This is a genomic window from Marinobacter mobilis (assembly GCF_900106945.1).
Classification (GTDB): Bacteria; Pseudomonadota; Gammaproteobacteria; order Pseudomonadales; family Oleiphilaceae; genus Marinobacter; species Marinobacter mobilis.
The window spans coordinates 54927-112597 of record NZ_FNNE01000004.1 but is presented as its reverse complement, the minus strand read 5'-3'; the positions used below and the strand labels follow the sequence as shown (position 1 = coordinate 112597).

At 61.0% G+C, this 57671-nt stretch carries 50 protein-coding genes (2 of these 50 cut by a window edge); 30 read left to right on the top strand and 20 right to left on the bottom strand.

All coding sequences use genetic code 11. The features are described 5' to 3' along the window. The 5 genes from BLV11_RS07510 to BLV11_RS07490 all read right to left on the bottom strand — a co-directional run. Positions 1–683, bottom strand: the 5' portion of a protein-coding gene (locus tag BLV11_RS07510) for a Na+/H+ antiporter family protein (RefSeq protein ID WP_091812354.1). It extends 640 nt beyond the left edge of the window; only the first 683 of its 1323 coding nucleotides appear in the window; it begins with the start codon at positions 681–683; the stop codon falls past the left edge of the window. A 99-nt stretch (positions 684–782) separates the two neighbouring features. Beyond that, positions 783–1016 (bottom strand): DUF1653 domain-containing protein, encoded by a 234-nt coding sequence (locus tag BLV11_RS07505; protein ID WP_091812353.1) that lies wholly within the window; start codon positions 1014–1016, stop codon positions 783–785. Between the two features lie 18 nt (positions 1017–1034). Further along, positions 1035–1421 carry a DoxX family protein gene (locus BLV11_RS07500; RefSeq protein WP_091812352.1) on the bottom strand — a complete coding sequence of 129 codons (387 nt, stop codon included), beginning with the start codon at positions 1419–1421 and terminating at the stop codon, positions 1035–1037. A gap of 78 nt (positions 1422–1499) precedes the next feature. After that, complete coding sequence (locus tag BLV11_RS07495; RefSeq protein WP_091812351.1) at positions 1500–2147, bottom strand: hypothetical protein; 648 nt, start codon at positions 2145–2147, stop codon at positions 1500–1502. A 147-nt stretch (positions 2148–2294) separates the two neighbouring features. Next, entirely contained in the window at positions 2295–3635 is a 1341-nt protein-coding gene (locus tag BLV11_RS07490; protein ID WP_245725957.1) for an MATE family efflux transporter, read from the bottom strand. Positions 3636–3875: 240 nt separating this feature from the next. Between BLV11_RS07490 and coxB the strand changes: the two genes are divergently transcribed. Genes coxB through BLV11_RS07470 form a run of 4 tightly spaced genes read left to right on the top strand, consistent with a single transcriptional unit; the run spans position 3876 to position 8178 of the window. Beyond that, complete coding sequence (coxB, locus tag BLV11_RS07485) at positions 3876–5000, top strand: cytochrome c oxidase subunit II (protein WP_091812350.1); 1125 nt, start codon at positions 3876–3878, stop codon at positions 4998–5000. Positions 5001–5054: 54 nt separating this feature from the next. Next, on the top strand, positions 5055–6638 hold the full coding sequence (gene ctaD, locus BLV11_RS07480) for a cytochrome c oxidase subunit I (protein ID WP_091812349.1): 1584 nt from the start codon (positions 5055–5057) through the stop codon (positions 6636–6638). 13 nt (positions 6639–6651) lie between these two features. Then, a complete protein-coding gene (locus tag BLV11_RS07475; protein ID WP_091812348.1) occupies positions 6652–7275 on the top strand; it encodes a cytochrome c oxidase assembly protein in 624 nt (207 codons plus the stop codon). A gap of 15 nt (positions 7276–7290) precedes the next feature. Continuing rightward, entirely contained in the window at positions 7291–8178 is an 888-nt protein-coding gene (locus BLV11_RS07470) for a cytochrome c oxidase subunit 3 (protein ID WP_091812347.1), read from the top strand. An 8-nt stretch (positions 8179–8186) separates the two neighbouring features. Here the strand turns inward: BLV11_RS07470 and BLV11_RS07465 are convergent, their stop codons facing one another. Next, positions 8187–8396, bottom strand: a complete 210-nt coding sequence (locus tag BLV11_RS07465; protein WP_091812346.1) for a twin transmembrane helix small protein — start codon at positions 8394–8396, stop codon at positions 8187–8189. Positions 8397–8468: 72 nt separating this feature from the next. Here BLV11_RS07465 and BLV11_RS07460 point away from each other — a divergent pair, with 72 nt between their 5' ends. The 7 genes from BLV11_RS07460 (at position 8469) to hrpB (ending at position 16396) form a co-directional block, all read left to right on the top strand. Further along, a complete protein-coding gene (locus BLV11_RS07460) occupies positions 8469–9230 on the top strand; it encodes an SURF1 family protein (protein WP_281242755.1) in 762 nt (253 codons plus the stop codon). Beyond that, on the top strand, positions 9211–9855 hold the full coding sequence (locus BLV11_RS07455) for a hypothetical protein (RefSeq protein ID WP_245725956.1): 645 nt from the start codon (positions 9211–9213) through the stop codon (positions 9853–9855). The genes BLV11_RS07460 and BLV11_RS07455 overlap by 20 nt, the downstream gene beginning before the upstream one ends. Positions 9856–9859: 4 nt before the next feature. Beyond that, positions 9860–10945 (top strand): COX15/CtaA family protein, encoded by a 1086-nt coding sequence (locus tag BLV11_RS07450; protein WP_091812344.1) that lies wholly within the window; start codon positions 9860–9862, stop codon positions 10943–10945. Beyond that, positions 10942–11844: a heme o synthase gene (cyoE, locus tag BLV11_RS07445; protein WP_091812343.1), complete on the top strand. Its 903-nt coding sequence runs from the start codon at positions 10942–10944 to the stop codon at positions 11842–11844. The genes BLV11_RS07450 and cyoE overlap by 4 nt, the downstream gene beginning before the upstream one ends. A gap of 33 nt (positions 11845–11877) precedes the next feature. Further along, positions 11878–12540 (top strand): SCO family protein, encoded by a 663-nt coding sequence (locus BLV11_RS07440; RefSeq protein ID WP_091812342.1) that lies wholly within the window; start codon positions 11878–11880, stop codon positions 12538–12540. A gap of 106 nt (positions 12541–12646) precedes the next feature. Then, complete coding sequence (locus BLV11_RS07435; protein WP_091812577.1) at positions 12647–13858, top strand: YbfB/YjiJ family MFS transporter; 1212 nt, start codon at positions 12647–12649, stop codon at positions 13856–13858. A 69-nt stretch (positions 13859–13927) separates the two neighbouring features. Continuing rightward, positions 13928–16396: an ATP-dependent helicase HrpB gene (gene hrpB, locus BLV11_RS07430; RefSeq protein WP_091812576.1), complete on the top strand. Its 2469-nt coding sequence runs from the start codon at positions 13928–13930 to the stop codon at positions 16394–16396. A 6-nt stretch (positions 16397–16402) separates the two neighbouring features. Here the strand turns inward: hrpB and BLV11_RS07425 are convergent, their stop codons facing one another. From BLV11_RS07425 to BLV11_RS07410, 4 genes are all read right to left on the bottom strand, one after another. After that, positions 16403–16606 carry a YjfB family protein gene (locus BLV11_RS07425; protein WP_091812341.1) on the bottom strand — a complete coding sequence of 68 codons (204 nt, stop codon included), beginning with the start codon at positions 16604–16606 and terminating at the stop codon, positions 16403–16405. Positions 16607–16789: 183 nt separating this feature from the next. Then, the gene (locus BLV11_RS07420; RefSeq protein WP_091812340.1) at positions 16790–17176 is read right to left on the bottom strand and encodes an ectoine synthase; all 387 of its coding nucleotides are present in this window, start codon (positions 17174–17176) and stop codon (positions 16790–16792) included. 59 nt (positions 17177–17235) lie between these two features. After that, positions 17236–18678 carry a GTPase/DUF3482 domain-containing protein gene (locus BLV11_RS07415; RefSeq protein ID WP_091812339.1) on the bottom strand — a complete coding sequence of 481 codons (1443 nt, stop codon included), beginning with the start codon at positions 18676–18678 and terminating at the stop codon, positions 17236–17238. Further along, positions 18675–20102 carry a DUF2868 domain-containing protein gene (locus BLV11_RS07410; protein WP_245725955.1) on the bottom strand — a complete coding sequence of 476 codons (1428 nt, stop codon included), beginning with the start codon at positions 20100–20102 and terminating at the stop codon, positions 18675–18677. Before BLV11_RS07410 ends, BLV11_RS07415 begins: the two co-directional genes overlap by 4 nt. 56 nt (positions 20103–20158) lie before the next feature. Between BLV11_RS07410 and BLV11_RS07405 the strand changes: the two genes are divergently transcribed. The 3 genes from BLV11_RS07405 to BLV11_RS07395 all read left to right on the top strand — a co-directional run bounded on the left by BLV11_RS07405 (position 20159) and on the right by BLV11_RS07395 (position 24660). Then, positions 20159–20518, top strand: a complete 360-nt coding sequence (locus BLV11_RS07405) for a DUF6164 family protein (protein WP_091812337.1) — start codon at positions 20159–20161, stop codon at positions 20516–20518. A 273-nt stretch (positions 20519–20791) separates the two neighbouring features. Continuing rightward, positions 20792–23911, top strand: coding sequence for an Ig-like domain-containing domain (locus tag BLV11_RS07400; protein WP_091812336.1), 3120 nt, complete (start codon positions 20792–20794; stop codon positions 23909–23911). Positions 23912–24042: 131 nt separating this feature from the next. After that, the gene (locus BLV11_RS07395; protein WP_091812335.1) at positions 24043–24660 is read left to right on the top strand and encodes an HPP family protein; all 618 of its coding nucleotides are present in this window, start codon (positions 24043–24045) and stop codon (positions 24658–24660) included. Here the strand turns inward: BLV11_RS07395 and BLV11_RS07390 are convergent. Further along, positions 24644–25345, bottom strand: coding sequence for a Crp/Fnr family transcriptional regulator (locus tag BLV11_RS07390; protein ID WP_091812334.1), 702 nt, complete (start codon positions 25343–25345; stop codon positions 24644–24646). The genes BLV11_RS07395 and BLV11_RS07390 overlap by 17 nt on opposite strands. Before the next feature lie 424 nt (positions 25346–25769). On the opposite strand from BLV11_RS07390, the gene BLV11_RS07385 reads away from it, so the two are divergent. The 10 genes from BLV11_RS07385 to BLV11_RS07340 all read left to right on the top strand — a co-directional run bounded on the left by BLV11_RS07385 (position 25770) and on the right by BLV11_RS07340 (position 40186). Then, positions 25770–27896, top strand: a complete 2127-nt coding sequence (locus BLV11_RS07385) for a 3-hydroxybutyrate oligomer hydrolase family protein (RefSeq protein WP_091812333.1) — start codon at positions 25770–25772, stop codon at positions 27894–27896. A 120-nt stretch (positions 27897–28016) separates the two neighbouring features. Beyond that, entirely contained in the window at positions 28017–29147 is a 1131-nt protein-coding gene (locus tag BLV11_RS07380; RefSeq protein ID WP_091812332.1) for a DcaP family trimeric outer membrane transporter, read from the top strand. Between the two features lie 168 nt (positions 29148–29315). Further along, positions 29316–30728, top strand: coding sequence for a sigma-54 interaction domain-containing protein (locus BLV11_RS07375; protein WP_091812575.1), 1413 nt, complete (start codon positions 29316–29318; stop codon positions 30726–30728). Positions 30729–31059: 331 nt separating this feature from the next. Continuing rightward, positions 31060–32112, top strand: a complete 1053-nt coding sequence (locus BLV11_RS07370) for a TRAP transporter substrate-binding protein (RefSeq protein WP_091812331.1) — start codon at positions 31060–31062, stop codon at positions 32110–32112. Between the two features lie 129 nt (positions 32113–32241). Then, positions 32242–32859, top strand: coding sequence for a TRAP transporter small permease subunit (locus tag BLV11_RS07365; protein WP_091812330.1), 618 nt, complete (start codon positions 32242–32244; stop codon positions 32857–32859). Further along, positions 32859–34223 carry a TRAP transporter large permease gene (locus tag BLV11_RS07360; protein ID WP_091812329.1) on the top strand — a complete coding sequence of 455 codons (1365 nt, stop codon included), beginning with the start codon at positions 32859–32861 and terminating at the stop codon, positions 34221–34223. Before BLV11_RS07365 ends, BLV11_RS07360 begins: the two co-directional genes overlap by 1 nt. Positions 34224–34233: 10 nt before the next feature. After that, positions 34234–35013, top strand: a complete 780-nt coding sequence (locus tag BLV11_RS07355; RefSeq protein ID WP_091812328.1) for a 3-hydroxybutyrate dehydrogenase — start codon at positions 34234–34236, stop codon at positions 35011–35013. 25 nt (positions 35014–35038) lie between these two features. Next, a complete protein-coding gene (locus tag BLV11_RS07350) occupies positions 35039–37030 on the top strand; it encodes an acetoacetate--CoA ligase (protein ID WP_091812327.1) in 1992 nt (663 codons plus the stop codon). Positions 37031–37306: 276 nt separating this feature from the next. After that, positions 37307–39550, top strand: a complete 2244-nt coding sequence (locus BLV11_RS07345; RefSeq protein ID WP_091812326.1) for an NADP-dependent isocitrate dehydrogenase — start codon at positions 37307–37309, stop codon at positions 39548–39550. A gap of 177 nt (positions 39551–39727) precedes the next feature. After that, positions 39728–40186 carry an SRPBCC family protein gene (locus tag BLV11_RS07340; protein WP_091812325.1) on the top strand — a complete coding sequence of 153 codons (459 nt, stop codon included), beginning with the start codon at positions 39728–39730 and terminating at the stop codon, positions 40184–40186. Position 40187: 1 nt separating this feature from the next. On the opposite strand, the gene BLV11_RS07335 is transcribed toward BLV11_RS07340, so the two are convergent. Continuing rightward, positions 40188–41714, bottom strand: coding sequence for a sensor domain-containing diguanylate cyclase (locus tag BLV11_RS07335; RefSeq protein ID WP_091812324.1), 1527 nt, complete (start codon positions 41712–41714; stop codon positions 40188–40190). 332 nt (positions 41715–42046) lie between these two features. Here BLV11_RS07335 and BLV11_RS07330 point away from each other — a divergent pair, with 332 nt between their 5' ends. The 4 genes from BLV11_RS07330 to BLV11_RS07315 all read left to right on the top strand — a co-directional run bounded on the left by BLV11_RS07330 (position 42047) and on the right by BLV11_RS07315 (position 46003). Continuing rightward, positions 42047–42445 (top strand): TonB-dependent receptor, encoded by a 399-nt coding sequence (locus tag BLV11_RS07330; protein ID WP_091812323.1) that lies wholly within the window; start codon positions 42047–42049, stop codon positions 42443–42445. Beyond that, a complete protein-coding gene (locus BLV11_RS07325; RefSeq protein ID WP_091812574.1) occupies positions 42432–42659 on the top strand; it encodes a hypothetical protein in 228 nt (75 codons plus the stop codon). The genes BLV11_RS07330 and BLV11_RS07325 overlap by 14 nt, the downstream gene beginning before the upstream one ends. A 94-nt stretch (positions 42660–42753) precedes the next feature. Then, on the top strand, positions 42754–45159 hold the full coding sequence (locus BLV11_RS07320) for a Lon protease family protein (RefSeq protein ID WP_091812322.1): 2406 nt from the start codon (positions 42754–42756) through the stop codon (positions 45157–45159). Further along, on the top strand, positions 45152–46003 hold the full coding sequence (locus BLV11_RS07315; protein WP_091812321.1) for a universal stress protein: 852 nt from the start codon (positions 45152–45154) through the stop codon (positions 46001–46003). Before BLV11_RS07320 ends, BLV11_RS07315 begins: the two co-directional genes overlap by 8 nt. A gap of 42 nt (positions 46004–46045) precedes the next feature. On the opposite strand, the gene BLV11_RS07310 is transcribed toward BLV11_RS07315, so the two are convergent. From BLV11_RS07310 to pdxR, 3 genes are all read right to left on the bottom strand, one after another. Further along, positions 46046–47302 (bottom strand): OmpP1/FadL family transporter, encoded by a 1257-nt coding sequence (locus tag BLV11_RS07310; protein WP_091812320.1) that lies wholly within the window; start codon positions 47300–47302, stop codon positions 46046–46048. An 88-nt stretch (positions 47303–47390) separates the two neighbouring features. Beyond that, positions 47391–48560 (bottom strand): sterol desaturase family protein, encoded by a 1170-nt coding sequence (locus BLV11_RS07305; RefSeq protein WP_091812319.1) that lies wholly within the window; start codon positions 48558–48560, stop codon positions 47391–47393. A gap of 172 nt (positions 48561–48732) precedes the next feature. Next, positions 48733–50175 (bottom strand): MocR-like pyridoxine biosynthesis transcription factor PdxR, encoded by a 1443-nt coding sequence (pdxR, locus tag BLV11_RS07300; protein ID WP_091812318.1) that lies wholly within the window; start codon positions 50173–50175, stop codon positions 48733–48735. A gap of 98 nt (positions 50176–50273) precedes the next feature. On the opposite strand from pdxR, the gene BLV11_RS07295 reads away from it, so the two are divergent. Next, the gene (locus tag BLV11_RS07295; RefSeq protein WP_091812317.1) at positions 50274–50873 is read left to right on the top strand and encodes a pyridoxamine 5'-phosphate oxidase family protein; all 600 of its coding nucleotides are present in this window, start codon (positions 50274–50276) and stop codon (positions 50871–50873) included. A gap of 8 nt (positions 50874–50881) precedes the next feature. Here BLV11_RS07295 and BLV11_RS07290 read toward each other — a convergent pair whose 3' ends face one another. Both BLV11_RS07290 and BLV11_RS07285 read right to left on the bottom strand, forming a co-directional pair. After that, on the bottom strand, positions 50882–51754 hold the full coding sequence (locus tag BLV11_RS07290; RefSeq protein ID WP_091812316.1) for a metal-dependent hydrolase: 873 nt from the start codon (positions 51752–51754) through the stop codon (positions 50882–50884). A gap of 120 nt (positions 51755–51874) precedes the next feature. After that, positions 51875–52771 carry a LysR family transcriptional regulator gene (locus tag BLV11_RS07285; RefSeq protein ID WP_091812315.1) on the bottom strand — a complete coding sequence of 299 codons (897 nt, stop codon included), beginning with the start codon at positions 52769–52771 and terminating at the stop codon, positions 51875–51877. A gap of 114 nt (positions 52772–52885) precedes the next feature. On the opposite strand from BLV11_RS07285, the gene metE reads away from it, so the two are divergent. Beyond that, entirely contained in the window at positions 52886–55165 is a 2280-nt protein-coding gene (metE, locus tag BLV11_RS07280; protein ID WP_091812314.1) for a 5-methyltetrahydropteroyltriglutamate--homocysteine S-methyltransferase, read from the top strand. On the opposite strand, the gene trpB is transcribed toward metE, so the two are convergent. The 3 genes from trpB to BLV11_RS07265 all read right to left on the bottom strand — a co-directional run. Continuing rightward, positions 55162–56397: a tryptophan synthase subunit beta gene (gene trpB / locus BLV11_RS07275; RefSeq protein WP_217634549.1), complete on the bottom strand. Its 1236-nt coding sequence runs from the start codon at positions 56395–56397 to the stop codon at positions 55162–55164. The two genes, metE and trpB, sit on opposite strands and share 4 nt — an antisense overlap. 165 nt (positions 56398–56562) lie before the next feature. After that, positions 56563–57405 carry a hypothetical protein gene (locus tag BLV11_RS07270; protein ID WP_091812313.1) on the bottom strand — a complete coding sequence of 281 codons (843 nt, stop codon included), beginning with the start codon at positions 57403–57405 and terminating at the stop codon, positions 56563–56565. After that, positions 57396–57671: the final stretch of a hypothetical protein gene (locus BLV11_RS07265; RefSeq protein ID WP_175528306.1), read on the bottom strand. Its footprint extends 324 nt past the window's final position; 276 of the gene's 600 nt are visible here — the last part of the coding sequence; the start codon falls outside the window, past its right edge — the gene reads right to left on this strand; its stop codon occupies positions 57396–57398. The genes BLV11_RS07270 and BLV11_RS07265 overlap by 10 nt, the downstream gene beginning before the upstream one ends.

The window sequence follows — 57671 nt, the reverse complement described above, 5'->3', positions numbered from 1 at the left end:
GTTCGGGCAATGGCATCCATGTTATAGCTGCGGTCGCCGCGGTAGCTGATAAACACCGCCACCAGCAGGCCGACCAGCATGCCGAGGGCTGGCAGCGCCATGGCGGACATGACGTTCAGGCCTTCGGTGGTGATGCCGTTGCTTTCCACATTGGCCAGCAGGATTTCATTGAGGTAAATGCCACCGAAGCCAACGGGCAGGAACATGTACGGTGTGATCAGGCCGAAGGTCAGTACGCAGGCTACCAGGCGGCGATCCATGTTCAGCTTTGCCATGACGTACAGCAGTGGCGGGACCACCAGTGGGATAAAGGCAATGTGGATCGGCAGAATATTCTGGGAGGACATGGCGATGGCGATCAGCAGGCCGATAATCAGCAGGCGGATGCCGCCGGCGGCCTTGCCATCGTCCTGACGGCCAACCATGGCCAGGGCCTTGTCAGCCAGGGCATGGGCCAGACCGGATTTTCCGATCGCCACCGCGAATGCCCCCAGTACTGCATAGGACAGCGCAACGGTAGCCCCACCGCCGAGGCCACTGTTGAAGGCATTGATGGTGGCTTCCAGTGACAGTCCGCTGATCAGGCCACCGGCGATGGCTCCGACAATCAGGGCAACAACAACGTGAATGCGGCACAGGCTCAGTACGAGCATGATGGCGACCGCGGCAACGACGGCATTCATGGCTAACTCCGGTTATGCATGGATCAGACAAAAAAAGGCGCCACTGTGCCGCAGCGCCTGGTTACCGTCAAAGGGGGAATGTACCTAGACAAGCGCTGTCTAGCCGGCAGTGCCCTGCTCTCCCACATAAGCGAACCGGGGCACCTGCTCACCAGCGACTTCCACGGTTTCGGTGAACATCGCCAGCGGCCGGACCCAGAGACTGTGATCGCCATAAAGGCAGCGGTAAACCACCAGCGGCTCCTCGGTTTCGCTGTGCCGGGCAAGGCCAATGACTTCGTAGTCCCTGCCTTTGTAATGACGGTAGCGGCCTGTGGCCAGAGTTTTGTTCATGGTGTCCTGCCCGGGTGATCAGTTCTTGAGTTTGTATTTGCCGGGGCCGAGGAACACCAGGGCCAGGGCGATGAACAGGAAGAAACCTTGCAGTTCCAAAGCCCAGCCGCCGTTGCCGCCAAGGGTCAGCAACTGATGGCTATGGACCAGGGCGATGGCGACCAGCATGTTGAAGACAATGATGATGGCGCCAATGCGGGTCTGGTAACCGAGCAGCACCATCAGCGGAGCGATCACTTCGCCGATATACACGCCGTAGGCAAAGAACGCGGGAATGCCGTGGCTGGCCAGCTGGCCCTCGATGAAACCGATGCCGTTGATCAGTTTGGAAATACCATGGAACAGCATCAGCCCGCCAAGGGTGAGACGGATGATCAGTTTTCCAAGATCAGCGTTGTCGAGCATGGGTTTCTCCTGTTTCTGTATGCGGCTGCGTAGCTTAGCGCGAACGCGCCAGCTGTCACAGTGTCGTCAATGAGGGGATTATAGACGGGTATTGAGCGTGAAGTGGATGTGGTTACGAACCAGCAGGTTTTCCCAGTAGTCCCGCATCCAGCCCCAGGCGGCGTGCTTGGCCTGCAGGACAAAGGGATTGAGGTCGAGCTCGTAAAAGTCCGGGGTGCCGGCAATCTGCATGACGTTGAGGCACACAGCCTCATCCAGCTCATTGGAAAACGGTTCGCCGATGAGCTGGTGCACCAGCAGGTTGGAACAGGTCGCTTCCAGATCCACCAATTGTGCGGTGCGGATCGAGCGGTTGTTCTCGTACATCTCCTCCATCAGCCGGTGACACATGTACGCCCGGTTGAGGATGCCGTCCAGACCTTCGTACCGGGCCAGAAGCACTGACGGCTGGGTAAAGTAGCGGGTAGCGGCATCGATAAACGGGGCGAACAGGGTGGCGCAGTCGGCTTCTTGGGCGCAGGCGTCGACACATTCGATCAGCCGTGGTGCCATTTCGATGTACTCGACGGCAAACTGGAACAGGCTGGTGGCCGGTTGATAGCCATCGACCGTAATGCTGGCGGGCAGGCTGGCCGCACGCTCCTGCATTTGCCGGAGAAAGGCTCCGGAACGGGCTTCCTGCCGGCGCGCCTGGTCAATAATGTTAAGCACGACTGCTGGTGTCATATCAGGGGGTGCCGCTCGTTGAACTGAAAATGGTCCCAAGATGCCTCCGGTGCCGGGGAAGGATGTTCAGAGGGCTGAGGTACGAACTTCAGCGGCTCTTGAGAAGAAGTGTAGTTTAGTTTTGCCAACGTGCTTATTGTGGCCCGGTTACGTGAACCAAGAGTCAATTTTAGAATGTTTTACAAACAGCCAGGTCATGGTCGCAGCCCGCGCCAGCATTAGCCCTATCAGTGAAACCCACAGGCCGTGGTTGCCCCAGCCGGTGGTGAGCCACCACAGCGGCAGGAACACGAATAAGGCGGAAAGCAGCATGGTATTTTGCATGTCGCGGGTGCGGGTGGCGCCGATAAAAATGCCATCGAGCAGAAAGCCTCCGCTGGCGGCGAGGGGGAGCAGCCACAGCCAGGGCAGGTAAAGCCAGGCGGTATGCCTGACCTCGTCGATGCTGGTCAGCAGGGCGATCAGTTCGGCGCCGGCCAGCACGAACATCGCGGTAAACAACAGTGCTCCCCAAACCGACCAGCGCAGGGCGGACCGGCAGACCCCGCGAAAATAGCCTCGGTCGCCCTGTCCCACCGCTTCCCCCACCATGGCCTCGGCGGCATTGGCGAAGCCGTCGAGGCCATTGGAGATAATCATCAGAAACGTAATGAGTACCGCATTGGCGGCCAGCACGACATCCCCCTGACGGGCGCCCTGAGCGGTGAAAAACGCCAGTACCAGCAACAGGGTAACAGTGCGCACCAGCAGGAAACGGTTGACCGATAAAATGCGGCGATAGTCCGCCAGGGTACCCAGCAGGTTCCGGCTCAGCCGCTGGCCGGCCGGGATGCGGCCAAGCACCAGCCACAGCCCCAGAGTGGTGGCCGAGTATTCCGCGATCACCGTGGCCAGGGCAACGCCGCGGCTGTTCCAGCCCAGCACGCTGACAAACAGCACGTCCAGCAGGATGTTGAGGCCGTTGGCGACAATCAGCATCAGCATGGGGCCGCGGGGAAACTGGGTGCCAATCAACCAGCCCACAAGGGTGTACTGACATAACACGGCCGGGGCGCTCCAGATACGGATGCGGGCGTATTCCTCCGCCAGCTTTGCCACCTCGGGGCTGGGTTCCATCAGGGTCAGCCCCAAGCCGATCAGGGGCTGGTGGACGAGGATCAGCACCAGGCCAATCACCACCGCCAACAACAGTGAACGGAGCAGCAACGCGGTCTGGCCAACGGCATCGCGGCGGCCAAAAGCCTGGGCCGCGAGCCCGGTGGTACCCATGCGCATAAAGCCGAAGGTCCAGTACAGCAGCGTAAAGAGGTTGGCACCGATGGCCACGGCGCCGAGGTACTCCGGGTGCTGCAGATGACCCAGCACGGCGGTATCCACCAGGCCGAGCAAAGGCACGGTGAGGTTGGTGAGCATCAGCGGCCAGGCCAGGGCCCAGAGGCGACGGTCGATCACGGTCAGTGAAGGTTTGGACAGACCGGCTGTGGGCATGGTGGGGGTATCTCTGTGGTGGTGATGCCGATATAGAATATAAAGTTATAAAAAATCGGTGTTCATAGTTGTTTATCGTTTACCCAATTTTTAGCAATTCGCTAACCCCTGTCTATACTCTTAAGTGGTTAATCCGTGAGCAGACTTTCACTTTGTCCGGGGTTGATGGGTGCGACCGTCATGCCAGGCAAAGGAAGCAGTAGCAAGTTCAACAAGAATAATACTCTGCGGAGACACACTATGGGCGTGCACACGATAAGGGCGGGTGTCCTTGCCGGTGGGTTATTGTTTCCTGTCTGGTCGATGGCTGACTGGGCTTTGAACATGCCCCAGGGCGTAACCGACACCAGCCAGGAAATCTTCAGTCTTCACATGACCATTCTCTGGATCTGCGTTGTCATCGGCATCGTGGTGTTCGGAGTGATGTTCTGGTCGATTCTGGCTCACCGGAAATCGGAGGGACACGAACCGGCTCACTTCCACGAAAACACCACGGTCGAGATTCTCTGGACCATCATTCCCTTCATTATTCTGGTGGTCATGGCGATTCCGGCCACCGCTACCCTGATCGACATGTACGACACGGAAGAGTCGGACCTCGACATCCGCGTCACCGGCTATCAATGGAAGTGGCGCTACGATTACATCAACGATGATTTCGGCTACTTCTCCAACATGGCCACGCCGCTCGATGAGATCTATAACCGCGACGACAAGGGCGAGAACTACCTGCTTGAGGTGGATAATCCGCTGGTGATACCCGCTGGCAAGAAGGTGCGGCTGCTGCTGACCGCCAATGATGTCATTCACTCCTGGTGGGTGCCGGAATTTGGTGTCAAGAAAGATGCCATCCCCGGCTTTATCAACGAAACCTGGACCCGGGTGGACGAGCCCGGCATCTATCGGGGCCAGTGCACCGAGCTTTGTGGTCGTAACCATGGCTTCATGCCGGTGGTGGTCAAGGTGGTGCCCCAGGAAGAATACGATGCCTGGGTGGTTGAACAGGTGGCCGCGGCCGAGACTGAGCGTCAGCTGACCCAGAAAGACTGGACCCTCGACGAGTTGATGGCGCGGGGCGAGCAGGTCTACAACACGGCCTGCGCTGCCTGTCACCAGCCCGATGGTTCCGGAGCGCCTCCCGCCTTCCCGGCACTCAAGGGCAGTGCCATTGTGACCGAGGATATTCCTGCCCATCTGGACCGGGTGGTCAACGGTGTCTCCGGTACCGCCATGCAGGCCTTTGGCCCGCAGCTCAGTGAAGTCGATCTCGCCGCTGTCATTACCTACGAGCGTAACGCCTGGGGTAACAACACCGGAGAGATGGTGACACCGATGCAGGTCTTTGAATACAAGAGCCAGCAGTAATCCGACGTCTGATCGTGCTGCCGGCCAGGGGCCGGCGGCTTAAGGGGGTTAGCAATGAGTGCGGTTATTGATACCCACGCCCAGGATCACCATCACGGTCCCGCCAAGGGCATTACCCGGTGGCTGTACACCACCAACCATAAAGACATTGGCACCATGTACCTGGTGTTCAGTTTCGCCATGTTCCTGCTGGGCGGCACCATGGCGATGGTCATCCGTGCCGAACTGTTCCAGCCCGGCCTGCAGATCGTGGAGCCGGAATTCTTCAACCAGATGACCACCATGCATGGTCTGATCATGGTGTTCGGGGCGGTGATGCCGGCCTTTGTCGGACTCGCCAACTGGATGCTGCCAATGATGATCGGGGCGCCCGACATGGCACTGCCGCGGATGAACAACTGGAGTTTCTGGCTGTTGCCCTGTGCCTTCCTGATTCTGGTGTCCACCCTGTTCATGTCCGGCGGTGCGCCCAACTTCGGCTGGACCTTCTATGCACCGCTGTCCACCACCTATGGACCGCCCAGTACCACCTTCTTCATCTTTGCCGTCCATATCATGGGGGTGTCGTCGATCATGGGCGCAATCAACGTGATTGCGACCATCCTCAACCTGAGGGCGCCAGGCATGACGCTGATGAAGATGCCGCTGTTCGTGTGGACCTGGCTGATCACCGCGTTCCTGCTGATCGCCGTGATGCCGGTGCTGGCCGGTGTGGTGACCATGATGCTGATGGATATCAACTTCGGCACCAGCTTCTTCAATGCCGCCGGAGGTGGTGACCCGGTGCTGTTCCAGCACGTGTTCTGGTTCTTCGGTCATCCCGAGGTGTACATCATGATCCTGCCGGCCTTCGGCGCGGTGTCCCACATCATTCCGGCGTTTGCCCGCAAGCCACTGTTCGGCTATGCCTCCATGGTGTACGCGGTCGGCGCTATCGCCCTGCTGTCGTTCGTGGTCTGGGCCCATCACATGTTTACGGTGGGGGTACCCCTGGCCGGTGAGCTGTTCTTCATGTACGCCACCATGCTGATTGCAGTGCCCACGGGGGTGAAGGTGTTCAACTGGGTTGCCACCATGTTCCGGGGGGCGATGACCTTCGAGGCGCCCATGCTGTTTGCCGTGGCTTTCGTCATTCTGTTTACCATCGGTGGCTTCTCCGGACTGATGCTGGCGATTGCACCGGCGGATTTCCAGTACCACGATACCTATTTTGTGGTGGCCCATTTCCACTATGTGCTGGTACCGGGTGCGATCTTCGGCATCTTTGCCTCGGCCTATTTCTGGCTGCCCAAGTGGACCGGCAACATGTACGACGAGACCCTGGCCAAGACCCATTTCTGGCTATCGTTTGTCGGCATGAACCTGGCGTTCTTCCCGATGCATTTTCTCGGGTTGGCGGGTATGCCGCGACGGATTCCCGATTACGCCTTGCAGTTCGCCGACTTCAACATGGTCTCCAGCATTGGTGCCTTCATGTTCGGCGCCACCCAGCTATTGTTCCTGTTCATTGTGGTGAAGTGCGCGCGAGGGGGTGAGAAGGCCCCTGCGAAACCGTGGGACGGTGCCGAAGGGCTGGAGTGGACACTGCCGTCACCCGCGCCCTACCACACCTTCACGACGCCACCGGAAGTGAAGTAAAAAGGACAGAACCATGGCGGAAACACCGGAAACCGGTAACGGCGGGGGCCCTCACCAGGCGCCCCGTTCCAATGCCCGCGTGGTCGGCTGGTGCCTGGCCGGGGTGGTGGCGATGTTCGGCTTTGGTTTTGCCCTGGTGCCGCTGTACGACGTGTTCTGTGAAATTACCGGCATCAATGGCAAGACCGCTGGCCGTTACGAGGCCACTTCAGAGCTGCTCAGCGACCGGAGTCGCACCGTGGAGGTGCAATTCATTGCCCAGAACGGCCCTGATATGCCCTGGGTGTTCCGACCGGTGGTACACAGTGTCAGAGTTCATCCCGGTGAGCCGACACAGGTTGCCTTCTATGCCGAGAATCCCACTGCGGTCGGGATGATTGGGCAGGCGGTGCCGAGCCTGGCACCGGCGGAAGGCGCACTGTATTTCCACAAGACTGAGTGTTTCTGTTTCAACCAGCAAACCCTGGCGGCCGGTGAAGTCACCGAAATGCCGCTGGTGTTTATCGTGGATTCGGCCTTGCCCGAACACATCACCAAACTGACCCTGTCCTACACCTTGTACGATCAGGGCGAAGCGCCGGTCCTCTCCGGCAGGAATAGCGATCCAGTGGTAACAACAATAATCGATAACGGATAACCGTCGGAGGCTGGCATGGCGACAGAGCAGACGTACTACGTTCCGGCACAAAGCAAGTGGCCGATCATTGCCACGGTAGGGCTGGGCACCACCTTGTATGGTGTGGCATCAATCATGGTGAACGGCTCTCAGGGTGACGATACCGGAGGGGCCTGGACGTTGTTTTTCATTGGCGCCCTGATCATGGCTTACATGCTGTTTGGCTGGTTTGGCAACGTCATCAGCGAGAGTCGGGCGGGGCTTTACAGTCCACAGATGGACCGCTCGTTCCGCTGGGGCATGAGCTGGTTCATTTTCTCGGTGGTCGTGTTCTTTGCCGCGTTTTTTGGCGCGCTGTTCTACGCCCGGGTGTTTGCCGTACCCTGGCTGGGTGGTGAAGGTGACCGCGGCAGCAGCAACATGCTGTGGGAAGGCTTCCAGGCAACCTGGCCGCTGATCAACAATCCGGATCCGGAGGCGTTCCCGGCGGCCAAGGAAGTCATCGGACCCTGGGGCTTGCCTCTGATCAACACCATCCTGCTGGTCACTTCCTCGTTCACCGTTACCGTCGCCCACCATGGCCTGAAACAGAACCATCGCGGCAAGCTCAAGCTCTGGCTGGCGGCCACCATCGTGCTGGCGGTGGGCTTCCTGATCCTGCAGGCAGAAGAATACGTTCATGCCTATACCGAACTGGACCTGACCCTGCAGTCCGGTATCTATGGCAGCACCTTCTTCATGCTCACCGGATTCCACGGTGCCCACGTCTTACTGGGAACCCTGATGCTGACCATCATGCTGATTCGCATCCTCAAGGGGCATTTCTCGGCCGACAAACACTTTGGTTTCGAGGCGGCCAGCTGGTACTGGCACTTTGTGGATGTGGTATGGCTGGGGTTGTTTGTGTTCGTCTACATCTTGTAGGGCGGGGTTCAGTGGTACGGCGTCGGGTTCATTGACAGGTCGCCGTGCCACAGGGCCACCAGAATCAACACAAGGAGGGTAAGGCTGAGGCCGACCCGGACGGCCAGGGAGTTGACGACCCTGTTGGTCCGGCCCCCATCCCGAATCAGAAACACCAGGCCGGTAAACAGGCTGATCACGACGGCAATCAACAACAGGACAATGACCACTTTGAGCATGACAAACCCCGCTTGGTTGAACGGCACCTCTGGGCGCAACTGGATTCACTATAGCAGAGCATGAGCAGCGCCATGGGGTTTGCTAAAGAGTGCGACAAGGCGGGTGGGAAGGATCCTGGCCATCGCCGCTGGCGGTTCAATCCCCGTTTAATGATGTTCAGTGGTTGTTTGCTGCCGCTGTTACTGGCACTGGGTCTGTGGCAGCTGCAGCGGGCGGGGGAAAAAGAGGTGCTGTTACAGCAGTGGCAGCTGCAGGCAACGGAGCTGACCTGGCCAGAGCTGGTGAGCCTGGGGTTGACCAGTGGTCAACCGGTGGCCCTGAGCGGGCACTATGGCGAGCGCAGCTGGTTACTGGATAACCGGACCCGGGATGGGGTCGCGGGGTATGAAATCCTGACACTGTTCGAGCCGGCGGAAGGTCCCTCTGTGGTGGTCAACCGGGGCTGGTTACGGGCACCGGCAAGTCGTGAACGCCTGCCGGTGTTTCCCACGCCGGCCTCGGAAGTGATTGTCCAGGGCCGCTTGGCGGATTACCCGGTGCCGCCGGTGCTGGCGGATGCCGGGCCAACACCGGGTTGGCCGCGGCGGGTGCAGGCACTGCACCAGTCAGCCGTGGCCGCAGAGGCGGACACCGTGGCCAGCAAGGTGATCAGACTGGCGGGCGGCGATCAGCCCGGCGCTTTCCGCGCTGACTGGCAGCCGGATCGCATGGGCCCGCAGACCCACTACGGCTATGCCGTGCAATGGTTTTCACTCGCACTGGCGTTGTTGGTTCTGACCATCATTGCCAGCTACCGCAAGACAGGAGCCGATAATGACAACGACAATGGCTAACTCCATGACCGATAACGACAACGAACCCCTCTCCCCGGAACGGGTGCGCCGCGGCCGCCGGGTCGCCTTGCTGCTGTTTGTCATCGGATTCGGGCCGATGCTACTGGCCACGGTGATGTACTACACCGGCTGGCTCAATCCGGCGGGGCATGTCAACTATGGCTCCCTGGTTCAACCGCTGGTGCCGGTCAGTCAGCTGAACCTGATCGGTACTGATGGCAAGCGTCTGGCGGATCGCTTCACCGCGCCCACTGCCAACCGGCAATGGTTGATGCTGACCACCGCCGAAGGCTGCGCACAGACATGTGAATCGTTGCTGTACCTGTCTCGTCAGGTCAATGTGGCGCTCGGCAAGGACGCCAACCGGGTTGCCCGGGCGGCCTATCTGACGGAGCTGACGCTGTCCCAGCAGCAACGCCTGGGGGCTGAATATGAGGCCGTGGAAATGCTTCGTCGCGGTGGCCGCGACCCGGTCTGGCCGGATGCGATCAATCCGGCGGCGGGGCCCCGAATCCTGCTGGTGGATCCGCTGGGCCATGTGATGATGCAGTACACCCCGGACAACAGTGGCGAGGACATGCTGAAAGATATTAAACGCTTGCTCAAGTTGTCCCAGCTGGGGTAATGCCATGACTGCTTCTGCTCACTCTCCGTCGATTCGCAAGACCATGGGGCGCTGGGCCCTGATTGCCACCCTGCTGGCGGTGGTGGTGGTTATGCTGGGGGCCTGGACCCGGCTGGTGCACGCGGGCCTTGGCTGTCCGGACTGGCCCGGCTGCTACGGTTTTCTTACCGTACCCGGATCCGCTGATCAGATCGCCATTGCCGAGGCCCGTTTTCCGGAAGCGCCGGTGGACACCGCCAAGGGCTGGCCGGAGATGATTCATCGTTACGCCGCGGGCACTTTGGGGCTGATCGTGTTTGGCCTGGCCATGACCGCGGTCCGCCACCGCCGGGCGGGCATACCGGTCAGGCTACCGCTGTTTACTGCCGGATTTATCGTGCTGCAGGCCGCCTTTGGCATGTGGACCGTGACCCTCAAGCTTTGGCCCCAGGTGGTCGCTCTGCACCTGCTCGGGGGATTCACCACGCTGAGCCTGCTTACCTTGTTGACCCTGCGCTTGCGAACCCGGCCGGTTTCGGTCGCCGATGCATCGGAGCGCAAGCTGGCGGGGCTCAGGCCCTGGTTGTTTGGAGGACTGGCCCTGGTGGTGATGCAGATCGCGCTGGGTGCCTGGACCGCAGCCAACTACGCAGCAGTAGCCTGCAGTGATCTGCCCACCTGCCATGGTGAATGGTGGCCAGAGATGGATTTCCAGCACGGCTTTGACGTTACCCAACAGGTTGGCCCCAACTATCTCGGCGGTCAGCTGGAAGCCACCGGGCGGGTGGCGATCCATGTCAGCCATCGTGTCGGTGCCGTGGTGGTGCTGGGCTACTGGATCGTGCTGCTGGCGCTGATGTGGCGGCAGGCCAGGTCGGCACCCCTGTTGCTGCGAGCCACGGCTCTGGTAGCTGCGGCGCTGGCGGCGCAGATCGCCCTTGGTCTGGCGAATGTTGCCTTTCATCTGCCGCTGGCGGTGGCCGTTGCCCATAACGCCATGGGCGCCGGCCTGTTACTGACCATCATTCACCTCATCTGGCGCCTGCATCATTGCCGGCACTATGTCCTTTCATCCTCTTCCACGCTGATCAACCGGGAGGTTGCTGCATGAGCCAACAGGCCAAGGCCCTGTCCTACAAATCCGAGAACGTCAGCTGGCGGGATTTCCTCGAACTGACCAAGCCCCGGGTGGTGGCGTTGATGATCCTCACCTCGGTGATCGGCATGCTGCTGGCCGTTCCCGATCTGCCGGGCTGGCGGGTCCTCCTGTTCGGTAACCTCGGCATAGCGCTGCTGGCCGGTGCGGCGGCGGTGGTGAACCATGTGGTCGACCAGAAAATCGACACCATCATGGCCCGTACCCGCAAACGTCCGGTGGCAACCGGCCGGATTGCTCCGGTGGACGCCCTGCTGTTTGCCATCAGCCTGGCCCTTGGCGGCATGCTGGTGCTGGTGTGGCAGGTCAACACCCTCACCGCCTGGCTGACCCTGGCATCCCTGGTGGGCTATGCCGGGGTCTACACCCTGTTCCTGAAGCGGGCAACCCCGCAGAACATCGTCATTGGCGGCCTTGCCGGCGCGATGCCGCCGCTGCTGGGCTGGACCTCGGTGACGGGCCAGGTTGACGGCCATGCGCTGTTGCTGGTGCTGATCATCTTCGCCTGGACGCCCCCCCATTTCTGGGCCCTGGCGATCCATCGCAAGGAAGAATACGCCGAAGCCGGAATACCGATGCTGCCGGTGACGCACGGCAACCGCTACACCGAATTGCACATTCTGCTGTACACCCTGATGTTGCTGGCGGTCAGCTTGTTGCCCTTTGTCACCGGTATGTCCGGGTACCTCTACCTGGCCGGAGCGCTGGTACTGGGACTGCGTTTCCTGCACTATGCGGTACGACTGCTCAGGGGAGACGACCGGCGTGTGGCTCTGGCCACCTTCAAGTATTCCATCAGCTATCTGATGGCTCTGTTCGTGGTGTTGCTGGTCGATCACTACCTGAGTTTCTGAGCCACCGCATTCTCAGGGAGATTCTTACCAGCCATGGCCCGATCCGTTCGTAATACCGTTGCCATCCTGCTTTTGGCCGTGGTGCTGGTGTTTGCCCTGGTCGTGGCCCGACAGGTGTTCAAGGCCGATGGCCAGGAGCCCCTGCCGGCCCCGGAACTCAGTGAGTTCAACGCCTTTGTCTACGACCGGGGCCGCCCCATCGCAGAGTTCGAGCTGCTGAACGAGCAGGGTGAGGTAACCACTCAGGAAGCGCTGAAAGGTCACTGGACGTTTGCTTTCGTGGGCTACACCTTCTGCCCGGATGTGTGTCCGGCGACGCTGTCCAATCTGCGCCGGGCCAGCGCACTGATCCCTGCGGAGCTGCCCCAGCCAAGTTATCTGCTGATCTCCGCCGATCCCGAGCGCGACAGCCCCGAGCGGCTCAGGGAATACCTGACCTTCTTCGGCGAGGGTTTTCAGGGCCTGACCGGCGATCTGGACACCTTGAGAGCACTGGCCAAGAACCTGAACGCAGTGTTCATTCACCGTCAGGACGGAGATCTCCAGCTGGTGGACCATAGTGCCCACCTGGCACTGATCAATCCGGATGGCGAACTGGCGGCGGTCATTCAGCCCCCGCACACCCCCCAGGCCGTTGCCGAAGCCTATGGCCGTATCTACCAGTGGGCCCGGGAGAACCGGGAACGGGCTCGCTGAGTAGCGCCAGAGAGCGTTTTAGACGCCTGAGTTTCCCGGAAAGTCGTCTTTGCAAGTCGCCGGCGACACCGTAGACTGTGCCCCCAATTTGCCTGGCCCAACCACCATGCCTTTGAATCAGCAACACTGCACGTCGCCCCGGGAACTGTTTTCGGTACTGGCCGCAGGTGCCATCCTGCTGCTGGTTGTTCATGGTCTCGGCCGTTTCATCTACACCCCGCTGTTGCCTTATCTGGTGGCTGATGGCCAGATTGATGCTGCCGGGGGCGCCGCCGTGGCCACCTGGAACTATCTCGGCTACCTGATGGGTGCCATGGTGGCCATTCGCTGGCACCGCATTGACCAAATCCGCGTGTTGCTGCCGGTCTTCATGGCGGTGCATATCCTCACCAGCCTGGCCCAGACCCAGCTGGACACCGTGACGCTGATCTCGGTATCGCGCTGGATCAACGGCGTGGCTAATGGTGTGGTGTTTGTCCAGGCCCCGGCGTTGATCCTCGAATGGCTGGTGTCACGCAACCGTGCTGCCAAGAGCGGCCTGGTGTACCTGGGCGTCGGTGTCGGGCTGCTGGTATCCAGCGCGCTGGTGACACTGGCCGCAGACTGGCTGTCTGGTGCCGACCGCTGGTGGCCGGCGGCGGTGCTGTCGATCCCGCTGGCCTGGTGGGGAACGGCCCGGTTGCTGGCACTGGATGTCCCGGTGCGCGCCGAACAGCCAGAGCAACCCACCAGCAAGCCGGGCAAGCTGCTGGACCGGGCCAGTCTGCCGTTGTTCCTCGCCTATGCCGGCGCGGGCCTGGGCTATATCCTGCCGATGACCTTTCTGCCGTTGCTGGCAAAACTGCAGTTGCCCGAAGGTCACTGGTTGATTGATGGCTCCTGGCTGATTGTGGCCCTTGTTACCCTGCCATCTGCATGGATCTGGAATAATTTAGGTGCCAAAATTGGTGATCACCTGGCAATTATCGCGAACTTCGTGATACAGCTGCTTGGCGTTCTGGCAGCGGTGTTGCTGCCAGGGGCCACTGGCATTGTGCTGTGTGGTGTGCTGATCGGCAGCACCTTCCTGGGTGCGGTATTGCTGACTCAGCGTATTGGCCGCGCACTCCATCCTCATCAGGGGCCCCGTTTGTCTGCTGCGCTGGTGGCCCTGTACGGCTTCGCTCAGATGGCCGGTCCGTGGCTGGCAAAGCAGTGGCTGGGCATGGGTGGCACCCTCGAAAGCGCGTTCTGGATCGGTGTCGCTGCCCTGGCCTGGGGACTGCTGTTTGTCTTTCTGGTCCCCAAACCGGAAGTCTGGCATCGCCAGTCCCGGTAGCGACCCGATAAGCAGCCCCCGCTCGCGCTCCCCTACCAAAACTCCTGGTCGAGACCGATGAAAAACACCATGCTACCCATCGACCCTCTCCTCCCTGACCTGCAACAAACCCTCAAATCCACAACCACGGTGCTGTTGCAGGCACCACCGGGCGCCGGAAAAACCACCCGCGTACCGCTGGCCTTACTCGACGCAAGCTGGCGCCGTCAGCGCAAGATTCTTATGCTCGAACCCCGCCGCCTCGCCGCCCGTTCCGCCGCCCGCTACATGGCCAGCCAACTCGGTGAGCGCGCGGGGCAAACCGTGGGCTATCGTACCCGCCTGGATACCAAAGTCAGCGCCCGCACCCAGATCGAAGTGGTCACCGAAGGCATTCTTACCCGCTTGATCCAGGACGACCCGGAACTCACCGGGTACGCTGCGGTGCTGTTCGACGAGTTTCACGAACGCTCGCTGCAGGGTGACCTGGGCCTCGCCCTGGTTCGGGAGAGCCAGCAGGCGCTGCGGGAAGACCTGCGTCTGGTGGTGATGTCTGCGACGCTCGATACCGCCCCCATCGCCCGGCTACTCGGTGACGTACCGGTGCTGACCAGTGAGGGGCGCTCCTTTCCGGTAGAGACCTTCTACCGGCCATTGTCCCGGGATGCGCGTTTGCTGGATCAGGTGGTTGCGGTTATCCACGAAGCCATCGCTGAGCAGGACGGTTCCCTGCTGGTGTTCCTGCCGGGCGCTGGTGAAATCCGCCGGGTCGAATCGGCACTTCGGGGTACCCTGCCGGCGGGGGTTCGGTTGGCACCGCTGTATGGCAACCTGCGCAACGACGAACAGGATCAGGCCATAGCCCCGGCCGCGGACGGCGAGCGCAAGGTGGTGCTAGCTACCGCCATTGCCGAAACCAGCCTGACCATCGAAGGCATCCGGGTGGTGGTGGACAGCGGGCAGCAACGCCGGGCGGTGTTTGACCCCAACAGCGGTATGACTCGTCTGGTGACTGGCCGCCTGTCCAAGGCCTCCGCTGAACAGCGGCGGGGACGGGCCGGACGGGTAGAGCCGGGCGTATGCTACCGGTTGTGGAGTGAATCGGAGCAGTTTGGCCTGGCCGACTTCACCGCCCCGGACATTGTACAGGCCGACCTGGCACCGCTGGTGCTGGAGCTGGCCCAGTGGGGCGCCCGCAAGCCCGACGACCTGGAGTGGATTGACCCGCCCCCGGTTGCTCACTGGCAGCAGGCCACCGACCTGTTGCAGTGGCTTGACCTGCTCAACGACGATGGCAGCATCAGTGATCATGGCAAGGCCGCCCGGCAACTGGGTATTCACCCCCGTCTGGCTCACATGGTGCTGCGGGGACGGACATGGGGGCTCGCCAGGCTCGCCGCCGAACTGGCCGCCCTGCTGGAGGAACGGGACCTGCTCGGTCCCCGTGCCGGCGCCGATCTCCACCTGCGCTGGCAGCTGCTGCGGGGTGAAACCCGCGACCCGAGAGTGGACCGCCAGCGCCTGCAGGCCCTGCAACGATCCGTACAGCGGCTGGCCACGGTGGACGATACCGTGATTCCGGGCAGTGAGGATGCCGGTCGTCTGCTGGCCCAGGCCTACCCGGATCGTATCGCCCGCAAGCGCTCTGGCCAGGCACCTCGTTACCAGCTCAGTAATGGCCGTGGTGCCGTACTGGCGGAGGAGGACCGTCTGGCACGGGAGTCCTGGCTGGTGGCGGTCGATCTGGACGGGCAGGCACGGGAGTCGCGAATCTATCTGGCGGCGGTGGTGAACCCTGATCGGCTGGAACAGGACCTGGCGGTCCATATTGTCAGCCACGACGAGTGCCTCTGGGACGACCAGCGTGGCCGGGTGGTGGTTCGGCGGCAGAAACGGTTGGGTCAGCTTGTGCTTGAAGAAACCACGTTGCCCAGCCCTGATGCCGCTCAGGTGCTCGCCGGGCTGCTGGCTGCGGTGCGCCAGAAAGGTTTGCAGAGTCTGCCGTGGAGTGAGGAATCCCGTCAGCTGCGCGCCCGGCTGGCGCTAGTGCACAGGCTATGGCCGGAACAATGGCCGGCGGTGGATGACGACACCCTGTTGGCAGAACTGGAGCAATGGTTGGGGCCGTTTCTGACATCGGCGAGCCGCTGGGCGGAATTGCAAAAGGTCGACCTGGCGACGGCTTTGAGCAGCGTCCTGGACTACCGTCTGCAAACCCGGCTGGCGGAGCTGGCGCCGGCAACGCTGACGATTCCTACCGGCCAGTCAGTGCGTCTTGATTACACCGCAGAGCAGGGACCGGTGCTGGCCGCCAAGTTACAGGCGCTGTTCGGCTGGACCGAGACGCCAAGGGTTGCCAACGGCCAGGTGCCGGTGGTGATCCACCTGCTGTCGCCGGCCCAGCGCCCACTGGCGGTGACCAGCGACCTCTCGAGTTTCTGGCGTAATGGCTATGTGGAGGTGCGCAAGGACATGCGGGGGCGCTACCCCAAGCATCCATGGCCGGAGGATCCCTTTACCGCAGAAGCGCGGCAGGGCACCAAAAAACAGGGGCGTTGAGGGTGTTCAGACCCGGACATCAATAACGCTGCCGATGCGGGCGTCGCCGCTGCTGACCGACGGCTGTGGCGAGGGGATGGCGTCGAGCAGTTGCAGAGCGCCCGCTGCCGCCATGTCCTGGGCCGTTTTCAAGACACTGAGCTGGGCCTGTTGCTGAACGTCGGCCTGGTTGAGCTGGGTGCTGAAACTGGCAAGTGATGAAATATCCACGATGGCTGACCCGGTTTGACACTAGGGGACACGGTAGCCGCCTGTTGCGATGGCTAACGCAGGAGTGGTCAAAATATCACCAGCCTGACGCCAGAGGGAAGCCCCGGACGCCAAACCTTGCAAACCGTTACAGCCGCTTACAGGGGAGGAAACCGCTGTGGTCATGCACATGCCGCCCGGGGATCATTCCGCCAGGTTGTAGGAGCCGTCTTCGTCGTGGGTTTCGCGGCCGGTGACCGGCGGATTGAAAGAGCAGATCAGGCGCATATCCTCACTGCCGCCACGAAGTACGTGACGATCGTGCTTGTCGAGGGCGTACAGGGTGCCGTCGGTGATTTCGTGGGTTTCCCCGGTGGCGAGATCGGTGATGGAGCCGTTACCGGCAACGCAATAGACCGCTTCGAGATGGTTCTTGTACCACAGGTTCAGCTCGGCACCGGCGGGAATGATGGTCTCGTGGAACGAGAAACCCATACCATCTTTTTTCAGCAGCAGGCGGCGGCTGGTCCAGCCCGGGCCTTCCACTTCGCGCTCGGTTCCGATGATGTCCTGTACACGTACAATCTTCATGATAGTCCTCATGTTGGTGGGAGTCGCGGCACAGTATAAACATCCGGACGCGGTCCGTTTCAACCGCCTGCGGTCCGCCACTGGTGGTAGAGGTCCATGGCAAGCTCGAGGGTTTCGGCCAGTTGCTGGCGCTGTTCGCTGCTCAGGGCACGCTGCTTTCGGCATCGGGTCAGCGCCCGGTGAATGACCTGGCGGTGGGGGCTGTCGAGCTGGTCGAGCCAGTGGCTGTCACTGGGTTCCAGGTCGAGCGGATCGCGGCCGGCGTGGTTGCGGTGGGCAATGTGCCACCAGTGATCCACCGCCCGGCCCAGAACCACGTAACCGAACTGGCTGTCCTGCACCGGCCCGAAACTCGCGGTTTGCAGACCATGACGCAGGGCGCCGATCTTCAGTACCGGCAGGGTCAGGCGATCGCCGTAGAAATAGCTGCCCGCTGCGCCAATGAGCCCCCCAACCAGCGCCCCGGTACCGAGAGACGAACCCAGGGTGATGGCATCAAGGCCGGCTCCGCCAATGGCCCCGGCGCCGAAGCCGGCGGTGGTCAGGTAGGTGCGGCTGACACCCCAGGCCTGGCGGCTGCCCTCACTAAACAGATCATGCTCGCTGTGCCAGCGTAATTCGGCTTCCTGGCGTTGTACCCGGTGGTGTTGATACAGCGCTTCAATGGCCAGCCGCAACGACTGTTCGCGTTTGCGCTGGTGCTGGTACCAACGTTGGCGCAGTTGCTCGGCCAGGGTGTCACGGGCGTGCGCCTCACTTTGAGGTGCGGTCAGGGTACGTTTCTCCTGCCACGCCATCATCTCTTCCAGGGCGGTGGCGATCAGCCGCGCGGTCTGGGACTTGCGCTGTGCCCGCTGCCCTGACAGGTGCAGTACTGCGGAATCGAGCACCTGCTCCCAGGCCGGCTCGAGCTGGCCAAAAGCCTTGAGCAGGCTGAGGTGCTGGTTAAACGGTGCCCGCACCGCGTCGAATTTGCGCACCACCTGAAAGAACTGGCCGAGGGCGGACTGCCAGTGTTCGCTGTAATCGTCCGCGCCGATACTGTTGATCAGTGCCAGGCTGGGGCGTCCGGTCCAGCGCAGGATTTCCATCTCGCTTTCATTCTCGGCGCTGTAGGGCACCGAACCGTCAACCACGTAGATAATGCCGGCACCTTCCACCAGGGGCGTCAGCAGCTCGCATTCGTCATGGAAACGGGGATCGTCGCGGTGCTGATTGACAAAGGCGGCGACGGTTTCAGCCCGGTCTGAGGCTGACAGGCTGTGGGCTTCCAGCCAGGCCAGTAGCTGCCGCGGTCGTTGGAACCCGGGGGTGTCCACCAGGGTATAGAGCACGTCGCCATCCACGGTCAGGTCATAGGCCTGGCTGTGGCGGGTGGTACCGGGTTCGAGGGCAATGGCAATGCTGTCGTTCTGGGACAGGGTGGCCACGATGCTGGATTTGCCCTTGTTGGGGTGGCCGACCACGGCAAAGGTGGGGGCCGGTGTCCGGTGATCGGTCATGGTTGCGCCCCCGCCGTTTGGTGGGGGGACTCCGGATAACGGCTGACATGAAGCCGCTTGTCGCTGAGCCGTTCGCTGAAGCGAAGCCAGGGCGCCAGTTGCCGGTCCGGCGCCGGTTGCTCCGGGTCGGTGGCCAAAGGTACCAGGGTGATGCGGGTATTGGCCGGCCAGTGGTTGCGGGCATCGCCAATAAAATCTTCCAGTTCTGCGGTGGGTGGTTCCCAGGCCCGGGTGAGGATGGTGATCGAATGACGGCTGTCGGCGTGCAGGTGCTCGCGGGCCTGTCCAATCGCCTGCTGGTCCTGATCGAGGCTGGCCGCCCCCCCGGCGTCCACCACCAGGCGCCGATCAGTCCCCTGAAATAGCGGGGGTAGGCTGCCGTTGCCGGCTCCGGCCCAGCGAATCACCACCGGGCTGTCAGGCAACGGGTGCAGACCGGTTTGCACCGCAAGCTCCGGGGGGCGGTTGACATCGGTGTTCTGGTGACCGCTTTCCACGGTCGGGGTTTCCATCCGGTAGCGCAGGGCCAGCAGGCCCGGGTGCGCGGCCAGCAGCTGCCCGGCCCGGCGCCGCAGGTGCCAGATGCTGAGCAGCAGCAACAACAGCCGTGGCAGAATCACGTAACAGCCCCAGGCCATGGTGACGAAGGGCCACCAGTCACCCCAGCGGGCAGCCGTCACCGGGGAACCCTCGCTGATCCGGAAGAAACGGGTCTGGCTGACCAGGTCCAGGTCGGGGACCGCTGCCGGCCACAGCCCCTGCCAGGGCCAGGCCAGCGTCGCCATGAGTTGCTGGTAGCTGGCGGCGCCCGTACTCAGGGTGGTGCTCCAGCCAAACGCCAGATCCCGCACCACCACCAGGGTGACCAGGGTTAACAGCCCTGCCAGCGCGAACGCCAGGCCACCGCCGTGGGCGGCCCGGGCCATCAATTGCGGTTGCAGGCGATTGATGGCCATGGCCGCCTCCTGGCCGGGGTGCAGATAGCGTTCAATCAGCCAGCCCCAGGGCCGCCATCCCGCCAGGGCCTGCAGCGATGTAGCGACCGCCAGCACCAGCTGCAGCAGCATGAAGGCCAGCAGCACGGTGATATTGATGCGTCCGCTGCCGTCGTAGTAGAGCAGCCCGAGCATGGTCACGATGCCAAACAGCGCGCCGGTCACCACAAAGCTAAGGCTGATGCGATGCCAGCGGCGCAACGGCCGCAGCGCGCTGGTGTGATGCGGGCTGCCGATGCGCTGGACGTAGTCGAGCCAGTGTCGGGGTGTCAGCGTACCGTCGGCGGCGAGGGCATAGCGGCGGTCGCGACGGTGCAGGAACGCCGGCGACTGATGGTGGTCGCGGCGAACCTGATCGTCGAATTCCAGTAGCAGCGTCAGGGCCTTGTCGGACATGCCGTGTTCTTTCTCCTTCCTCGAACCGGTCATTGGCGGTGGTTTTCCTCTAGAATATAGGGATATCCGTTGCCGATACCATAATTACCATGCCCCACCACCTGATGAACCTGCGTTATGTCCCGGATGATGAAGCGGAGGAAATCCGCCAACTGTTCGAGCAGCACGGGGTCCCCTACTATGAAACCCCGCCCAGTCGCTGGGGAATCAGCATGGGCGGATTCTGGGTTCACGACGAGGATGAGGCCGAGCGGGCCCGCGCCCTGCTCAATGACTACCAGCAACAACGCCAGAGTGCCCAGCGCCAGCGCTACCAGCAGGACCTGTTGCGGGGGGAGAACCGGGGAATCTGGCAGCGGATTCGGCAAAAGCCGGTCACCACGCTGGCGGCTGCCCTGGCCATTGTGGCCATCTTGTTCCTCAGCCTGATTCCCTTCATTCGTATTTGAGCGTCCGCTGGCCACCGCCGGCGCCGTTCTGCTTCGGGTCGAACATCTCCCGGTTCAACGGTGTGACTCCTGTCACAGAACAGAAAAGAGCCTGTTTTGCCCGGTGTCCGCGCCATCTCTGAATTTTTCTTTCTGAAACATATTGTTACAGAGTGTAATTGCGATAGCCGGCCGTTCCGCCAGAGGTCGCTGTACTTATTGCCAATTCTGCCTTCGAACTCGCTGGCTATGGTCTGCTCCCCATTTCTCTTGCTGTGACCTGGAGGCCGCCCGATGATTCGAAACAACACCACGGTATTGATTGCCGCTGCCCTGACCCTGCTCGCGGGCTGTGGCGGGGACCAGGCAGTGATGCTGTCAGCGGAGGCGCCCCCGGGCCTGATCTACAGCTATCCGGCGGATGGCCAGCAGGAGGTTGCTCCGCAGGCCGATCTGGTGCTGCGTTTCTCCACCGTCGTGGCCGAACCCCGGCTGGCCCTGGTCGATGCCGACGGCGCTGCTGTCGGCCATACCCTGCAGGCGGTGGATGGTGGCCAGAGCTGGCTGATCCGCCCGGAGCGGGCGCTGGCCCCGGCTCAGACGTACCGGCTCAGCCTGTCCGAGCCGCTGGTTACGGACGGCGGCACCCTCACCGAACTTGACGATGGCGAGCTGGTGTTCAGCACCCGCGGCAGCCGCACGACCATTCGCAGCGAGTCGGTGACCGACAGCCGTTTTGGCCTGGCCACGATGATCCCCGACGGCCAGCGTTTTCCAGTGATGGATTTCTCCACCCTGCGATTGACGCTGACCCAGGATATTCATCCTGATGGCGTGGTGTACGGTGACTCGGTGCGCCTGGAGAACAGTGCCGGTGAGCTGGTGCCAGCCTACGTGATTGCCCGTGGCCGGCAACTGGTGATCGATCCGCTGGCGCCGGAAGGCAGCGACAGTGATGAATTGACGGCGGGTGAGACTTACACCCTGACCCTGAAGGCGTTGCCCAACCTGTATGGTGACCAGATGCTTGACCTTGCGCTGCCTCTGGTGCCGCGAGAGTCGGGTCCCACCGAAGTGCTCTACCAGACCGCAACCGCCAACAGCACCAGCCAGGATCTGCGTTCGAAGCTCAACGGCGAGCCGGTCAATGGCATCTCACTGCAATCGGTGCTGCTGGGGAATACCCCTCATGCCTGGCAGACCGGCGCGATGTGGGCGGAGCTGGCCTACGGCCCCCATTATCCGGAGATGACCCCGCTGCGCATTCCCCGCGGCACGGTGCTCAGCAGCACCTCGCTGGACGTTAATGTTGGCGGCGTGGTGCCGCTGATGACCGCCACTGGCGTTCAGAAAACCGGCGAGATCAGGGTGGTGATGACCACCGATGCCATCGGCTATCTGTTCCCCAATCCCTACAGCGACAGTGACGAAGCTCCGCGCCATGTGCGGCTGTTCATGGATGTGTCGATGAACACCGTGGAAGGTCAGCCCAATGCGTCGCTGTCCCAGGATCTGACGGGGCTGGAGCTGGTCGGGTTGGCGAGAATTCACGACGGTACTCTGGAAATTGATGCCCTCAGCATGGTGGAGCCGGCGCTGCTGGGGCTGGAGAACGCCCGCGCCTCGCTCGCTTTCAACATCCGCGCCGAAACGGCCAACCGGGCCCAGCAGGATGCCCCGCAACCGCTGGCCGACCTTGCCGCGCCAGCGCTGGTGAGCTGGATGCCCGGTAACGACGCGGCGATGATCCGTGCTCATCGGCCTGGCGATCCGGTCACCCTGTTCTTCGATGAACCACTGGATCGGGACTCGGTCCGTGCCGGCGTCCGCCTGTTCAGTGGTGACAATGAGGTGACCAGCGATGTGTCGGTGGATGGCACCAGTGTGACCCTGCAGCCTGTTGGCGGGTTACAGCACGGCACCAGCTACCAGGTCCGCATCGACAGTCTGCTGACCGACCTCGCCGGCAATGGCGCCCAGCCACAGCAACTGGCGTTTGCCCTGCCGCTGGCTGCGGATGCCTCGGCGTCGTCGCCGCTGGCGGTAACAACCTACCCCGGTTTCCCCTGTGTCACCATCGGGCTGGGTCTGCTGAGTGATGATCATGGCCGCTGCCAGGGCACCCTTGATGGTAATGGTGTGCCCCATAATGGGAGCGACGAGCATATGCCGCTCCAGACCTTGCCAGCCAACCGACCCGTAGTGGTGACGTTCTCCCAGTCCATGGATCTGGCGTCAATCCGGCTGGGTGAGAGCTTCCGGGTGGAGCGGGTGACCGATCTGGGCAGTGGCAATGGCCAGGACGTAACGGTGGCGGCAGAGCCCGTGACGGGACGTCTGATGTTGAACAACCAGCGGCTGCGTTTTTACCCTGACCAGCCCTGGCAGGTTGGCGCCTACTATCGCTATACCCTGGCTTCCCAGGCCTCGGCCAGTCCGGATTGCGGCCAGGCGATCTGTTCCAGCCTGGGGCAGGCCCTGGAGACCAATGCCCTGATGGGATTGAGCCAGCGTGGAGGACCGGATCTGACGATCTACTTCAAGGGCAGCGCAGCCACCGACACGGTGTTTCTGCCCCTGCGTAACCTGCCAGTACGGGATGTGAATGCTGACAGTGTTATCCAGTGTGCGATTGTGGAGGAAACCAATGGTGATGGCGTGGTGGTGCGTCAGTCTTACGCCAGTGACTGTGTCGAGCCTTCGAATATGGCCTTTGACGCCGGCGGCGAGCCGCTGACCCCGCCTCAGGCGACCCGGGTCATCAGCCAGGACCGAAGCCACGCACGGGTGGGTTGCAACCGCGATCGGAAGAACATTTTCTCATCCTGGCTACTGACCGAGTGTCCGGAACTGAAGTTCATCTACCAGACCGGAGCCCTGAACACCGAGGTGATTGGTCCGGTGGATCCGGACAATCCCGCCGCCGGGGTGCGGGTACTGCTGTATCCGACGCTGCTGACCACCACCTCGTTGACCGTCAACGCCATGGTGTTGTCCGACCTGACCTGGGCTGAGACACCGACCGGACCACAGGTGATCCGTATGCGCTACGCGGATGATGGCAGTGGCGAACGCAACGGTCTGATCCCCGGTGTGATCCGCACGGGTGCTGACGGTTACCCCGTGTTCGAGACCGACGTTGACCTGTACCTGGATGCTCCGGATCTGCATACGCCACTCAGTCTGCCCCACAACCAGCACAGTGTACCGTTGTATCTGGATCTGTTGGGTGAGGTTCGTTTTCTGGAGGATGGCCGTCAGGTCATCGAGCAATACAACCAACAGGCCCAGACCATTACGGTGAATGTGGGGGGGCTGGTTGAATTCGATCTGGAAATCCCGGTGAACGGTTTACGGCTGAGCTACTTGTCTCCGCCAGTGAAGGAGTTATCCGTGTTCTCCCAAGCCCAATAACGTCGAACGGAGCGGGCGATGCCCATACCGTCTTGATCTTGATCAAGACGGTATGCTGACACAAGGTTGCGGCGCCCGGGAGCTTTGCCCTAGCATGATCGCCCTTTTTTGGTGCATACAGGTGGCAGGGCATGGGAGTCCGCAACGATCGTCTGCGCTGGCAACAGGCCAGTGGGGTATTACGGACATTACATCTGGAACGTCTGTCCCGGCGCTACAGTCACAAGACGGTGCTGGCGGGGTTCAACCTGATCAATGGCGGCCTGAGCATCGCCCTGATCTCGCTGGTCGCTCTGGTTACCCAGCAGGCGTTTATCTTTCCCTCCCTGGGCGCAACAGCGTTCATCCTGTTCCATGTGCCACTGGCGGAACCGGCGTCACCGCGCAACACGGTCTGTGGTCATTTGGTGGGCGCCCTTACGGGGCTGTTCAGCCTCTATCTGTTTGGCCTGCACAATGCGCCCTCGGCCATGGCCGCAGGGGTGGATCTGGCCCGGGTGGGCGCAGCGGCACTGTCGTTGGGGATGACCGGATGCCTGATGGTGCTGTTACGGGTTCCCCATCCACCTGCGGGAGCCACGGCACTGATCGTTTCGCTGGGGCTGATGCCCCATCCTGCGCAGTTGCCGGTATTGATGGCCGGGGTCTTCCTGCTGGTGGCTCAGGCCTTTGTGATCAACCGTCTGGCAGGCATTCCCTATCCCCTGTGGCGGCGGTCGTCGGAGCTTCCGCTCAGCGTTCCTTCTTGAGGCGGGAAAAGGTGGCTGGAGCGACCCCCAGCCATGAGGCGAGTTGGAAATCCGGGACCCGAAGCATCAGCTCCGGATACTCCACCACCATAAGATCGTAGCGTTCCTTGGCGGACAGTGTCTGGCGGTGGAACTCCCGTTTGGTGGCGAGTTCCGCCAGTTCCTCGGTCAGGGTCAGGGCAAACCGCGCCCACTTGCCTTCGCAATGGTTCCGCAAGACATCACGAAAGGCGTGGAAATCCGCCTGCCAAAGGGTGCAGGGTGTAACGGTGGACAGGCACAGGGTATTGCGTACCGTGCGGCTGCGGCCGAACACCGGCCAGGCGATATCGCCTTCCGCAAAGAAATGGTGGATTGATACCTTGCCGCCTGGAGACTCGCGAAACAGTCGCAGAACGCCATGCTGGACCAGATACACCTGTGACCACGGGCGCTGGTGGCGTTCGAGTTCGCTGTCCGGATCCACCACCTCTTTGTGAAACAGGGTGCAGAGCTGGTTCAGTAACAGGTGGTCGGGATTGGGGTTGCCATTCGGCGGGCGAATTCCGAATACCCGGCACAGACTGTGCATCACGGTTTGTGTCTGATTGACCGGTGGCAGCGATGCCACCTGCGGATGCTGTTCCCCCAGCAGGCAGGGGGAGGAAGACAGGGATACGGAATCGCTGTCGATTGCGTCTGTCATAGCATGCAACCCGGTAGATGATTCCTGAATACTATGCCATTTTCTGTTAACGGCAAAAAACCATTTGTTTGATTATTATCAATCGGCAAAATCGATTTCACGCTTCGACCGCCTCTGCCAGGGCTGCAATGTCCGGACTTTCGGACACAGTCCGGTTTTCCAGACGCTGCTCCCTTTTTCCCGCTAATCCCTTGTGAACCGCACCCTGTACACCCTTTCTGGACGGCCTCGGACCCCTGCCCCGGTGTCCGAATTACCGGACGGCCCTGTTTCCGGTGTTCGGATTCGACTTCTAACTATCTGTATATAAAGGAAATTAATAGTTGGCATGAGATGAGCATTGGGCAGGCAGCGCCCGGTGTTTTCGCGTCTTCCTTTTCCGGTGCGCCTTTTAAATAACAATAACGCCAGTAAGGAAACGAACATGACCATTCGCACACTGCTCATCGGGCCAGCGGGGCTCGCTGTCGCCCTCTCCCTAACCGGCTGCAAGCTGGAAGATATCCCCGGCAAGGCACTCAACCAGACTCCGGACTTTCTTATCGGAGAGGTCCATTACCGCGCCTATGATGGCGTGACCAATGACCTGCTGACGGCGGGGCTCGGTGCCAGTGGCCTGGCCAGCGCTACTGCGCCGACTTTCGCCGACAGCCTCAACCCGAGCCCGGCGGAACTGCGCCGGCTGGCCATCTACAACAACTACCGCGCGCTGGTGGATACCTCTCCGGGGGGGGGCTACGGCAGCTTTTTCGGCCCCCAGGTCGGTGGTGAGGGGGAAGGTCTGATTGCCGGTGAAGAGTTCCTGGCGTTTATCGATGCCGGCAATGACCAGGCTCCGGTGACGGTCATGGTGCAGATTCCGCATCACTTTGATCCTGATCAGCCCTGCATGGTTACGGCGCCCTCGTCCGGGTCCCGCGGTGTCTACGGGGCCATTGGCACGGCCGGGGAATGGGGGCTGAAAAAGGGCTGTGCGGTGGTGTATACCGACAAGGGCACCGGCACCGGCAGCTTTAACCTGGAAACCGGCGCGGCGCAGCGCATCGACGGTAGCCTCAGTAGCGATCCGGAGGTGGATGTCCAGTTCCGTGCCAACCTCGATGAAGCCGGGCGGGCGGCCTTCAACGCCGCCTATCCGAACCGTGTGGCGTTCAAGCATGCCCATTCCGGCAGCAACCCGGAAGCGGACTGGGGGCAGCATGTGCTGGCGTCCATCGAGTTCGGGTTTTATGTGCTCAATGAGCAGTTCGGTCAGCAAACCGGCCATGGTCAGCGGGTTATGACGATCAATCCGGACAACACCCTGGTGATTGCCTCCAGCGTTTCCAACGGTGGCGGTGCCTCAGTCAGGGCCGCGGAACAGGACGAGCGCGGGCTGATCGATGGGGTGGCGGTCTCCGAGCCCAACGTGAACCCATTGCCGGACAGCGCAATCACCATTCGTCAGGGCAACGGGGGGGTGATCAGCGCGCACAGTCGCAGTCTGCTGGATTACACCACCGCGCTTGCGGTTTACCAGGGCTGTGCCAACCGGGCCCCGGCCATTCGCGACGATGCGCCCTTCAATGCCGTCCTCAACGATGTCAGCGTGAACGAGAACATCTGCACGGCGCTGGCTGCCAAGGGGCTGGTGACTGGCGCCACCCTCGATGAACAGGCCACGGATGCGCTGCGGATCCTGAACGAGGAGTTCGCCGTGCAGCCAGAACAGAACCTGGTGGCACCCAGCCACTTCGGCGTGTCGGTAGCCCAGAGTATTGCCATGACCTACGCCAACGCCTACGGCGGTTTTGCGGTCGAAGACCGGCTGTGCGGATTGAGCCTGGCCGCCACCGATGGCAGCGGGGCGGTGATGCCCCTCACCGATGCCCAGGAAGCGGCGCTGTTCTCGGCCAGTAACGGGATTCCGCCCACCGCGGGTGTCAATCAGGTCTACGATGAGGCCAGCGGCGGTGCAACCAACCTCAAGCAGGCAAGCTCCAACAGCAGCGGCCTGGCGGACTTTGGCCTCGACGCGCTGCTGTGCCTGCGAGGTCTGGCCACCGGGGTGGATCCGTTGACCGATACCGCTCTGAGTGGGACGGCCGCGGACCAGGCCAGCGCCATTGCGGCGGGCATAGCGGCCATCCGCTCCAGCGGTGACCTGGGCGGCAGGCCGGCGGTGATTGTGACCGGTCGCGCCGATGCCATCCTGCCGATCAACCACACGTCACGCCCGTATTTCGGCCTCAACCGCAAGGTCGAGGGGGCGGACTCCGGCCTGCGTTACTACGAAGTGCTCAACGCCCACCACCTGGATGCCTTCAATGCTTTCCCGGGTTTCAACGAGCGCTACCTGCCCCTGCACCACTACTACATTCAGGCCCTCGACCTGCTGTGGGCGCGCCTCAACGATGGCACCGAACTGCCGCCAAGCCAGGTGGTACGCGCCGTGCCCCGGGGTGCCGGTGCGCCAGCCCTGAGTGAGGCCAATCTGCCACTCGTGGCAGAGGAACCGGCCCCGGAGGATCGCATCCTGTTTAGCGACAACCAGGTTCGCATACCGGATTGAGGCCACAGGTGCCGCCGCACCCTACCGCCATACGGGCGGGCACCACGAACGGGCTTCGGCGGAACCCGTTCTGACCGGCCGGTGCGTCACCGGCCTCACTAACAACAAGGGAACACCCGAATGCAAAACAACCGATACGTGCGTCACTCCATTTCCGCGCTGGCTCTGGCGATTGCCGGCCAGGCCGGTGCTTTTGAACTCAATGCCGGGGATTACCAGGCCGAGCTTTACGGCTATGCCCGCTTCAACGCCAGTTACGATATTGACGAAGATATCGGCATTTCGACCCGTGCCGGGGCCTTCTCCGCGATCAATACCGGTGCCGATGAAGACAACGAGGCCACCGGCTACTTCAGCGCGGATGCTGTGCAGACCCGTCTTGGGGTCAGGGCCTCCTCTCCGGAAGGCGTGAAGGTGGTTCTTGAAGGGGATTTTCGCCCGGGAACCCTGCGCCTGCGTCACGGTTACGGTGAATACAACGGCGTGCTGCTGGGTCAGACCTGGTCCAATTTCAACAGTTTTGTGGGGAATACCAAGGTGCTGGATTTCGACGGTCTCGCTGGCAATGCCGGTCTGCAGGGACGCGTAGCCCAGGCCCGCTACACGACCGGGGCCTTCTCAGTATCGGCGGAAGAGCCGATCACCAACTTCCTCGAGGGTGCTGGCGCGACGGTCGGCGGTAAACAGGGCCTGCCGACACTGACCGCCCGTTTCGAGCAAGCTGCGGGCGGCCTCTCCTACTCTGCCGCCGCGCTGGTGCAGGAAGTCGGTTATGACACCGGCACCGTGGACGACAGTATCGTGGGTTATGCCGCCTTTGCCGCCGCCAAAATGGCGCTGGGCGAGAGCCTCACTATCCAGGGCAGCGTGTCCTACACCGATGGCGCTAATTCCTACCTGTACCGTTCCGGTGAAAACTTCGGTGCCGAGGATGCCTATATCCGCGGCGGTGATCTGGAAAGCATTGCCGGTTATGGCGGTACCGTTGGCGTGGGCCTGGATCTGGGCGCAGGCAGCAGCATCAATGTTGGCTACGGTCTGGTGACCGTGGACTGGGACGATGCCGAGGCTGATGGCGCCGCGGTTGCTGACAAGAGTGAAACCAACCAGAACCTGATGGCCAACTACCTATGGAGCCCGGTGAAGAACGTGATGATGGGCGTGGAATACGGCTTCTTCAAGCGTGAAAACGTCAATGGCGATGAGGGTGATGCCAACCGCATCCTGTTTGCCGGCCAGTACACCTTCTGATCCCGTTCTGTCCGCAATCGTACCCACCCCTACCACCAAAATCGGGGTGGGTTGCGATTGCCAACCCCCAATCCCCCATATACTCTCTGGAAAGTGTCAGTGTTTCCGGACAACTGGCACGGCAGGTTCACCAACATGACCGATTACATTCCAGGCCATAGCCCATTCATGCCCAAGCCGTTTATCCATAAAAACAAGAGCGGGCCGACTCGCGACCTGATCGAAGCGCTGTTTCCGCTGTTTGAACAGGCCAGTGCTGGCGCCATTGCCGTCGACAGCGACAGCCGCATCACCTGGATCAACGCCAGTTACGCTGCCTTGCTTGGATTGAAAGACCCGCAGGCGGCCATCGGCAAGGACGTCCGGGGGGTGATTCCGCGGACACGCATGCATGAGGTGGTCGAGACTGGCCAGCCGCTGCTGCTCGATATCATGGAGCATGACAGCCAGCAGCTGGTGGTGACCCGGTTGCCGTATTTCGACGATCAGGGCGAGATCCAGGGGGCGGTCGCTTTCGTGCTTTACGACGATCTGCAGCCGCTGACCCCGCTGGTCAGTAAATACCGCCGGTTGCATCAGGATCTGGTGGCAGCCCGCAAGGCTCTCGCCCGCAAAACCCGGGGAACCCGCTACTGCCTTGGTGATTTTGTCGGCGCCAGTCCGGCAGCGCTGGAAGTCAAACGCCGTGCCCGACTCGCCGCCGGACGTGATATGGCGGTGTTGCTGCTGGGGGAAACAGGAACCGGCAAGGAAGTGCTGGCACAGGCTATTCACTCCCTGTCCGGCCGCGCCGACAAACCCTTTGTCGGGGTCAATGTCGCGGCAATCCCGGAGAACCTGCTGGAGGCTGAATTCTTTGGCGTTACCCCCGGGGCGTACACCGGTGCTGACCGTCGCAATCGCGACGGCAAGTTCCAGCTTGCCAATGGTGGCACTCTGTTCCTGGACGAGGTCGGCGACATGCCGCTGGCGCTGCAGGCCAAACTGCTGCGGGCGTTGCAGGAAGGCGAGATCGAACCCCTGGGCTCGAACAAGGTGGTGTCGGTGGATGTGCGGGTGATTGCCGCCACCAGTCGCAACCTTGAGGCGATGATGGCGGAAGGGGCGTTCCGATCCGACCTGTACTACCGCCTCAATGTGCTGGAAATCGCTATCCCGCCGCTGCGGGACCGGTTGCCGGATCTCGGCGTGCTGTGTGAAGCCATTCTGGAAGCTCTCTGTGAAGGTCTTGAGTTGCGTGGTGAGATCACCGATGCCGCGGTCACGGCGCTTGGCAGCTATGACTGGCCGGGTAACATCCGCGAGTTGCGCAATGTGTTGGAGCGAGCGCTGACGATGGGCGAGGACAACGGCCTGCTGGACGCCGATGCGATCTTCAAGGTGTTACCCCGTAATGGCGCCCGTCAGGTGCCTTCTGCCTTACCCAGGCCTGTTCGTCCGTTGGCACAGATACTGGCTGAAGCTGAGGCCCAGGCCATCGAAGACGCGCTGGTCGCCAGTCGCGGCAACCGTACCCGGGCGGCGAAACTGCTCGGCATCTCCCGTTCCGTCCTGTATGAAAAGATGGCGCGAATGTCCTGATTTTAGGACGCCTGTCCGTATATCCATACAAAGCTCTACGACTCTGGTCTAAAGATGTCCGGAGTGCCAGACAGCCTGCCTTGGCAATTCCCGCTTCTTATTTTTTTAAGTATCTGTTTTATAGGGGTTTGTTTTATCTGGCACAGTGCCTGCATTTGACGTATTGCAGGACGTCAGCATAAAGCCGAAAACAACAATCGACGCCAAAACCAGGACCGAATACCTCCCGTCATTGTCTGTTTCCGCCGCTGACTGACTACACTCAGTCCAGGCCTGTCGGTCCCTGTACCTCCGGGCAACCTACAAGAACAACATATTGGGAGACTTATCGATGAAACTTGCCAAGGTCGTTACCGGGCTTGCTGCAGCAATTGCCCTGTCCTCCGGATCTGCCTACGCCGATAACCTGCGCTGGAAAATGCCGGTTGCTTTCGCCACTAACCTGCCGGGTCTCGGATCTCCAGCGGCCTGGGTTGCCGAAAACCTGACCACCGCCTCTGACGGCAGTATCCAGGTTCGTGTCTATGAACCGGGTGAGCTGGTGCCGCCGTTCGATATTCTGCAGTCGGTCTCCGATGGCAAGGTGCCCACGGGGTATACCTGGATCGGCTACGACCAGGGCAAGGTTCCGGCGGTGCCCCTGTTTGCTGCGGTGCCGTTTGGTATGAAGCCCTGGGCCTATATCGGCTGGTACTACTACGGTGGCGGCCATGACATGTTGCAGGATGTCTACGCCAACAAGGGCTTCAATGTCCACGCCCAGCTGTGCGGCATCATCGGGCCAGAAACCGCCGGTTGGTATGCCGACAAGATCGAATCCCTGGAAGACTATGACGGCATGAAGATCCGCTTTGCGGGTCTCGGTGGCAAGGTGCTGGAAGAGCTTGGTGCGTCTGTCACCATGATGCCGGGTGGCGAGCTCTATCAGGCGCTGGAGAAGGGCACCATCGATGCCACTGAATTCTCCATGCCTGCCATCGACCAGATTCTCGGGTTCCAGCAGGTGGTCAAGTACAACCTGTTTCCGGGTTGGCACCAGCAGTTCACCGCCCAGTATCTGCTGATCAACGGCGATGAGTGGGAAAAAACCACCGCTGCCCAGAAGGCACTGGTGGAGGCCTCGTGCACCGCTGCCACCACCCGTGGCCTGGCGGAAGGTGAATACCTGAACGGTGCTGTGCTGGCCGGTTTCCAGGAGGAAGGTGTGCAGGCTGACCAGATTCCGCGGGAGGTACTGGAACAGCTGAAAGCCGTTACCGAGCGGGTGCTGGAGTCTGAAGCGGAGAACGACGACGACTTCGCCCGGGTTTACCGTAGCCAGCAGGAATTCATGGAAACCTACCAGGTCTGGGATAGCCGCGCGTATCTGCCCAGCGATCTCTGAGGCCTGGCCTCAAGTCTGTCACACCGGTGTTGGGCTGGTGTGACCCGACCACAGCGGATGGCTCAGGCCATCCGTACCTTGTAGTTGCAGGTATTCCAGAACCGGGAATGCCGAGAGAGGGTTGTTTCCATGACCGTGCCCAAGCATGCGTCTGTGTCCGACACCGACGAATTCATCCACCACCATACCGAGTTGCCCGACACCCGCCTGAGCCTGTACCTCGATGGCCTGCTCAGCGGCATCGGCAAGCTGGCCTCCTGGCTGTGGGTGGTGGTAACGCTGATTATTATCTGGGCGGTAGTCAGCCGCTATGCCTTTGGCCAGGGCTCGGTGCTGCTGGAAGAGCTGCAGTGGCACCTGGCCGGGGTAGGCTGGCTGCTGGGCCTTGCCTACACCCTGGTGGTTGATGACCATGTCCGGGTTGATGTTATCCATGAGCGGCTGAGTCTTCGAACCCAGGGCTGGATCGAGCTCCTGGGTATCCTGCTGCTGTTGTTGCCGTTCCTCGGCATCGTCATTTACGAAATGGTGCCCTACGCCGCCAGTGCTTATCAGGTCGGCGAAACCAGTCCGGCGCCGGCGGGGCTGTCCAATCGCTGGGTACTGAAGGCCATTCTGGCCGTTGCCTTTTCGTTGATCGCCCTGGCGGCGGTGTCGCGCCTGCTCAGGGTGACCGCCCTGCTGTTTGGGTTCCCGCGTCCGATTCGCCGGGTTAACACCGATAACCAGCCCGGGGAGGGCTCCTGATGCAGTTGGAAACCCTGTATGTAATCGGCATGTTCCTGACCTTTGGAGCCCTGCTGATGACCGGCTTCCCGGTGGCCTGGGTTCTCGGGGGCACCGCCGTGATCTGGACCGTGATTGGGGTGATCTCGGTGGAACAGTTTGGCGCCGATTTGTGGTTTGACTATTCCTCGTCCATGGCGCTGACGCCGGAGCGAATCTGGGGGATAGTCGATAACGAAACCCTGGTGGCGCTGCCGATGTTCATCTTCATGGGCATCATGCTGGACCAGTCGGGCATTGCCGAGCGGCTGATGAAAGCGATGGTACGTCTGTTTGGCGCGGTGCGAGGTGGCTACGCCGTCACGGTGATCGTGATCGGTGTGTTGCTGGCGGCCACCACCGGCATCATTGGTGCTTCTGTGGTGCTGCTGGGCATGCTGTCGTTGCCGGCGATGATGGAGAGCAAGTACGACAAGGGCTTTGCCGTAGGCACTGCCTGCGCCACTGGCACCCTGGGCATCCTGATTCCGCCTTCCATCATGCTGGTGCTGATGGCCGACCGGCTGGCGGTCCCTGAGGCCTCGGTGGGTGACCTGTTCATGGGTGCCTTCCTGCCGGGGCTGCTGCTCGGCGCCATGTATGTGGCCTATGCCATGCTGCGACCGCTGTTTCAGCCGCACATTGCACCGGTGCCGGAGGGCATGGAAAAGGTCAACCTGGGCGCGCTGCTGGAGGTGTTCAAGGCGGTGATTCCGACGGCGGCACTGATCCTGGGGGTGCTGGGTTCGATCTTTGCCGGGGTGGCGACCCCAACCGAGGCTTCCGGTGTCGGTGCCCTCGGTGCCATGGTGCTGGCCTTTGCCGCTGGCAACCTGAAGCTTGAGGTGGTGAAGTCGTCGCTGTACCAGACCACTCGAACGGCGTCGTTCATTTTTGCCATCTTCCTCGGCGCGACCGCCTTCTCGGTGGTGCTGCGCGGCCTCGGTGGCGATGAGGTCATCGAAGGAGCCCTGCTGGGTCTGCCGTTCGGGCCCTACGGCGTGGTGTTGACCATCCTGTTCGGGATCTTTCTGCTCGGCTTCTTCCTCGACTGGGTCGAGATTACCCTCATTGTGCTGCCGCTGGTGGCACCGGTGGTGCAGCAGTTGGGATTTGATCTGGTGTGGTTCACCATCCTGTTCGCCATGTGCCTGCAGACGTCGTTTCTGACCCCGCCGGTGGGCTTTGCCCTGTTCTACATCAAGGGGGTGGTGCCGCCGGAGATCAAGGTTACCGATATCTATCGCGGCGTGATGCCCTACATCATGATCCAGCTTGTTGCCCTGGCGATTGTCTTCCTGGTTCCGGAAATTGCGACCTGGCTGCCGGGTGTGGCGTACGATTAAGGAGAACACCATGCGTTTGAAAAACCGGAGTGCCCTGATTACCGGGGGTGCACGAGGCATTGGCCGTGCCATTGCTGAATACTATGCCCGTGAAGGAGCCTGGGTCGCGGTGGCGGATCTAGATGCTCAGGCCGCGGCTGAGACGGCCCGAGCCATTGAGGCTGAAGGTGGTACCGCCATGGCCCTGGCGATGGATGTCACCGATGAAGTCGCGGTCAATGAGGGGGTGGCGGCGATTGTCGAGGCCTGGGGTAAACTCGACATTGCCTTGGCCAATGCGGGCATCCAGCACATCGACCCGGTCCACACGTTGAGCTATGCCGACTGGCAGAAAGTCGTCGATGTGCACCTGGGGGGGGCTTTTCTGGTCACCCGCGCCGCTCTCCAGCAGATGTACGCCAATGGTGGTGGCACCATGCTGTACATGGGGTCGGTACATTCGCTGGAAGCCTCGCCGTTGAAGGCGCCCTATGTCGCTGCCAAACATGGCATGCTGGGGCTGTGCCGGGCGGTGGCGAAAGAGGGGGCGGAACACGGGGTGCGCAGCAACATCATCTGCCCCGGTTTTGTCCGTACGCCGCTGGTGGACAAGCAGATCCCGGAACAGGCCCGTGAACTGGGTATTTCCGAGCAGGAAGTGATCAGTAAGGTCATGCTGAAGAACACCGTGGATGGCCAGTTCACCACCGTTGAAGATGTTGCAGAACTGGCGGTCCACCTGGCCGCGTTCCCGTCTGCTGCCCTGACCGGGCAGTCGGTGGTGGTCAGTCATGGCTGGCACATGCAGTAGGCCCTACGCGTAACAGGAGAGAGGAATGAGCAATACCGAACAGTCGCCGGTGGTGTGGACGCCCACCGACGAGGTGCTGGCCAACTGCCAGATGACCCGTTTCATGCGTGCGCTGGAAGATCAGGGCCACGGTCCCTTTGCCGATTACCATGACCTGCACCAGTGGTCGATCGATAACCTTGAGCCGTTCTGGCAGGCGGTCTGGGATTTCTGTGGCCTGCGTTGTGATACCCCCGCTGAGCGGGTGCTTGGCAAGCGCGACATGCCGGGGGCGGAATGGTTTCCTGGCATGCGCCTGAATTTCGCGGCTAACCTGCTGCGGCTGGCGGAAGGTGATCACGCCGATCGGGAAGCCGTGGTGGCCTACTGCGAAACCCGGCCGGTATTGCGTCGGAGCTACCACGAATTGAAGCAGGACGCCGGGGCTCTGGAAGCCTTCCTGCGCAGCAAGGGTATTGTCGCCGGGGACCGGGTGGCGGGCATTGTCACCAATGGCTATGAGGCCCTGGTGGGGATGCTGGCGGCCACCAGTCTGGGGGCGATCTGGAGTTCCGCTTCGCCGGACTTTGGCACCGGCGCGATCCAGGACCGTTTTGGCCAGATCGAACCGTCAGCACTGATCGTGGTGAATGGCTACGGCTATGGTGGCAAGGTGTTTCCGCGGCAGCAGGATTTCGAGGCACTGGCCGCCAGGTTGCCGAGCCTGAAAACCGTCATCAGCGTGCAGCAGTTGCCAGACCAGCCGCATCTGGGCGGCGGGCTGGTTACCTCGTGGGCGGATGCCCTGGCGTTCGGTGAAGGCCAGGCGCCGTCGTTTACCCCGATGCCGCCGGATCACCCGGTCTACATCCTCTATTCCTCCGGCACCACCGGCAAGCCCAAGTGCATTGTCCATGGCAATGCTGGCCTGCTGGTCAATCACGCCAAGGAACTGATGCTGCAGGGTGACGTCGGTCCCGATGACCGTTTCCTTTATTTCACCACCTGTGGCTGGATGATGTGGAACTGGCAGGCCTCGGCGCTGCTGACTGGTGCCGCGGTGATCACTGTGGACGGTTCTCCCGGTTACCCGGATCTGAACGCCCTGTGGCAGACCGTGGCCGAGGAGAAAGTTACCCACTACGGCACCAGTGCGCGTTTCATTGCGGGCTGTCGCAAGGCCGAACTGGCACCGGCGAAGACGCTGGACCAGAGTGCCCTGCGGGTGGTGTTTTCCACCGGTTCGCCTCTGCTGCCGGAAGATTACGACTGGATCTACAGCGACGGTGCCCCAAAGGCACTGCTGGGCTCTATCGCTGGTGGTACCGACATCTGTGGCTGTTTCGTGGGAGCGACCCCGCTGTTGCCGGTGCGCCGGGGCGAGATCCAGTGTCGTTTTCTCGGGGTTGATGCCGTCGCCTATGGTGAGGATGGTCAGCCGGTGGGCGAAGGTCGCGGCGAACTGGTCTGCCGCCAGCCACTGCCATCGATGCCGGTCGCTTTCTGGAATGACAGCGATGGCAGCCGTTACCACGACGCCTACTTCGACACCTACCCGGCGGTCTGGGCCCACGGTGACTTTATCGAGTTTACGCCGCACGGTGGTGCCATCATCTATGGTCGCTCCGATGCCACGCTGAATCCGGGCGGGGTGCGTATCGGCACCGCCGAGATCTACCGGCAGGTAGAAACGGAGCCCGCAGTGAAGGACAGCCTGGTGGTGGGACGGCAGATCGACGGCGATGTCGAGGTCGTGTTGCTGGTGGTGCCTGCCGATGGCGCCGAGATGGATGATGAGCTGGTGGCACGGCTGCGCAGCCGTATCCGCGAAGGTGCCAGTCCCCGTCATGTGCCCCGACATATTGTCCCGGTGCCCGACATTCCTTACACTCGCAGTGGCAAGAAGGTTGAGCTCGCGGTCGCACGGCTGATCAATGGCGCCGCGCGCAGCGATAACCGCGATGCCTTGGCCAATCCCCAGGCCCTGGACCAGATCCGCGACGCGCTCGCGGCAACATCACTGCTGCCTTCCAGCTGATCCCGGTGAGCCCCGCAACGGTGCGGGGCAACTCTCCGAGTTTTCGTAGTTTTTCCGAAAGTTCCGTAAATAACGGCATTTCACACCATTGTCACGGCCGTTTGGGACACTTAATTCAGTTCTTATACTAAGATCTTACTCATTGAACTGAAAAAACTGGTATCTTTATACGCCCACGAAAAGTTCGTACTCAGTCTTCGTCACGACCGAGCGTTCACAAGACTCCCGGTCTGGCCCTGACCGTCCTGAACTCCAACATTAAGCCAGAGGACGAAAATGACCGCATCAAAATCCAAGATCGTGTACACCCTCACCGATGAGGCCCCCGCCCTAGCCACGCGCTCGCTGCTTCCTATTCTGGAAACCTACGCCAAGCCCGCTGGTATCGAGTTCGAGACCAGCGATATTTCGCTGGCGGCCCGGATTCTGGCGACCTTCCCGGATTACCTCAGTGAGGATCAGCGGGTACCTGACGCCCTGGCGGAACTTGGTGAATACACCAAGAACCCGGAAGCCAACATCATCAAGCTTCCGAACATCAGTGCCTCCATCCCGCAGTTGCGCGCCGCGATCAAGGAATTGCAGTCACAGGGCTTTGATCTGCCTGAGTACCTGGAACACCCGGAAACCGAGAAAGAAGCAGAAGCCAAGGCCCGTTATGCCAAGGTTCTCGGCAGCGCGGTCAACCCGGTACTGCGGGAAGGCAACTCCGACCGTCGCGCCCCGGCCGCGGTCAAGGCTTTTGCCCGCAAGCATCCGCACTCCATGGGTGAGTGGAGTCCGGCGTCCCGTACCCACGTCGCGCACATGCGTGATGGTGACTTCTACTCCAGCGAACAGTCCCTGACCCTGGACAAGGCCACCAACGCCCAGATCGTGTTCGAGAACACCAAGGGTGAGAAAACCGTTCTGAAAGCCGACCTGCCGCTGCTGGAAGGTGAAGTGCTGGACGCCATGTACATGAGCAAGAAGGCGCTGTGCAAGTTCTTTGAAGACGTCCTCGAAGATTGCGAAAAGACCGGCGTGATGTTCTCTCTGCACGTCAAGGCCACGATGATGAAGATCTCTCATCCGATCGTGTTCGGCCACGCGGTGAAGATTTTTTACAAGGAGCTGTTCGACAAGTACGGCGACCTGTTTGACGAGATTGGCGTTAACCCCAACAACGGTCTCTCCAGCGTAATGGAGAAGATCAAGCTGCTGCCGGAATCCAAGCAGGAGCAGATTCAGGAAGACCTGCACGCGTGCTACGAGCACCGTCCGGAAATCGCCATGGTGGACTCCGTCAAGGGGATCACCAACCTGCACGTGCCGAGCGACGTTATCGTTGACGCCTCCATGCCGGCGATGATTCGTAATTCCGGCAAGATGTGGGCCCGTGATGGCAAGCTGAAGGACACCAAGGCGGTCATGCCTGAGTCCACCTACGCCACCATCTACCAGGAAGTGATTAACTTCTGTAAGACCCACGGCGCCTTCGATCCGACCACCATGGGCACCGTGCCCAATGTCGGCCTGATGGCCCAGAAGGCTGAAGAGTACGGTTCCCACGACAAGACCTTCGAGATGACCGAAGACGGCGTGATGCGCGTTGTTGATGGTGACGGCAACACCCTGACCGAACATCAGGTTGAGAAGGGCGATATCTGGCGAGCTTGCCAGACCAAAGACCTGCCGATCCGCGACTGGGTCAAGCTGGCGGTTAACCGTGCCCGTGCCTCCGGTATGCCGGCGCTGTTCTGGCTGGACGATGAGCGTGCCCACGACGCCGAGCTGATCAAGAAAGTCGAACTGTACCTCAAGGATCACGACACCGAAGGTCTGGATATCCTGATCAAGAGCCCGGTACGCGCCATTCGCTGGACCATGGAACGACTGATTCGTGGCCTCGACACCATTTCGGTGACCGGTAACGTACTGCGAGACTACCTCACCGATCTGTTCCCGATCCTGGAGCTGGGCACCAGCGCCAAGATGCTCTCTGTGGTGCCGCTGCTGGCCGGTGGTGGCCTGTACGAAACCGGTGCGGGCGGATCTGCGCCCAAGCACGTGCAGCAGCTGCTGGAAGAGAACCACCTGCGCTGGGATTCCCTGGGTGAATTCCTGGCGATCGCGGTTTCCCTCGACGAGCTGGGCGAAAAAGAAAGTAACGTCCGTGCCCGTCTGCTGGGCCAGACCCTGGACAAGGCCACCGAGCGCCTGCTGGAAAATAACCAGTCTCCGTCCCGTGTCACTGGTGAGCTCGACAACCGCGGCAGTCACTTCCACCTGGCACGCTACTGGGCGGAAGAGCTGGCCAAACAGGACGAAGATGCCGAACTGAAGGCCTACTTCGCCAAGATCTCCGAGCAGGTTGAGGCCAATAAGGACAAGATCCTGGAAGAAATGAGTGTCATCCAGGGGCACCCGGCCGACATCGGCGGCTACTACCATGCGCCTGAAGCACTGGTGAGCAGCGTGATGCAGCCGAGCGAAACCTTTAACCGGATTCTGGCCGAGGCTCGCGCCTCTGTTGCCTGAATGATCTGACAGCGGTTACGCGCTGACAAAAACCCGGGCTCCGCAAGGTGGTCCGGGTTTTTTCGTTCTGGCTTATGGTGGCGAAACCGGTTAAAACAGACAGTGTGTCACCCAAGGTCTCCGCTGCGTGTTATCCGGCAGCGAAAGGCCCTGATCCGCTGTTGGGAGTGAGCGACTGTGCAAGAGCAAATCCGCCATACCATCGAAATCGGTTGTACCCCGAACACCCTCTACCGCTACGTAACCCAGCCCTGGCTCTGGCATGAATGGCACCCGAACTCCCGTTCGGCGCAAGCCTCGGTCAGCGAACTGTCGGTAGGCGATGGTTTCGATGAGGTGATCGAGCTGCAGCCGTTATCGCCACTGCCGTTCACCCTTCGGCGGGAAACCCGTTACACCGTCCTTAACGCCAACCCGGACAGCCACTGGTGTGTCGAAGGGCGGATGTCCGGGGGCTGGCTTCAGATCGACTACCGCTTTCGCGAGTCTGCCGGTGGTGTCGAGTTCACCCGCACCCTGACCTATGAAACCCGCGGCCTGAACCGGCTCCTGGCCCCGTTGCTGCGACCACGGATGAGGCAGATGTCGCTGCTGGCATTGACTAATCTGAAGGCCAGGCTGGAAGTGTCCGGCTAAGTCAGTCGGGTGCCGGAATTGTCTCCGTTGTACTGAATTCTGCCCGTGCCCGTCCCTGCTCTTTGGCCCGGTATAACGCCTGGTCAGCTTCAGACAGCAGTTTGTCGAAGCTGTTGTGGTGCCACTGGGCAATACCAATGGATACCGAGAGCGACAATTGTTCATCCTGAATGGGGACGGCGATGGTCCGGACTCTGTCGAGGAGCTTCTGACTCAGGCGGGCCAGGTCGACGGTGTCGGACTCCGGCACAATGATAATGAACTCCTCTCCACCCCAGCGACCGAAACGGTCCATGGTTCGTATGGCGGACTGCACGCCCAGGGCAAACGCCTGCAGGCAGCGGTCACCCATGTCGTGGCCATAACGGTCATTGATCTGTTTGAAGTGGTCCAGATCCAGCAGGAGTATACAAAAGGGTCGTTGGGTTCGTTGGCTGCGCTCCACTTCCTCTTGTCCCAGTATCTGGATTTTGCGTCGGTTATAAATGCCTGTCAGTTCATCGGTGAGGGCGAGTTGCTGGAGTCGCTGGTTGGCCTCCGACAGCTCTTCGGTGCGCATCTGTACCCGCTCTTCAAGCGCTTCATTCAGTTGCCTTAACTCGGACAAGGCAAGTTCCAGTTCAGTCGATTTACGGCGGTTCTGGTGAACGAAGGCCGCAATGTAGAGCACCAGCACGGTAAACAGAACTGTAAATTCCTGGGTTAACAAGGCACTTTGATCCTGCTGGTCGCGGATGAAGGGACCTATGCCTGCAGCCGTGCTAAATGCGGCATAAAGGGCAACAACCGCGGCGAGGATCGAGCTAGCCAGCGGGCTAAAGCGGACACCAATCCAGACAGGGGCCAGAAGTACAGCCAACGGGGTGAGCGCGAGGTAGTTTTCCGATTGCAGGTTGGCTGAAAATACCAGAAAGCAGATGGTCAGCCCGATCACCCAGGCAACCAGAAGTTCGAGCTGTTTTGATGCAGGCAAGTTCAGCCCGGGGCGGGCCTCGGCAAGGGAGAACATCATATGCATGCAGGGGGTCAGGATGATCAGGCCGGTCGCATCCCCTATCCACCACAGCCGCCAGGACGTCAGGAATGGAGAGTCACTGCCCAGAATGAAGGTATACACCGATGCGCCACCTACAGCGGCAAGCGGTGAGGCGATAAAGAATACGGTCACCAGGAACACGCCCAGGTCCGCGGGATCTTTCCAGTCTACTGCGCCCCCTCGGGCGTAGCGTATGAGTGCAGCGGCCAGCATGCATTCAGTCGCGTTGATCATGCCGAACAGCACGGCTTCGGTGACGGTAAACGCGGGCACATCCGCGGCAACCTCCGCCACGATTACCGCCAGCACAATGGGAGGCCAGGACTTGACCGGCCGGCACAGCAGCGCAGCGAGGAGAATGGCATTGGGTGGCCAAAACACGACAATGCCACTCTCCAGGGCGGCAAAGTGGACACCGATATAGGCGCCCAGGTAATACAGCAGCGCGGTGGCCAATGGGAACAGGGTGAATGGGTATCTAGACAAGGTCATGCCCTCTTTCTATGTCTGTCCCTGTTCACCATCATGTAGAGGACACATCCTTAATGTTCCCAAGCCTTTTGCAGGCTTAACGGCAAGGTTTACTACACGCTTTTAATACTAGCAGTCACTTGCTGAACTTGATCACAAAGCAGGTCAGAAGTTGATCAATATCATTTTTCAGCACGGCTGACGATCGTGACGCCATGATGGCTGATGCGCGTGTCGTTTGTCAGGAACAGGTACCGAAAGTCCGGTAAAGCGCTAAACTCTGGGAGTTGGGCCGGGCTGACAGCACAGAACGCCAGCCGCCTTTTAACAACGATGTGATGACAGGGGAACGTATGGACCGGAAATTTGTACTGAGTGCTTTGGGCTACGCCATTATCGGCATGATGCTGGGTATTTACATGGCGAAGACCAAGGATCATGGTCAGTTCGTCACCCATGCCCACATCCTGCTGGCCGGGTTTGTGGTGTCCTTTATCTACGGCCTTTGCCATAAGCTCTGGCTCACCAACAGCGAATCGCGATTGGCGGGTATTCAGTTTTACCTCCATCAGGTCGGTGTGGCGGTGATGTCGCTCGGTTTGTTCCTGCTTTACGGTCAGTTTATTGACCCCCAGGTGATTGATCCTGTGCTGGCACTGTCGGCGGTGATGCTGCTGGTTGGGATGGTGTTGATGAAGGTGCTGTTTATTCAGTCGATGCGGGGCGATCACGATGGCCATGGATCGGTCTGACGCTCTCGCCGCGCTCAACAACCTGCCCGATGTGCGCGACGGCCTGACCCGCATCGAGCGTATTATCCTCTATGTACTCAACGAAGCGCAGCAGGAACGGGGCGGTCGTTCGGTGCCCTCGGCCATGGTCTATGGCCGGGTGCTGGAATACGTCGATATCGGTGAGGTCGAGCTCCAGCACTACCTCGACCGGCTCGGGGTAAGCGGTCGATAAGGTGATGCCTCTGGGCTCCCGTCGGATGTGGTCTATCCTTGCCAGTAGGGCCGTTCACACGGCATCAGGCTGGATTGCATAACAGGAGGTTGGGATGCCACTCCCCGTACCGCTGACGGAAGCCCAGGTCTACCATCGTTGCCCGCCTGAGGTGTTGTCGTTTGCCACCACTGAGTCCCTTGACGATCTCGAACTGCCCTGTGGCCAGGAACGGGTACTGAGGGCACTGGAGTTCGGTGCGGGCATGTCGGCAGCGGGCTTCAACCTGTTCGTGCTGGGGCCTTCCGGGGTGGGTAAGCATGACTTGGTCAATCGCTTCCTGACCCGTCACGCGGCGCAGCAGACGGTGCCCTCCGACTGGTGTTACGTACTGAACTTCCAGCAGGCCGAGAAACCCCGGGTGCTGGCGTTCCCTGCAGGACAGGGGCGCAGCTTCAGGCAGGATATGGCGGATCTGGCGAGTGAGTTGCGGACGTCGGTACCGGCCACCTTTGAAAGCGAGGAATACCAGGCCCGTCTGCAGGAACTGCAGGAAGAAGTCAGCCAGCATCAGCAGGAAGGGCTGAGCGCGATCCAGCAGGAAGCCAACGACAACAACATTGCCATGATCACCACGCCGACCGGTTTTACCTTCGCCCCGATGCGGCGTAATGGTGAGGTGATCGATCCTGACGACTACCAGAAGCTGTCCGACGATGAGCGCACGCTGATCGAAAGCAAGGTCGAGGATCTGGAGAAGAAGCTTCAGCAAAGCATTCAGCAGATCCCCAAACTAAGGAAGGAAGTGCGGGAGCGAGTGCGTTCCCTCAATGAGGAAATGGTGCAGCTGACCCTCGGCGCCCCTATGGGTGAATTGCGGGAGCGCTGGTCACACCTGCCGGAGGTGATTCGTTATCTGGATGCGGTGCAGGAAGATGTGGTGGAGCATGCGGAGCTGTTCCGTGACAATGAGCATGGCCCCCCCAAGGCCCTGCTGGCCCGCTATGACATCAACCTGCTGGTGGATAACGCCGACACCCGGGGCGCGCCGGTGGTTTACGAAGACTTGCCGAGCCATCAGCACCTGACCGGCCAGATTGAACATCATGCCCGTCAGGGTACCCTGTACACCGATTTCACGCTGATCCGCGGAGGTTCGATACACCGCGCCAACGGTGGTTACCTGATCATCGACGCCCGTCGTATTCTGACGCAGCCACTGGCCTGGGAAAGTCTCAAACGGGTGCTGTTATCCAGCGAACTCCGTATCGAATCCCTGGAGCGGCTGTACGGACTGATGAGCACCGTGAGCCTGCAGCCGGAGCCTATACCGGTATCGGTCAAGGTGGTGCTGCTGGGGGATCGCATGCTCTATTACCTGCTGTCCCATTACGACCCCGATTTTCTGGAACTGTTCAAGGTTGAGGCCGATTTCGCGGATGACCTGGAGCGCCGCGAGGACGGTTACCTGCTGTACGCCAGAATGGTGGCCACGATTGCCCGCAGCCTCGGCACCCGGCCGGTGCAGCGGGACGCCGTGGCGCGGCTGATCGAACACGGCAGTCGCATGGCAGACGACCAGCGTAAGGTGTCCGCCCACGATCGGGTGATTCGCGACCTGCTCAGTGAGGCCGACCATTGGGCGGGGACTGAAGGCGCCCACACAATGGATGCCAGTCACGTGCAGCGGGCCATTGATGAGCGGGAGTATCGCGCCAGCCGGGTGCGGGAACTCAGCCGCGAGCAGATCACCCGGGGCATTGTGATGATCGCCACCAAAGGTCACGCCATCGCCCTGGTTAATGGCCTCTCCGTGCTGCAACTGGGAGCGTCGCGCTTTGGCCAGCCAACCCGCATTTCCGCCACTGCCCGACCGGGTAAGGGGCAGGTGGTGGATATCGAGCGCGAGGCCAAGCTGGGTGGGCCGATCCACAGCAAGGCAGTGATGATCCTGTCGCGCTTTCTGGCCAGTCGATACGCTGGCGAGGGCGAGCTGTCGCTGTCTGCCAGCGTCGCCTTCGAGCAATCCTATGGCGGCGTGGAGGGGGACTCGGCATCCGTGGCGGAAACCTGTGTGCTGCTGTCGGCCATCGCCCGGATTCCGTTACGTCAGTCCTATGCCGTGACCGGTTCAATGAACCAGCACGGTGATGTGCAGGCGGTAGGCGGGGTCAATGAGAAAATCGAAGGCTTTTTCGATGTCTGTCGTGAAGCCGGTGTGGTTGATGGCCAGGGCGTGCTGCTGCCGGCCAGTAATGTCGAGCACCTGATGTTGAGGGCGGATGTACGTGAAGCCGTGGCGGATGGCCGCTTCCGGATCTACCCGATCAGCCATATCGACCAGGCCATTGCCCTGCTGACGGACCTGCCGGCGGGAGCGCCGGATGCGGACGGAGTATTCCCTGAAGGCAGTGTCAACGCCGCCGTGGCGGAGCGACTGTCACGGTTTGTGGCTATCAGCAAGGCGCAGGATGATGAGGCCAAGCCATCGGAGCCAGGCGGAGAAAACGACCATGGCTAGCCCGACCGGCGCGGCGGGGCCGCCCGGGCGGATACTGGTGCTGCTCGACGGCTCGCGCCTGAGCCGGGCGGCCCTGGCCGCAGCGGCTGACATTGCCGGCCGTGAGGGCCGTGAGGTGCTGGGAGTCTTTGTGGAGGAGGACAATCTGCTGCGCAGCGCGGCCTATCCGTTTACCCGCGAGGTTGGCGGTACCTCCGGTGAGCGCCGCCCGATGGACCGGATTCTCCTGGAACAGCGGTTGCGTCGGCTGGCAGAACGGGCGCGGTCAGCACTGACCGAACTGGAGGCGCAGCGGGGGTTTCCCTGTGACCTCAGCGTGATCCGCGGACATGTGGTGGACGAGGTATTGGCGCTGGCCCGACCGCAGGATCTTCTGGTGCTGGGGCGTTCCGGCTGGTCGGAGGCTATTGGTATGCGTCTGGGCTCGACCGCCCGCGGTCTGATGCATCAGGCGCCCGGAGTGGTGTTGCTCTGGTGCGAAACACGCAAGCCGGTGCAACGGGTGGTGGTACTGCTTAACGACCATGACGATGCCAACGAGCGGGCCCTGCTCGCGGCCCAGTCGGTTTGCCGGCATCGCCAGCAACCGGTCACGGTGGTGGTACCGGCCGGTGATGGCCTGACGGCCTCGAAACTGGCTGATCTCAAGGCGGCAACGGCGGTATTTGGCAAAGGCTGTCGGCTGCGTCAGCTGGCGTCGATGGGGGCAGCCACGGTGGCTCGGGTGTTGCGGGAGGAAGGGGCTTCCCAGCTGGTCATCAGCCGTCAGTCGGCACTGTTTTGTCAGCCGGGCATCGAGCCATTGCTGCTGGCCCTGAACCTTCCGGTTACGGTGACCCCGTAACCGGAGGACGCCACCGTTAACGGGTGGCGGGGGGAACCGGACTCAGAACGACCAGCCCAGGGAGGCCATGGCGCCGATCTGGTACATGGATATCTCGATGTCCTGACCGGGCCCCAGCGGGTTCGGCCCCGTGACGCTCTTGCGTGGTGAATAGAACAGGGCGCCGGAAACTTCCAGCTGCTGGCTGAACTGACGGGTGAAGCCGCCAGTGAAATGCCATTCCTGAACGCCAGGCGCGAGGATGTTGAACAGCACTTCCGAATCGGGGATTGGCTGCTCGCCGTAACTGACACCGGCCCGCCAGATCTGGCTGTCGTTCTGTTGCCACTGCCAGCCAAGCTTGACGACGGTAGAGGCGTTCCAGCCAAAGCCGGCACCATTTTCATCCCCCAGGCGTGCGGTCATCAGGTTTGGCAGCAGCGGATTGCCAATGCTGTTGATTTCATCATAGCGAAGGTGCTGGGCTTCCAGCAGCCACCACTGATTTTCCAGGCCTGACCAGGCGATACCGGCATTGAACAGCTGGGGGATATCAAAACCACCCTGTTCGGCAAACAGGCCCTGGTATTTGTCGAAGGAATCCATTTCCAGGATCGAGCGCCAGCTCACCCCGGCACGCAGGGTGTCGGTCACCTCGCCCTGCCAGCCGATCTGGAAACCATAGCCCCAGGCGTCATCCACCCCACGGTCGGTCAGTGCCGAGGGATCGGCAGAGAAACCGGCAAAATTGCCCAGACCTTTTGCTTCAAAACGCTGGTAGGCAATGACCGGTGAAAAGCCGATGGCCTGGTTGTCCGCAAATTTCCATGACCAGGTCGGTGCGATGAACACCTGCTCCAGATTGACCCCGGTATGGCCGCCATAGAAAGGCCCGCCGTTGGTGTCGGGATATTCCGTATTCATGCCGCCGTTGGCGTAGATGGTCAGTCCCAGGGACGTGGTGTCAGAAACCTGGCGGTTGTATCCGAAATGGGGAATGAGGAAGCCGTTTCGGTGACTCTCGTAGGTACCCGGTTGCAGATAGAAGGTGCCAGCCGGAGGCGCAGGGTTGCCGCCCTCGACGGTGTACTCACGACGTGGCGAAAACACCTCCAGACCAAGATCCATGCGGCTGCCCACAAACGCCATACCGGCCGGGTTGGTGGCCGCGGCGATGCTGTCCTGGGAAAAGGCAGTACCGGTGCCGGCCATGCCAGCGCTGATGGTGCCGTAACCGTGCTGGAAATAGCCGTTGGTAGCCAGTGCGGATACTGGCGTCAGGGCCAGCAGGCCGAAGGCGAGAAGGTGTCGCTGGAACATCGTGAACCTCTGTTCATTTTTGGCAAAAATATGCCGCGATCTTATACACAAAAGGGGCTAGAACCTAAAGTAATTAATTTGGATATGCTTATTCTTGAGCCCGGGTCTGAACCCCCGCCTGTGCCGGGTCAGGTTTTTTTCCCAGCCAGTGGCGGAACGGGTACAGGAACTGGCCCACGATCCCCTCCGGGACATCGTTTGAACGGGTGCCGTAACGATTGGCCAGGGTCGATGGCATGTAGGTGGTACCAAACAGAACGTCGTAGATGGGCAGAAAACCTGCGTAGTTGCGATCCACGGCAGCGTCTTCCGAGGAGTGATGCCAGTGATGGAATTCCGGCGTAGCGATCAGCCAGCGCAGCAGCGGAAAGCGGAAGCGGACATTGGCGTGAATGAAAATGGCGTGGAACGAAACAAACACCAGATAGGCGTACACCGCAGACGGCGCAAAGCCGAGGATGAAGATCGGCAGATAGCCGGCGAAGCGGTTGGCGAGAATTTCCAGCACGTGCAGGCGGGAGGAGGCCAGCCAGTCCATCTGTTCGGTGGAGTGATGAACCGCATGAATTTTCCATAGCGCGGGTATTTCATGCATGGCGCGGTGAATCCAGTAGGTGCCGAAATCGACCACCAGCAGAATTTCGATGAACTGCAGCCAGAGCGGCTGAGCAGCGACCCATTGCTGTAGATCCCAGGTCGAGGCCTGGTGAAGGTAAACCTGAATCGGAATAATGGTGAAAAAGCTGATCAGCTGAATACCCAGGTGGCTGACCATGAAATACTTGAGGTCGGTGATCCAGCCCTTGCGCAGGACCTTCTGGTGCGGGTCCTTGGGGAACGCGCGTTCCAGTGGAATGAACACCAGTGCCAGAATCACCAGGGTCAAAATGAAGTAATCCAGCCCCACATAAAGGTTACGGGTATCGATATCGGGCGCCTCGATCTGGCCCGAACCCAGCAATGCCGCCGCTGTGGCCAGCAACATGCCGGTCAGCCCGAAGCCCATCGACGAGTGTTTCATGATGGAGTAAAAGCCGAAGCCAAAACCGATTGCGATGCTGGCCTGCAACATCGTTTTCAGAACCTGGCTGTCGTAGAAGCCCCGGAAATCCGGTGTCGTGAACAATTCCGGCCAGAGGAAGCAGAAGGCGCCCAGCAGGGACAGCAACCCGATTGCGATAGACAGGGCTGCACTGCCCTTGCCCTGGCCGGGTTGCAGGTCGACGTTTTCGTAATGCTTCCTCAGTGTTCTGCTCATGATGCCTGCTTCCCTGATGGCGGAGACCGGTTGGTGGTGTTAATGGGTGGTTGCATTCAAGCACACATCCGGTGGCCTGAAACCCGTCAAGCATAAAGTATCAGCTGGCCGGCTGTCAGGTATTGAAAAGTGATACCTTGAGCGCCGTCTCGGTGCTGGTCACCGCCGTGCTCTAGCCGGCAGGCAGCAACTGTGCCAGGGCGGCAATGCAGCCGTCGATTTCACGTTCACTGGCACTGGCGAACCCCATGACCAGCCCCTGGCGTCTGGCGGTGCCAATAAAATGGTCGCTCAGGGGCGCGCTACCATACCCTCGCTGACGCAGTTTCCGGCTTACCTCGCCATCGTTGAACGATCCCTCCAGCACCTGGTGCATCCCGGCGCTTTCGGCCACCGGGGTGACCTGCCCGGCCAGTGTCTCGCTGACCCGAGCCTGGAAATATTGCCATTTATCGCGGTAGAGCTGACGCATACGCCGCAGGTGACGGGTGAACTGGCCACTGTCGATGAACTCGGCAATCACCGCCTGACTCAGGAGCGGGCTTTCGCCACCGCTGATGCGTTTGGCCCAGACGAAATGATCCACCAGCGGTTCGGGAACCACCAGATAACCGACCCTAAGTGCCGGCAGCAGCGTCTTGCTGAAGCTGCCGACATACAGCACCGGAGCCTGGTCGAACAGGCCCTGAATGGCGGCGAAGGGTTTGTTGCAGAAATGGAACTCGCTGTCGTAGTCGTCCTCGATGATCCAGGTCTGGTTTTGCTGCGCCCATTGCACCAGGGCCATGCGCTGGGAAATATCGAGAATGCCCCCCATGGGGTACTGGTGGGTGGGGGTGCAGTACAACAACCGGGCCGGGCCTATGTCACCCAGGGCGTCGATATCCAGCACCTCACGCCTGAGCGGCACCGGCACCAGGGTATGTCCCTGCCGGCCCAGCGCATATCGGGCGCCGCGATAGCCCGGGTCTTCGCTCAGTACCCGGTCCCCCGGGCGCAGAAACACGTCGCCAATCAGCGCCAGCCCCTGTTGGGCTCCCTGGGTCACAATCACCTGATCGTGGTGGCAACGCACACCGCGGGAAACCCGCACGTACTCGGCAATGGCCTTGCGCAGAGGCGGGTAACCCTGCAGGTCACTGTAGCCTAACAGCTGGGTGCGGCTTTCCTGGTGATGGAGCAGCCGGTTCCAGCTGCGGATGGGGAACGCGTCCAGGTCCGGCAGGCCGGGATTGAACGGCAGATTGGCATCGTCATCGCCGCGCCGGAACGGCCCCACCGGGCGTGGGAGTGATGGCAGCATGCCCGGTCCGGCGCCGACCGGCCGGGAAGTTGCGCCGCGTTCAAAGGCGAGGCGGTGGGGCTCAATGTCCTCGTGCACGAAGATGCCCTTGCCGGCCTGGCTGCGAAGGAAGCCCTCGGCCTTGAGTTGGTCGTAGACCGCGTTGACGGTATTGCGGCTGACGCCGAGGTCAGCGGCCAGCTGGCGACTGGATGGCAGCTGGCGGCCGGGAAGGTAGCGCTGCTGAAGAATACGCTGGGACAGTTGCCGGTAGAGTTGCTGTTGCAAGGGGGCCGGGCCGTCCAGTGACAGGTCGTCGATGACGGGGGTCATTGATTAACTGGTCCCATGATAAGTTATAATCTGGATCTTTTTATGGTATCAGATGCGAATTCTAATAGGGCTCCCAACGACGAAAAAAGGAGCTTCTGATGTCGTCCCCTGAAACCCTACCGCCTCTGGAATCTGCCCTCACCTGCTGCCCGAGAAGCCGGGTCAAACGCGCACCGAAGCGGGCCAGCTATGACCGTGCGCCCGCCTATGCACTGATTGACCGGCTGAAAACTGCCCATCTGGCGTTTGTGGAAGAGGGAGAGCCAAGGATCATTCCCATCACCGCCTGGCGGTTGCATGACAATCTCTATATCCATGTGCTCAACGGGGGGCGACTGTCGAAACGGCTGGCCGCAGGCATACCGCTGTGCCTGTCCTTTGCGGTGACCGACGAATGGGTAATGAGCAAATCGGCCTTTCACCACAGTGCGAACTACCAGTCGCTGGTGCTGTTCGGTAAAGCGGAAGCGGTAACGGCCGCGGATGAATTCGACGCGGCTTTCGCGGCGATGATTAACCAGCTGGAGCCCGGCCGCTGGGATCAGGTTCGCACCCCTAATGCTAAAGAACGCAAGGCGACCGCCCTGTTCCGCATTCCGATAGCGGAAGGGGCCTTCAAGAGTCGCACCGGTGGCCCCAACGAAGAGCCGGAGGATCTGGCGCTGCCGGTGTGGCATGGCACTGTGTCCGCCGGCTGAGGCTGGGATCAGCTGTTCGGCTTGAGCCACTTCCGTTTGGCCTTTTCCACCAGCCAGCGGGCATCGTGATTCCAGGGATGGAAAGCGGGGCTGTAGTAGCGGAAGTAGGACGGCAGCAGTTTGCGGAGGACGCCGGGTTTGCCCCACATGAAGTTGGCCAGGCTGCCCCAGGCCTTGAGGTTGCCGAGCTGGCCGTCCTCCTTCATCAGTTGTACCAGGTGGATACCGCTGAAGATTGGAAACACGACACTGACCACCAGCATTTCCGACAGTCGCACCAGTTCGCTGCCACCGATGCTCTTGTAGACGTCGAAGGCCACCGCCTTGTGCTCGGATTCCTCAATCGCGTGCCAGGCCCAGATCGGGGCAATTCGTGGATCCATTTCGTCCAGCGCGTTGTACTTGAGCAGGAACTCCTCGGCCATTAACGCAGTGAAGTGCTCGACCGCTACGGTATGGGCCAGCTGCCGTTCCGGAGAAAAGTGCTTGCGCATCCAGTTCATGAAATCCAGGATTTCCGACTCTAACCGTGCAAGGTCAATGCCCTGTTCCTGCAGGCGGCCATTCAGGGCCTTGTGCTCCTTCGAATGGTGGGCTTCCTGACCGATAAAGCCGCGGATAGCCTGCTGCAACTCGGGGTCGGTGATGCGGTCCTGGTAATAGCGGACCGAGTCGATGAAGAACCGCTCGCCGGGGGGGAAGCTGGAAGACAGGGCGGCCAGCAGCAGGGTCTTGGCCGGGTTGTTGTCCCACCAGTATTTCGGCATATCGGCGGGGAAGTCGAACTCGGGGCGGCGGATCTGCGGAATCATGCCGGCGGGGGTGGCCGCTTTATGGCGCAGGGTCCGGGTGGCTCGCGAGATGGCAGCAACAGCATTCATGGAAAGCCTCCTGAGGCTTGAAATTGTTATAGCTCTGATGAATACCGTAGCGCTTGCGGACGTACTGCGTGAGGGGATGGGCGGACAAAGCACTTGTCATTAGTGGCCAGATGCGAACCTTTAACGCGTCATCTCACTGGTCTGGTTGGCGATTTCAATGAAGCCCTGGATGAAGTCCAGTTCGTTGTCATCGACCCTGACGCCTACGTGGATCTGCTTCTGAATACCCTGTGGACCCAGGCGTAAGGAGGTGACTGGCAGCTTGTGGCAGTATTCCTTTACCAGCCAGTCGGGGAATGCGGCAACACCACGCCCGGCCGCCACCATCTGCAGGATGATGTCGGTGGTTTCCAGGGTCTTGTGCTGCTTCGGGCTGCAGCCTGCGGGCAGCAGGAACTGGCTGAACACGTCCAGTCGCTCGATTTCCACCGGGTAGCTGATCAGGGTTTCCGAGCCCAGCTGTTCGGGCAGCACCCGGGTTTTGCCGGCCAGTGGGTGATCGCTCGCCACGACCAGTACCTGCTCGTAATCAAATACCGGGGTGAAGGCGATGCCCTCCTTGAACAGTGGGTCAGGGGTGATCAGCACGTCGATATCGTAACCGAACAGGGCCGCCATACCGCCAAACTGAAAGGCCTGCTTGACGTCCACATCCACCTTCGGCCACGCCGCGAGAAAGGGAGAAACGGTTTTCAGCAGCCACTGGTAACAGGGGTGGCATTCCATGCCGATGCGCAGGGTACCGCGCTGACCAGCGGCGTATTGCTGCATCAACACCTCAGCATGCTCGAATTGGGGCAGCAGCCGGTTGGCGAGCCCCAGCAGGTACTGACCGGCCCTGGTCAATCGCAACTGCCGACCCTCTTTCACCCACACCGTCGTTCCCAGTTGTGTTTCCAGCTTCTTGATGGCGTGGCTGAGGGCGGATTGGGTCAGGTGTAGGCGTTCCGCAGCTTCCGTGAGGGTACCGCAACGGTCCACTTCCCGCAGGATCGCCAGGTGAGATCGTTCCAACATTTGCCCGTCCTTGATTGTAATGAATTATGCTCATGGATTAATGATTATTTACCATTATTATTCATCGATTGGAACTCCTATGCTGGCTCACATTCTCAACAACGGAGGTGAACCATGGCGATCACACACAACCTTGGATTTCCGCGTATCGGGGCGCGGCGTGAACTGAAATTTGCTCTGGAAGAGCACTGGCGCGGCGAATTGCCGGCGCCAGCGCTGTTAGAGCTGGCTGCCGGTTTGCGGCAGGATCATTGGCAGCTACAGGGCGAACTGGACTGGCAGCCGGTCGGCGACTTTTCCCTGTACGACCAGGTCCTGGACATGAGTGTGACCCTGGGCAACCTGCCGGCGCGGGTGCGTGACCTGGGGGGCGATGAGCTGACCGCTTACTTCCGCACTGCCCGCGGCCGGGCACCGGGGGATGCTGGCGACAGCGTGGTGGCCGCTGGCGAGCTGACCAAGTGGTTCGATACCAACTACCACTACATTGTGCCGGAGTTTTCGACAGACACCCGCTTCAGCCTTGATCCCAGCCGGTTACTGGCGCAGATCGACGAAGCCCGGGGCCAGAATGTGGCGGTCAAGCCGGTTATCCTGGGCCCGCTTAGCTATCTCTGGCTGGGCAAGGCCAAGGATGGCAGCGATCCGCTGGCCCTGCTGGATGGCTTGCTGCCGGTGTACGCCGAGTTATTCGAGACCCTGGGGCGTACCGGTGTTGAGTGGGTCCAGGTGGACGAGCCGGTACTGGTCACGGAGCTGTCCGAAACCTGGCAGCAAGCCTATCTGAGGGCCTACCGGTTCCTCGCCGGTCGTGGTCCGAAGAAGCTGCTGACCACCTACTTCGGGCGTCTGGCGAACAATCTTGAGCTGGCCCTGAGCCTGCCGGTGGATGGCCTGCATCTGGATGCGCAGGCCAATCAGGACAAGCTGGAGAGCCTGGCCGCCGGACTACCGGACGATCGTATCCTCTCCCTCGGGGTGATCAATGGCCGTAATATCTGGAAAAGCGACCTTAATGCCCTGCTGGATCGCCTGGAACCCCTGCACCGGCAGCTGGCGGACCGCTTGTGGCTGGCGCCAAGCTGTTCGCTGTTACACGTGCCGGTGGATCTTACCAGCGAGCAGCAGCTTGATGCGGAAGTGCGCAACTGGCTGGCCTTCGCCCGCCAGAAACTGGACGAGTTGACCACCCTGGCGACGGCGCTCAATCAGGGCCGGGCTGCGGTGGCGGAGGCGTTGCAGGCCAATGCCGAGGCATTGCGCAGCCGACGTGAGTCGCAGCGGGTCAACCGGGTTGACGTCAAGGCCCGCCTGCAGGCTTTGGACGCGAGCTGGGGACAGCGTCAGAGCCCCTTTGCGGAACGCATCCGCCAACAGCAGGACCGGCTGAGGCTGCCAGCCTACCCGACCACCACCATCGGCTCCTTCCCCCAGACCAGTGAAATCCGTCAGTTGCGCCGCCGTTATCGCCAGGATGAACTGGATGAACGACGTTACCGGGCCTGTATTCAGCACGAGATCGCCCGCTGCATTCGCGAACAGGAAGCGCTGGGCCTGGATGTACTGGTTCATGGAGAGGCTGAGCGTAATGACATGGTGGAATACTTTGGCGAACAGCTCGACGGCTACGCCTTCAGCCAGTTTGGCTGGGTTCAGTCCTACGGCTCCCGCTGCGTCAAACCGCCGATCCTTTACGGAGATATTCAACGCCCCAAAGCCATGACGGTGGACTGGATTCGCTATGCCCAGTCGCTGACCGACAAACCGGTCAAGGGCATGCTCACCGGCCCGGTCACTCTGCTCAACTGGTCGTTTGTGCGTGATGACCAGCCGCGTTCGGTCACCTGCTTCCAGCTGGCGTTGGCCATCCGTGACGAAGTGCTCGACCTGGAGCAGGCGGGTGTGGAAATCATCCAGATTGACGAAGCGGCCTTACGGGAAGGGTTACCGTTAAAACGGTCCCAGTGGCCGGACTATCTGGACTGGGCGGTGGATGCCTTCCGCCTGGCGGCCAATGGGGTGGCCGATACCACCCAGATCCACACCCACATGTGCTATTCGGAGTTCAATGACATTATTGATGCCATTTCCCGAATGGATGCGGACGTCATCACGATTGAAACATCCAGGTCGGACATGGAACTGCTGGCGGCGTTTGATCGCTTCCGCTATCCCAATGATATTGGACCGGGGGTGTACGACATCCATTCGCCGAACATCCCCAGTCACGACCAGATCGTGGAGTTGATGGCCAAGGCCGGCCGGCGGATTCCCGCCGAGCGACTGTGGATCAATCCGGATTGCGGGCTGAAAACCAGGGGCTGGCCGGAAGTGCTGCCGGCCCTGGAGAACATGGTGGCGGCTGCCCGCACCCTGCGTGAAGCCGTGGCCTAGTTGGCGAGGTGCACACCGAAGGCGTCGCCATAGTGTTCAACCACGAAGTCGATGTCCTTGTCGCCACGCCCGGACAGGTTTACCAGGATGCTCTCGCCGGGATGCGTCTTGGCCAGTTTGAGGGCGTAGGCGACGGCATGTGAGGATTCGATGGCCGGGATGATGCCTTCGGAGCGGGACAGTTCAAAGAACGCTTCGATGGCTTCCTGGTCGTTGATGGTGTCGTAAGTGACCCGGCCGCTGTCCTTGAGGAAACTGTGCTGGGGGCCCACTGAGGGGTAGTCCAGGCCACTGGCCACGGAATAGACCTCTTGCGGTTCTCCTTCAGCGTCCTTCAGCATGTAGGACTTGAAACCGTGCATGATGCCGGGCTCGCCCTTGGTCATGGTGGCCGCGTGTTCGCCGTCGGTCTCAAGATCACGTCCCGCGGGTTCAACGCCCCAGAGTTTTACGTCCTGGTCTTCAAGGAACGCGGAGAAGATGCCCACGGCATTGGAACCGCCGCCAACACAGGCCACCACGTTGTCCGGCAGCTGGCCGGTCTGGGTCAGCATCTGTGCCCGGGCCTCGTTGCCGACAATGGACTGGAAATCCCGCACCATCATCGGGAACGGGTGTGGTCCGACGACCGAACCGATGGCGTAGAGCTGGTTGATGGGGTCCTCGAGATAGGCTTCAAAGGCCGCATCGACAGCTTCTTTCAGGGTCTTACGGCCATGAGTGGCGGGAATCACCCGGGCGCCAAGGATTGCCATACGGACGACGTTCGGGTGCTCCTTGCGGATATCCACTTCGCCCATATAAATATCGCACTCAAGGCCGACCAGTGCGGCGGCGGTCGCTAAAGCTACGCCGTGCTGGCCTGCCCCGGTTTCGGCAATGAGCTTCTTCTTGCCCATCTTCTTGGCCAACAGGGCTTCACCGAGGCAATGGTTGATCTTGTGGGCGCCGGTATGGTTCAGGTCTTCCCGTTTCAGGAAAATCTCGGCGCCACATTTGCGACTGAGGTTCCTGGCATGGAACACCGGGCTGGGGCGGCCAACATAATGGCTGTAGAGTTCTGCCAGCTCGCGGCGAAACTCCGGGTCTTCGCGAATATCGAGGTAAGCCTGGGTGATTTCATCCATCACCGCCTTGAGCTGATCTGGAATAAAACTGCCGCCGTATTCGCCAAAGTAGCCGTCGGCGCTGGGAAGATCATGGAGAAAGGTATTGGTGATGGTATCGCTCATTGCGCGCTCCTGAAGAATGGCCCGTTGCCCGGTTTGTTCGTCACTCCGGTGTTGACTGGCCCACGGTCCGGGGTTCCGGACTGTGGGCGCAACAGTATATCGGATTGTGGAAACCTGGTGTTGGGCCCATGCGCAGGCAGTGGTGCACCGGCCTGAAGGAAGGGCTTAGCGGCGACGGCTACGAAGCCACAGCAGTGACAGCAACCCGAACAGCAGCCAATGGCCGGCGCCACCGCCGCCGTTGCCACCGTTTGGTGCGCCAAATACTTGCAGTTCGAGCGCGATGATCTGGGACTCAATGTCATCAAGCATCGCCTCGATGTCATCGGCACTGGCCAGTTGCTCGCTGATCAGGCTGGCTTCCATCTGGGACTTGATGACCACATCGGTCTGGGCGATGGCACTGGCGACCTGAGTCAGACGACGCAAGGCACTGTCGTTGCCGACGCTGACCTCACCATTTGTCAGCTCACTGTCACCACCTATGGCCACGCCTCCGTTGGCGGAACTGGACAGTTCGACGCTGGTAAGCCGGGCGTAATCGACAAGGGGTTGGCAGTTCATGGTCTCCGCGGGCTGTCCGGCCGGGATGGTTCCGTTGACGACGGGGTTAAACGGGTCACTGCAGTCGTAGTCCGGCGCGGTGCCGTCGCTGATCACCGCAGCTTTGTCGGTGCCATAAAGCTGTATATAGAACCGGTTATCACCACCGTTGGACGATTCATTGGCTTCAACGCGCCAGGAATTGCCCAGCTCACTGTCAAGGTAACCACCTTCCAGGTTCCGGCGGACAGCCTCCGTGGTGGCGGAGGTGTCCAGCCAGCGGATGCGATCGTTGTTTTCCTTGAGAACGAAGCTGTGGTCGGTGAAGGTCTCGCCGGATACGCAATCGGTGCCAAGGCACTGGTTACCCTGCACCACCAGGTTGTCGGTCTTGATCACGTCAGCGGAAACCGTGGCGCCAAGCACCAGCCCCACCGCCGCCGCAAGAAGGCGTGTCAGTGCCATGAGTCACCGTCCTGATCGATGGCCTGTGTTTGCGCCACTTTATCTGCGATACGATCCAGACGGTCCAGCATCGCTGTCATACGGGCTTCAAAACCATCCAGGCGATTGTTCAGCGCCTCTATATCCTGTTGTGCTGTCGCTTCGGCGGTTGCCTGAAAGGCTTCAAACTGGCGCAGGTTAACGGCGTCGGTGTCGTCGATTGCATCGGCCACGTGACTGACACGACGTTCGTTGCCAAGATTACCAACCGATACGGCGCCCTCGAC

What these genes read in the sequence shown, in the direction of transcription:
- BLV11_RS07505 (WP_091812353.1), bottom strand. Translation starts at nt 1,016, where the DNA reads ATGAACAAAACTCTGGCCACAGGCCGCTACCGTCATTACAAAGGCAGG.
- BLV11_RS07500 (WP_091812352.1), bottom strand. Translation starts at nt 1,421, where the DNA reads ATGCTCGACAACGCTGATCTTGGAAAACTGATCATCCGTCTCACCCTT.
- BLV11_RS07495 (WP_091812351.1), bottom strand. Translation starts at nt 2,147, where the DNA reads ATGACACCAGCAGTCGTGCTTAACATTATTGACCAGGCGCGCCGGCAG.
- BLV11_RS07490 (WP_245725957.1), bottom strand. Translation starts at nt 3,635, where the DNA reads ATGCCCACAGCCGGTCTGTCCAAACCTTCACTGACCGTGATCGACCGT.
- coxB (WP_091812350.1), top strand. Translation starts at nt 3,876, where the DNA reads ATGGGCGTGCACACGATAAGGGCGGGTGTCCTTGCCGGTGGGTTATTG.
- ctaD (WP_091812349.1), top strand. Translation starts at nt 5,055, where the DNA reads ATGAGTGCGGTTATTGATACCCACGCCCAGGATCACCATCACGGTCCC.
- BLV11_RS07475 (WP_091812348.1), top strand. Translation starts at nt 6,652, where the DNA reads ATGGCGGAAACACCGGAAACCGGTAACGGCGGGGGCCCTCACCAGGCG.
- BLV11_RS07470 (WP_091812347.1), top strand. Translation starts at nt 7,291, where the DNA reads ATGGCGACAGAGCAGACGTACTACGTTCCGGCACAAAGCAAGTGGCCG.
- BLV11_RS07465 (WP_091812346.1), bottom strand. Translation starts at nt 8,396, where the DNA reads ATGCTCAAAGTGGTCATTGTCCTGTTGTTGATTGCCGTCGTGATCAGC.
- BLV11_RS07460 (WP_281242755.1), top strand. Translation starts at nt 8,469, where the DNA reads ATGGGGTTTGCTAAAGAGTGCGACAAGGCGGGTGGGAAGGATCCTGGC.
- BLV11_RS07455 (WP_245725956.1), top strand. Translation starts at nt 9,211, where the DNA reads ATGACAACGACAATGGCTAACTCCATGACCGATAACGACAACGAACCC.
- BLV11_RS07450 (WP_091812344.1), top strand. Translation starts at nt 9,860, where the DNA reads ATGACTGCTTCTGCTCACTCTCCGTCGATTCGCAAGACCATGGGGCGC.
- cyoE (WP_091812343.1), top strand. Translation starts at nt 10,942, where the DNA reads ATGAGCCAACAGGCCAAGGCCCTGTCCTACAAATCCGAGAACGTCAGC.
- BLV11_RS07440 (WP_091812342.1), top strand. Translation starts at nt 11,878, where the DNA reads ATGGCCCGATCCGTTCGTAATACCGTTGCCATCCTGCTTTTGGCCGTG.
- BLV11_RS07435 (WP_091812577.1), top strand. Translation starts at nt 12,647, where the DNA reads ATGCCTTTGAATCAGCAACACTGCACGTCGCCCCGGGAACTGTTTTCG.
- hrpB (WP_091812576.1), top strand. Translation starts at nt 13,928, where the DNA reads ATGCTACCCATCGACCCTCTCCTCCCTGACCTGCAACAAACCCTCAAA.
- BLV11_RS07420 (WP_091812340.1), bottom strand. Translation starts at nt 17,176, where the DNA reads ATGAAGATTGTACGTGTACAGGACATCATCGGAACCGAGCGCGAAGTG.
- BLV11_RS07415 (WP_091812339.1), bottom strand. Translation starts at nt 18,678, where the DNA reads ATGACCGATCACCGGACACCGGCCCCCACCTTTGCCGTGGTCGGCCAC.
- BLV11_RS07410 (WP_245725955.1), bottom strand. Translation starts at nt 20,102, where the DNA reads ATGACCGGTTCGAGGAAGGAGAAAGAACACGGCATGTCCGACAAGGCC.
- BLV11_RS07405 (WP_091812337.1), top strand. Translation starts at nt 20,159, where the DNA reads ATGCCCCACCACCTGATGAACCTGCGTTATGTCCCGGATGATGAAGCG.
- BLV11_RS07400 (WP_091812336.1), top strand. Translation starts at nt 20,792, where the DNA reads ATGATTCGAAACAACACCACGGTATTGATTGCCGCTGCCCTGACCCTG.
- BLV11_RS07395 (WP_091812335.1), top strand. Translation starts at nt 24,043, where the DNA reads ATGGGAGTCCGCAACGATCGTCTGCGCTGGCAACAGGCCAGTGGGGTA.
- BLV11_RS07390 (WP_091812334.1), bottom strand. Translation starts at nt 25,345, where the DNA reads ATGACAGACGCAATCGACAGCGATTCCGTATCCCTGTCTTCCTCCCCC.
- BLV11_RS07385 (WP_091812333.1), top strand. Translation starts at nt 25,770, where the DNA reads ATGACCATTCGCACACTGCTCATCGGGCCAGCGGGGCTCGCTGTCGCC.
- BLV11_RS07380 (WP_091812332.1), top strand. Translation starts at nt 28,017, where the DNA reads ATGCAAAACAACCGATACGTGCGTCACTCCATTTCCGCGCTGGCTCTG.
- BLV11_RS07375 (WP_091812575.1), top strand. Translation starts at nt 29,316, where the DNA reads ATGCCCAAGCCGTTTATCCATAAAAACAAGAGCGGGCCGACTCGCGAC.
- BLV11_RS07370 (WP_091812331.1), top strand. Translation starts at nt 31,060, where the DNA reads ATGAAACTTGCCAAGGTCGTTACCGGGCTTGCTGCAGCAATTGCCCTG.
- BLV11_RS07365 (WP_091812330.1), top strand. Translation starts at nt 32,242, where the DNA reads ATGACCGTGCCCAAGCATGCGTCTGTGTCCGACACCGACGAATTCATC.
- BLV11_RS07360 (WP_091812329.1), top strand. Translation starts at nt 32,859, where the DNA reads ATGCAGTTGGAAACCCTGTATGTAATCGGCATGTTCCTGACCTTTGGA.
- BLV11_RS07355 (WP_091812328.1), top strand. Translation starts at nt 34,234, where the DNA reads ATGCGTTTGAAAAACCGGAGTGCCCTGATTACCGGGGGTGCACGAGGC.
- BLV11_RS07350 (WP_091812327.1), top strand. Translation starts at nt 35,039, where the DNA reads ATGAGCAATACCGAACAGTCGCCGGTGGTGTGGACGCCCACCGACGAG.
- BLV11_RS07345 (WP_091812326.1), top strand. Translation starts at nt 37,307, where the DNA reads ATGACCGCATCAAAATCCAAGATCGTGTACACCCTCACCGATGAGGCC.
- BLV11_RS07335 (WP_091812324.1), bottom strand. Translation starts at nt 41,714, where the DNA reads ATGACCTTGTCTAGATACCCATTCACCCTGTTCCCATTGGCCACCGCG.
- BLV11_RS07330 (WP_091812323.1), top strand. Translation starts at nt 42,047, where the DNA reads ATGGACCGGAAATTTGTACTGAGTGCTTTGGGCTACGCCATTATCGGC.
- BLV11_RS07325 (WP_091812574.1), top strand. Translation starts at nt 42,432, where the DNA reads ATGGATCGGTCTGACGCTCTCGCCGCGCTCAACAACCTGCCCGATGTG.
- BLV11_RS07320 (WP_091812322.1), top strand. Translation starts at nt 42,754, where the DNA reads ATGCCACTCCCCGTACCGCTGACGGAAGCCCAGGTCTACCATCGTTGC.
- BLV11_RS07315 (WP_091812321.1), top strand. Translation starts at nt 45,152, where the DNA reads ATGGCTAGCCCGACCGGCGCGGCGGGGCCGCCCGGGCGGATACTGGTG.
- BLV11_RS07310 (WP_091812320.1), bottom strand. Translation starts at nt 47,302, where the DNA reads ATGTTCCAGCGACACCTTCTCGCCTTCGGCCTGCTGGCCCTGACGCCA.
- BLV11_RS07305 (WP_091812319.1), bottom strand. Translation starts at nt 48,560, where the DNA reads ATGAGCAGAACACTGAGGAAGCATTACGAAAACGTCGACCTGCAACCC.
- pdxR (WP_091812318.1), bottom strand. Translation starts at nt 50,175, where the DNA reads ATGACCCCCGTCATCGACGACCTGTCACTGGACGGCCCGGCCCCCTTG.
- BLV11_RS07295 (WP_091812317.1), top strand. Translation starts at nt 50,274, where the DNA reads ATGTCGTCCCCTGAAACCCTACCGCCTCTGGAATCTGCCCTCACCTGC.
- BLV11_RS07290 (WP_091812316.1), bottom strand. Translation starts at nt 51,754, where the DNA reads ATGAATGCTGTTGCTGCCATCTCGCGAGCCACCCGGACCCTGCGCCAT.
- BLV11_RS07285 (WP_091812315.1), bottom strand. Translation starts at nt 52,771, where the DNA reads ATGTTGGAACGATCTCACCTGGCGATCCTGCGGGAAGTGGACCGTTGC.
- metE (WP_091812314.1), top strand. Translation starts at nt 52,886, where the DNA reads ATGGCGATCACACACAACCTTGGATTTCCGCGTATCGGGGCGCGGCGT.
- trpB (WP_217634549.1), bottom strand. Translation starts at nt 56,397, where the DNA reads ATGAGCGATACCATCACCAATACCTTTCTCCATGATCTTCCCAGCGCC.
- BLV11_RS07270 (WP_091812313.1), bottom strand. Translation starts at nt 57,405, where the DNA reads ATGGCACTGACACGCCTTCTTGCGGCGGCGGTGGGGCTGGTGCTTGGC.